This is a genomic window from Actinoalloteichus caeruleus DSM 43889 (assembly GCF_000429185.2).
GTDB lineage: Bacteria > Actinomycetota > Actinomycetes > Mycobacteriales > Pseudonocardiaceae > Actinoalloteichus_B > Actinoalloteichus_B caeruleus.
The window spans coordinates 2,248,343-2,306,013 of sequence record NZ_AUBJ02000001.1 but is presented as its reverse complement, the minus strand read 5'-3'; the positions used below and the strand labels follow the sequence as shown (position 1 = coordinate 2,306,013).

48 protein-coding genes (1 of these 48 cut by a window edge) are annotated in these 57,671 nt (G+C 72.9%); 23 read left to right on the top strand and 25 right to left on the bottom strand.

What is annotated here, in order from left to right:
• Positions 1 to 1,211, top strand: partial view of an HSP90 family protein gene (locus G443_RS08145; RefSeq protein WP_026420731.1) — the 3' portion only. The gene continues 562 nt to the left of window position 1, outside the view; only the last 1,211 of its 1,773 coding nucleotides appear in the window; its start codon lies beyond the left edge, outside the window; it ends in the stop codon at positions 1,209 to 1,211.
• Entirely contained in the window at positions 1,208 to 4,003 is a 2,796-nt protein-coding gene (locus G443_RS08140; RefSeq protein WP_051314432.1) for a hypothetical protein, read from the top strand. Before G443_RS08145 ends, G443_RS08140 begins: the two co-directional genes overlap by 4 nt.
• Positions 4,004 to 4,058: 55 nt before the next feature.
• Here the strand turns inward: G443_RS08140 and G443_RS08135 are convergent, their stop codons facing one another.
• Together G443_RS08135 and G443_RS08130 are read right to left on the bottom strand one after the other, a co-directional pair.
• The gene (locus G443_RS08135) at positions 4,059 to 4,691 is read right to left on the bottom strand and encodes a TetR/AcrR family transcriptional regulator (RefSeq protein ID WP_026420732.1); all 633 of its coding nucleotides are present in this window, start codon (positions 4,689 to 4,691) and stop codon (positions 4,059 to 4,061) included.
• Positions 4,588 to 5,649 carry an SDR family oxidoreductase gene (locus G443_RS08130; RefSeq protein ID WP_051314434.1) on the bottom strand — a complete coding sequence of 354 codons (1,062 nt, stop codon included), beginning with the start codon at positions 5,647 to 5,649 and terminating at the stop codon, positions 4,588 to 4,590. The genes G443_RS08135 and G443_RS08130 overlap by 104 nt, the downstream gene beginning before the upstream one ends.
• A gap of 93 nt (positions 5,650 to 5,742) precedes the next feature.
• On the opposite strand from G443_RS08130, the gene G443_RS08125 reads away from it, so the two are divergent.
• Together G443_RS08125 and cas6 are read left to right on the top strand one after the other, a co-directional pair.
• A complete protein-coding gene (locus G443_RS08125) occupies positions 5,743 to 7,110 on the top strand; it encodes a flavin-containing monooxygenase (RefSeq protein ID WP_051314436.1) in 1,368 nt (455 codons plus the stop codon).
• 592 nt (positions 7,111 to 7,702) lie between these two features.
• A complete protein-coding gene (gene cas6 / locus G443_RS08120; RefSeq protein ID WP_026420733.1) occupies positions 7,703 to 8,392 on the top strand; it encodes a CRISPR-associated endoribonuclease Cas6 in 690 nt (229 codons plus the stop codon).
• Between the two features lie 717 nt (positions 8,393 to 9,109).
• Here cas6 and G443_RS08115 read toward each other — a convergent pair.
• The 5 genes from G443_RS08115 to G443_RS08095 form a co-directional block, all read right to left on the bottom strand.
• A complete protein-coding gene (locus G443_RS08115; protein ID WP_155886282.1) occupies positions 9,110 to 9,886 on the bottom strand; it encodes a thioesterase II family protein in 777 nt (258 codons plus the stop codon).
• Positions 9,887 to 10,121: 235 nt separating this feature from the next.
• Complete coding sequence (locus G443_RS08110) at positions 10,122 to 10,343, bottom strand: MbtH family protein (RefSeq protein ID WP_051314441.1); 222 nt, start codon at positions 10,341 to 10,343, stop codon at positions 10,122 to 10,124.
• Positions 10,344 to 10,554: 211 nt separating this feature from the next.
• Positions 10,555 to 11,319, bottom strand: a complete 765-nt coding sequence (locus tag G443_RS08105) for an AfsR/SARP family transcriptional regulator (protein WP_051314443.1) — start codon at positions 11,317 to 11,319, stop codon at positions 10,555 to 10,557.
• A gap of 446 nt (positions 11,320 to 11,765) precedes the next feature.
• A complete protein-coding gene (locus G443_RS08100; RefSeq protein ID WP_051314445.1) occupies positions 11,766 to 14,729 on the bottom strand; it encodes an AfsR/SARP family transcriptional regulator in 2,964 nt (987 codons plus the stop codon).
• 479 nt (positions 14,730 to 15,208) lie between these two features.
• Positions 15,209 to 16,414, bottom strand: coding sequence for a nucleotide disphospho-sugar-binding domain-containing protein (locus G443_RS08095; protein WP_026420735.1), 1,206 nt, complete (start codon positions 16,412 to 16,414; stop codon positions 15,209 to 15,211).
• 772 nt (positions 16,415 to 17,186) lie between these two features.
• Here G443_RS08095 and G443_RS08090 point away from each other — a divergent pair.
• The gene (locus G443_RS08090; protein ID WP_026420736.1) at positions 17,187 to 17,459 is read left to right on the top strand and encodes a hypothetical protein; all 273 of its coding nucleotides are present in this window, start codon (positions 17,187 to 17,189) and stop codon (positions 17,457 to 17,459) included.
• A gap of 93 nt (positions 17,460 to 17,552) precedes the next feature.
• On the opposite strand, the gene G443_RS08085 is transcribed toward G443_RS08090, so the two are convergent.
• Positions 17,553 to 18,881 carry a cellulase family glycosylhydrolase gene (locus tag G443_RS08085; RefSeq protein ID WP_026420737.1) on the bottom strand — a complete coding sequence of 443 codons (1,329 nt, stop codon included), beginning with the start codon at positions 18,879 to 18,881 and terminating at the stop codon, positions 17,553 to 17,555.
• Positions 18,882 to 19,233: 352 nt separating this feature from the next.
• Between G443_RS08085 and G443_RS08080 the strand changes: the two genes are divergently transcribed.
• Positions 19,234 to 19,425: a hypothetical protein gene (locus G443_RS08080; RefSeq protein ID WP_026420738.1), complete on the top strand. Its 192-nt coding sequence runs from the start codon at positions 19,234 to 19,236 to the stop codon at positions 19,423 to 19,425.
• Positions 19,426 to 19,517: 92 nt separating this feature from the next.
• Here the strand turns inward: G443_RS08080 and G443_RS08075 are convergent, their stop codons facing one another.
• The gene (locus G443_RS08075) at positions 19,518 to 20,864 is read right to left on the bottom strand and encodes a cytochrome P450 (RefSeq protein WP_026420739.1); all 1,347 of its coding nucleotides are present in this window, start codon (positions 20,862 to 20,864) and stop codon (positions 19,518 to 19,520) included.
• A gap of 537 nt (positions 20,865 to 21,401) precedes the next feature.
• Here G443_RS08075 and G443_RS08070 point away from each other — a divergent pair.
• The 3 genes from G443_RS08070 to ggt all read left to right on the top strand — a co-directional run bounded on the left by G443_RS08070 (position 21,402) and on the right by ggt (position 26,520).
• A complete protein-coding gene (locus tag G443_RS08070) occupies positions 21,402 to 22,415 on the top strand; it encodes a pectate lyase family protein (RefSeq protein ID WP_081715762.1) in 1,014 nt (337 codons plus the stop codon).
• A 428-nt stretch (positions 22,416 to 22,843) separates the two neighbouring features.
• A complete protein-coding gene (locus G443_RS24965; protein WP_051314447.1) occupies positions 22,844 to 24,298 on the top strand; it encodes a glycoside hydrolase family 28 protein in 1,455 nt (484 codons plus the stop codon).
• Between the two features lie 410 nt (positions 24,299 to 24,708).
• A complete protein-coding gene (gene ggt / locus G443_RS08055; RefSeq protein ID WP_026420742.1) occupies positions 24,709 to 26,520 on the top strand; it encodes a gamma-glutamyltransferase in 1,812 nt (603 codons plus the stop codon).
• A gap of 301 nt (positions 26,521 to 26,821) precedes the next feature.
• On the opposite strand, the gene G443_RS08050 is transcribed toward ggt, so the two are convergent.
• Complete coding sequence (locus tag G443_RS08050; protein ID WP_026420743.1) at positions 26,822 to 27,286, bottom strand: hypothetical protein; 465 nt, start codon at positions 27,284 to 27,286, stop codon at positions 26,822 to 26,824.
• A gap of 124 nt (positions 27,287 to 27,410) precedes the next feature.
• Complete coding sequence (locus tag G443_RS08045) at positions 27,411 to 27,860, bottom strand: hypothetical protein (protein ID WP_253860316.1); 450 nt, start codon at positions 27,858 to 27,860, stop codon at positions 27,411 to 27,413.
• Between the two features lie 680 nt (positions 27,861 to 28,540).
• On the opposite strand from G443_RS08045, the gene G443_RS08040 reads away from it, so the two are divergent.
• The 7 genes from G443_RS08040 (at position 28,541) to G443_RS08010 (ending at position 33,863) form a co-directional block, all read left to right on the top strand.
• Entirely contained in the window at positions 28,541 to 29,407 is an 867-nt protein-coding gene (locus G443_RS08040) for a helix-turn-helix domain-containing protein (protein WP_162147346.1), read from the top strand.
• Positions 29,404 to 29,598 carry a DUF397 domain-containing protein gene (locus tag G443_RS08035; RefSeq protein ID WP_016698855.1) on the top strand — a complete coding sequence of 65 codons (195 nt, stop codon included), beginning with the start codon at positions 29,404 to 29,406 and terminating at the stop codon, positions 29,596 to 29,598. Before G443_RS08040 ends, G443_RS08035 begins: the two co-directional genes overlap by 4 nt.
• A 335-nt stretch (positions 29,599 to 29,933) precedes the next feature.
• Complete coding sequence (locus tag G443_RS08030) at positions 29,934 to 30,143, top strand: DUF397 domain-containing protein (protein WP_026420746.1); 210 nt, start codon at positions 29,934 to 29,936, stop codon at positions 30,141 to 30,143.
• Between the two features lie 140 nt (positions 30,144 to 30,283).
• Positions 30,284 to 30,634, top strand: a complete 351-nt coding sequence (locus tag G443_RS08025) for a hypothetical protein (protein ID WP_155886283.1) — start codon at positions 30,284 to 30,286, stop codon at positions 30,632 to 30,634.
• A 411-nt stretch (positions 30,635 to 31,045) separates the two neighbouring features.
• A complete protein-coding gene (locus tag G443_RS25400) occupies positions 31,046 to 31,597 on the top strand; it encodes a DddA-like double-stranded DNA deaminase toxin (protein WP_081715764.1) in 552 nt (183 codons plus the stop codon).
• Positions 31,594 to 32,070 (top strand): Imm1 family immunity protein, encoded by a 477-nt coding sequence (locus G443_RS08015; protein ID WP_016698851.1) that lies wholly within the window; start codon positions 31,594 to 31,596, stop codon positions 32,068 to 32,070. The genes G443_RS25400 and G443_RS08015 overlap by 4 nt, the downstream gene beginning before the upstream one ends.
• Before the next feature lie 530 nt (positions 32,071 to 32,600).
• On the top strand, positions 32,601 to 33,863 hold the full coding sequence (locus tag G443_RS08010) for a glycoside hydrolase family 10-like protein (RefSeq protein ID WP_026420748.1): 1,263 nt from the start codon (positions 32,601 to 32,603) through the stop codon (positions 33,861 to 33,863).
• 33 nt (positions 33,864 to 33,896) lie between these two features.
• On the opposite strand, the gene G443_RS08005 is transcribed toward G443_RS08010, so the two are convergent.
• The gene (locus tag G443_RS08005) at positions 33,897 to 34,778 is read right to left on the bottom strand and encodes an isocitrate lyase/PEP mutase family protein (protein WP_026420749.1); all 882 of its coding nucleotides are present in this window, start codon (positions 34,776 to 34,778) and stop codon (positions 33,897 to 33,899) included.
• Positions 34,779 to 35,336: 558 nt separating this feature from the next.
• Here G443_RS08005 and G443_RS08000 point away from each other — a divergent pair.
• The 6 genes from G443_RS08000 (at position 35,337) to G443_RS07975 (ending at position 39,280) form a co-directional block, all read left to right on the top strand.
• Positions 35,337 to 36,200, top strand: coding sequence for an META domain-containing protein (locus tag G443_RS08000; protein ID WP_162147347.1), 864 nt, complete (start codon positions 35,337 to 35,339; stop codon positions 36,198 to 36,200).
• A gap of 309 nt (positions 36,201 to 36,509) precedes the next feature.
• On the top strand, positions 36,510 to 37,280 hold the full coding sequence (locus G443_RS07995) for an META domain-containing protein (protein ID WP_026420751.1): 771 nt from the start codon (positions 36,510 to 36,512) through the stop codon (positions 37,278 to 37,280).
• A 172-nt stretch (positions 37,281 to 37,452) separates the two neighbouring features.
• Positions 37,453 to 38,019 carry an AMIN-like domain-containing (lipo)protein gene (locus G443_RS07990; protein WP_026420752.1) on the top strand — a complete coding sequence of 189 codons (567 nt, stop codon included), beginning with the start codon at positions 37,453 to 37,455 and terminating at the stop codon, positions 38,017 to 38,019.
• 159 nt (positions 38,020 to 38,178) lie between these two features.
• Positions 38,179 to 38,475 (top strand): CrcB family protein, encoded by a 297-nt coding sequence (locus G443_RS07985; RefSeq protein ID WP_026420753.1) that lies wholly within the window; start codon positions 38,179 to 38,181, stop codon positions 38,473 to 38,475.
• A 3-nt stretch (positions 38,476 to 38,478) separates the two neighbouring features.
• Positions 38,479 to 38,868 carry a hypothetical protein gene (locus tag G443_RS07980; RefSeq protein WP_026420754.1) on the top strand — a complete coding sequence of 130 codons (390 nt, stop codon included), beginning with the start codon at positions 38,479 to 38,481 and terminating at the stop codon, positions 38,866 to 38,868.
• Positions 38,869 to 38,980: 112 nt separating this feature from the next.
• The gene (locus tag G443_RS07975; protein ID WP_026420755.1) at positions 38,981 to 39,280 is read left to right on the top strand and encodes a hypothetical protein; all 300 of its coding nucleotides are present in this window, start codon (positions 38,981 to 38,983) and stop codon (positions 39,278 to 39,280) included.
• 430 nt (positions 39,281 to 39,710) lie between these two features.
• Here G443_RS07975 and G443_RS07970 read toward each other — a convergent pair whose 3' ends face one another.
• The 4 genes from G443_RS07970 to G443_RS07955 form a co-directional block, all read right to left on the bottom strand.
• Positions 39,711 to 40,505 carry a carbohydrate ABC transporter permease gene (locus tag G443_RS07970; RefSeq protein ID WP_103056942.1) on the bottom strand — a complete coding sequence of 265 codons (795 nt, stop codon included), beginning with the start codon at positions 40,503 to 40,505 and terminating at the stop codon, positions 39,711 to 39,713.
• Positions 40,506 to 40,606: 101 nt separating this feature from the next.
• Positions 40,607 to 41,506, bottom strand: a complete 900-nt coding sequence (locus G443_RS07965; RefSeq protein WP_051314449.1) for a carbohydrate ABC transporter permease — start codon at positions 41,504 to 41,506, stop codon at positions 40,607 to 40,609.
• A 58-nt stretch (positions 41,507 to 41,564) separates the two neighbouring features.
• Positions 41,565 to 42,941: an ABC transporter substrate-binding protein gene (locus G443_RS07960; protein ID WP_026420758.1), complete on the bottom strand. Its 1,377-nt coding sequence runs from the start codon at positions 42,939 to 42,941 to the stop codon at positions 41,565 to 41,567.
• Positions 42,942 to 42,990: 49 nt separating this feature from the next.
• Positions 42,991 to 44,013: a zinc-dependent alcohol dehydrogenase family protein gene (locus G443_RS07955; RefSeq protein WP_026420759.1), complete on the bottom strand. Its 1,023-nt coding sequence runs from the start codon at positions 44,011 to 44,013 to the stop codon at positions 42,991 to 42,993.
• Between the two features lie 132 nt (positions 44,014 to 44,145).
• Here G443_RS07955 and G443_RS07950 point away from each other — a divergent pair, with 132 nt between their 5' ends.
• Positions 44,146 to 45,108 (top strand): sugar-binding transcriptional regulator, encoded by a 963-nt coding sequence (locus G443_RS07950; protein ID WP_026420760.1) that lies wholly within the window; start codon positions 44,146 to 44,148, stop codon positions 45,106 to 45,108.
• Between the two features lie 564 nt (positions 45,109 to 45,672).
• Here G443_RS07950 and G443_RS07945 read toward each other — a convergent pair.
• From G443_RS07945 to G443_RS07905, 9 genes are all read right to left on the bottom strand, one after another.
• A complete protein-coding gene (locus tag G443_RS07945) occupies positions 45,673 to 46,029 on the bottom strand; it encodes a hypothetical protein (protein WP_026420761.1) in 357 nt (118 codons plus the stop codon).
• Between the two features lie 494 nt (positions 46,030 to 46,523).
• Positions 46,524 to 47,486 carry an aminoglycoside phosphotransferase/kinase family protein gene (locus G443_RS07940; protein ID WP_026420762.1) on the bottom strand — a complete coding sequence of 321 codons (963 nt, stop codon included), beginning with the start codon at positions 47,484 to 47,486 and terminating at the stop codon, positions 46,524 to 46,526.
• Positions 47,487 to 47,983: 497 nt separating this feature from the next.
• Complete coding sequence (locus G443_RS07935) at positions 47,984 to 50,446, bottom strand: glycoside hydrolase family 2 protein (protein ID WP_026420763.1); 2,463 nt, start codon at positions 50,444 to 50,446, stop codon at positions 47,984 to 47,986.
• Positions 50,447 to 50,513: 67 nt separating this feature from the next.
• Positions 50,514 to 51,563, bottom strand: coding sequence for an ABC transporter ATP-binding protein (locus G443_RS07930; protein ID WP_026420764.1), 1,050 nt, complete (start codon positions 51,561 to 51,563; stop codon positions 50,514 to 50,516).
• The gene (locus G443_RS07925) at positions 51,560 to 52,690 is read right to left on the bottom strand and encodes an ABC transporter ATP-binding protein (RefSeq protein WP_026420765.1); all 1,131 of its coding nucleotides are present in this window, start codon (positions 52,688 to 52,690) and stop codon (positions 51,560 to 51,562) included. Before G443_RS07925 ends, G443_RS07930 begins: the two co-directional genes overlap by 4 nt.
• Positions 52,690 to 53,637, bottom strand: coding sequence for an ABC transporter permease (locus G443_RS07920; protein ID WP_026420766.1), 948 nt, complete (start codon positions 53,635 to 53,637; stop codon positions 52,690 to 52,692). Before G443_RS07920 ends, G443_RS07925 begins: the two co-directional genes overlap by 1 nt.
• Before the next feature lie 2 nt (positions 53,638 to 53,639).
• The gene (locus G443_RS07915; protein ID WP_026420767.1) at positions 53,640 to 54,635 is read right to left on the bottom strand and encodes an ABC transporter permease; all 996 of its coding nucleotides are present in this window, start codon (positions 54,633 to 54,635) and stop codon (positions 53,640 to 53,642) included.
• A 123-nt stretch (positions 54,636 to 54,758) separates the two neighbouring features.
• On the bottom strand, positions 54,759 to 56,474 hold the full coding sequence (locus G443_RS07910; RefSeq protein ID WP_026420768.1) for an ABC transporter substrate-binding protein: 1,716 nt from the start codon (positions 56,472 to 56,474) through the stop codon (positions 54,759 to 54,761).
• Between the two features lie 394 nt (positions 56,475 to 56,868).
• A complete protein-coding gene (locus tag G443_RS07905; protein ID WP_051314452.1) occupies positions 56,869 to 57,618 on the bottom strand; it encodes a TVP38/TMEM64 family protein in 750 nt (249 codons plus the stop codon).
• Positions 57,619 to 57,671: the final 53 nt, after the last annotated feature.

Sequence of the window (57,671 nt, the reverse complement as noted above, 5' to 3'; positions counted from 1 at the left end):
TCGCCGGCGAGGCCGTCAGCGGGGACGGGCCGCCGTGGCGGTCCCACGACCGGACCCCGGGGGAACGGGACGCGGACCTGCTCGGCTACGCCCAGGACACCTTCGGTTTCACCCCGTTCGACGTCATCGACCTCGCGGTTCCCGAGGCGGGGCTGACCGGTGTCGCCTACGTGTTGCCCTTCCCCGCGAACCCGGCCGAACGCGCCGGGCACCGGGTCTACCTGAAGCGGATGCTGCTCACCGAGAGCGGCGACGGGCTGTTGCCCGACTGGGCGTTCTTCGCCCGTTGCGTCGTCGACGCGGAGGGCCTGCGGCCCACCGCGAGCCGGGAGGCCCTGTACGACGACGGCCTGCTGGAGGCGACCCGCGAGGCGCTGGGGGCCCGGCTGCGTGGCTGGATGACGGGGCTGGCCAGGACCCAACCGGCGCGGCTGGCCAGGTTCCTGGAGATCCACCACCTGGGGGTGAAGGCGCTCGCGCTGCACGACGACGAGATGCTGCGCCTCGTCGAGCGGTGGATGCCGATGGAGACCAACGTCGGCCGGATGACGCTGGCCGACTTCCGCGCGCGCCACGGCACGGTGCGGTACACGACGACGGCGGAGGACTTCCGCCAGTTGGCCGCCGTCGCGGCCGCCCAGGGCCTCGCCGTGGTCAACGGCGGCTACACCTACGACTCCGAGATCATCGACCGTCTCCCGGTCGTGGACGGGGACGCGGTGGTCGTGCGGCTCGACCCCACGGATCTGGTCACCCGCTTCGAACCGGTCGACCCGGCGGAGGAACTGGCCGCGCGGCCGTTCGTCACCGCCGCGCAGGGGGTGCTCGACGGGCTGGGCTGTGAACTCGTGCTGCGCTCCTTCGACCCGGTCAACCTGCCGGTGCTGTACCTGGTCGATCGGTCGGCGGCCTTCCAGTCCGAGTTGCGTTCCACCCGGCAGCAGGTGGACGAACTGTGGGCCGGGGTGCTGTCGGCCTTCGAGAAACCCAGGGAGGACCGCCCGCGCCTGGTGTTGAACCACCGCAACGACCTGGTGCGGCGGGTCTGCGCCTCGCGGGATCCCGAGGCGGTGCGGTTGGCCGTCGAGTCGCTGTACGGGCAGGCCCTCCTGCTCGGCTACCACCCGATCCGGCCGGCGGACGCCGCCCTTCTGAACCGCTCGTTTCTCGGCCTGCTGGAGCGGGCCATTCCTTCGGAGGACCAGCAGTGAGCCACAGCGAGCAGGAGGTCGAGGAGATGCTGCGGGCGGCCTGGCGGCTGCCCTACGGTGCCTCCCAGGTGGCCGCCGCCGAGGAGGTGGTCCGGCGGTCGGACGCGGTGGGGCGTCCGGGGTTGCGGTACGCGTCCCGCATTCTGGCGGTGGCGGCGTACCAGTACGGCGGCGAACCGGCGAAGATGGTCGTGCCGTTCTCCTGGTGCCTGGCCGCCTACGACCGGGGTGAGTCGGATTCGCGGTTCGACCACCAGTTGTTCTGGTACTTCAAGGGCGTGATCGGGGCGTTGACCTCCTTCCCCGAGGTGTCGCTCGACCGGACCAGGGCGGTGTTGGCCGACATGGAGCGGCGCTACCGGCTCGCCGGTCACGGCGTGGGTCCGGTGCACCAGCGCCGCGCGAGGGTGCACCGGCACCTCGGTGACCTCGACGCCGCCGAGGAGGAGTACCGGTTGTGGTGCGCCAGCCCCCGGAGCGCGATGTCCGACTGCGCGGGCTGCGAACCGAGCGAGAAGGTGTACCACCTCGAGGACACCGGCCGGTACGAGGAGGCGGTGGCGTTGGCCGCGCCGGTCCTCGATGGTGAGCTGGCGTGCACCGAGCAGCCGCACGGCATCCTGACCGCGCTGCTCCGGCCCTACCTGCGGGTGGGGGCGCTCGACGACGCCGCCGACGCGCACCGCCGCGCCTACCGGGCCGTGCAGCACGACAGGAGCGAACTGGCCCTGGTGGCCGAGCACATCCGGTTCTGCGCGTTGAGCGGCAACGAGGTGCGCGGGCTGGAACTCGTGGAACGGCACCTCGGGTGGCTTGACGAGCCGCCGTCCCCGATGACCGAGATGGAGTTCGCCGCCGCGGCCTCCCGCACCCTTGACCTGATCGTGGCCCGGGGGCACGGCGACGACCCCGTGCGTCGTCCCGGTTTCCGGGAGCGGGAGGCGACGACGGTGCCGGTGGCGCGGCTGCGGGACGAGCTGGCCGATCGGGCGCTGGCGGTGGCGGCGCGGTTCGACGAACGCAACGGCACCTCCCACCAGAGCGAGTCCGTGCGCGGCCAGCTCGTCGAGGAACCGCTGGTCGACCACCTGCCGTTGTCCGGTCTGGTGCGGCGGGGCCGGTCCGGGCAGGCGCCGGCGACCGCGCCGACCGCGCCGGGTGAGCCGCCGACGGCCGAGGTACTGCCGGAGCGTCCGGAGGCGCTGGCCGAGCTCGCCGAGCGGGAGATGTGGTTCGAGAACGAGGGGCGGGCGGCGTCCGCGTGGGAGCGGTTCGACGAGCTGTGCCCGCACCCGGAACCCGCGTTGCTGGCCCGGCGTCTGGTGGCGCACGGGTTCCGCCTCGCCGACGGTGACGTCGAACTGGCCCAGGAGACCTGGCGGCGGGCGATGACCCTGTTCGCGCGGGTGGGGGACCTGGTGCGGGAGAACGAGACGCGGACCCGGTTGGGCGTGCTGCTCTGCCAGGGTGGGCGGTCCGAGGAGGGGCTCGCCGAGATCAACCGGGGCCTGTTGGCGCTCGACGGTGACGGCCACCGGGGCGAGGCGCTGCGGGCCCGGTGCCGGCTGGCGGCGGCCTACCACCTCAGCGACCGGACCGACGATGCCGTGGAGTTGTTGGCGGAGGCGGTCGAGCGGGCGGAACGGTTCGGTGACCGCGTGGTGTTGGCCGGGGTGGTCGCGCAGCACGCGCGGTTCGCCAGCCAGGCCGGGCTGGACGCGCGCACCCGGCTGCTGCCGTTGTGGGAACGGGCGTTGGAGGAGTTGGAGGCGTTCCCGCCCTCCACACTGTTGCGCCGCGTGCAGTTCGGGTTGGCCTCGCTGCGGGCGAACCTGGGGGAGTTGCCCGGCGCGTACGGCCTGTTCGCCGAGGCGGCCCGCACCGACGAGTCCGCGCTCCGGTTCGCCGCCCTGCACCGCAGGGCGCAGGTGGCGTTGAACCTGGGCCGGTCGCTGGAGGCCCAGGAGCAGTTGACCGACCTCGTCGTGGACCTGGAGGAGGACGGGCAGGCGGAGCGGGCGGCCTACGTGCGGCTCGACCTGGCCGACGCCTGCCTTCGCATCGAACTGCCCGACGAGGCGGCGGAGGCCACCGAGGAGGCGCTGCCGGCGCTGGAGCGGCTCGGTGACGTCGACGAACTGTACCGGGGGCGGTTCCTGCTCGCGCAGTCCTACCGGGCGTTGGGGCATGTCGAGCAGGCGCTCGCCCTCTTCGACGAGCTCGTGGAGTACTGCGAGCGGGAGGAGAACCCGGCCGGGGTGGCGCAGATGCACGGCCACGTCGCCGACGTGTTGGACGAGCAGGACCGCGACGCCGAGGCGGCGGAGCGTTACCTGCGGGCCGCCGAGGCCTGTCGGCGGGCCGAGCGGCGGGTGGAGGAGTTGGAGAACCGGCGGAAGGCCGCGTTGTCCTGGCACTGGGCGGGGGAGGGTGAGCGGGCGTGGGAGGTGCTGTCCGGTGCGGACGAGCTGGCCGCGGAGCTGCCCGCCGGTGATCCCGCCGTGGGCTGGCAGCGGGCGCGCCTGTCCTACGACGCCGCCCGGATCCTCGCCGCCCTGGGACGGCTGGACGACGGATTGCCCAGGGCGTCGGCGGCCGCGGCGGGTTTTCGGGCCTTGGACGGTCGGGTGGAGGCGGCGATCGCCGACGTGCTGCGGGGGCGGATGTTGATCGACCTGGACCGGCGGGACGAGGCCGAAGTGGTGTTGACCCACGCGTTGGACGAGCTTCCGGAGGGCGCCGACAACTACCGGGAGCGGGTGGCGGAGCTGTTGGCGGAGTTGCGGGGTTGACGTCCACGCCGTCGGTGCGGGGGCTCCGGGTGTCGCGGTCCCGGAGCCCCCGGCGTCAGCGTCGGGTCAGGGCCTGGCGGACGTAGGCGGTGACGGCGATCTTGGCCTGTTCCAGGATGGCGGGGTCGCCGTCCGGGTTCTCCTGGAAGGCCAGTCGCAGCAGGTGGTCGCCGATCTCGACGCCGACGCGGCAGGCGAGCGCGACGAGTTCGGGTCGGTGGGCGGCCTCGGGTTGTTCGGCCAGGACGGTCCGGAGCCGTTCGGCGACCCGGCTGCTGTTGTCGCGGTCCTTGGCGGCGAGCCGGCCGTCGAGGTGGCCGCCCAGCCAGAGCACCCGGTACCCGGGTTCGGTGCGGTAGAGGCTGGCGTAGCCGTCGACCAGTTCGGACACCACCTGGTCGAGGCCCACCGTGTGGTGTTCGACGGCCGAGGAGATGTCGTCGGTGATGTCGAGGAACCGGTCGAGGTAGCCCGCGACGAGGGCGTCGATGATGCTGTCCCGGTCGCGGAAGAGGTGGTAGAGGGAGCTCACCGGTATTCCGGCGACGGCGGCCACCCTGCTGGTGGTGACGGCCGCGTAGCCCTCACCGACCAGCAGTTCCTCCGCCGCGGCGAGGATGCGGCGTGCTCGTTCCTGGGTGCGCGCCTGCGCTGGTCGACGTCGGTAGCCGGGGATCGCTGTGCTCACGTGCTGCCCTCGCCTTTCCGTCCTGCCGGTCCGGGGTCGGGCCCGGGTTCCGCGGATCGCCTCCTCCTGGCCGGCTCGCCCCGGTGATGATCCGGTCCATGATCGCGTTCGCCACTCCCGGCGCGGCGCCGGCCACCCACCGCAGCCCCCTGGTGCGCCAGTCCGGGATGATGACCGGATGTCCTCGTTGGGTGCCGGCGAGGATGGCTTCGGCGACCCGGCTCGCGCTCAGGGGGCGGATCGTTCCGGAGAGGGCGCGCAGCTCGGGGGGTTTGAGCGGGGTTTCCTGGGCGAGCATCGGGGTGTCGACGTCGGGTGGGTAGACGGCGCTGACGCGGACGCCGGCCGGGCGGAGCTCCTGGCGCAGCACCTCGGTGAGCCCCCGCACGGCGAACTTGCTGGGCGAGTACGCGCCGTAGCCGAACACCCCGAGGATCCCCGCGACGGACACGACGCAGGTCAGGGTGCCGTGCCCGGCGGCGGTCATGGCGGGTACCACGGCGCGCACGGAGTGGAGGGTGCCGAAGTAGTTGACCTCCATGATGGAGCGGAACGTGTCGTCGGACAGGCGGTGGAAGTAGCCGGGTTCGGTGATCCCGGCGCAGGTGAACAGGGAGTGGCACGGGCCGTGTTGCTCGGCGAGGCCGGCGAGCGTGTCGCGGGTGGCGCCGAGGTCGGTGACGTCCAGGGCGCAGGTCACCAGGCGCGGGGTGGTGGTGGCGCGGCGGGTGAGCCGGTCGAGGTGTTCGTCGTCCAGGGCGACGGCGCTGACCCGGGCTCCGAGGTGGAGGAGCCGGTCCACCAGGGCCAGTCCGATCCCGCTCGACCCCCCGGTCACCACGGCGTGGCGTCCCGCCCAGAAACCGGGGGAGGGGTGCCGGCGCGGCGGCCAGTGGCGCGCCGTGGTCGCGGGCACCGGGTGGGGGTGGCGGGATGGTTTCTCCGGTGTCACCGGCATGGCACGGACCTCCGGGAGGGACTTGACCGCGTGCTGATCTTGGGAGTATAACTCGAATTCAATTCGAGTTCCGCTTTCTTCTCGGGGTTGGTGATGACCACCAGGAAACGGCCGTCGGGTTCCGGTGGTCCCGCGTCGACATCGGACCGGTATCTCGTCATCGGCGCCGGACCCGCCGGTCTGGCGCTCGCCGCCGCGTTCCGGCGTCGGTCCATTTCCTTCGACCTCGTCGACCGACATCACGCGATCGGCGGATTGTGGGATCGGGAGAATCCGGGGACGCCGCTCTACGATTCCGCGCATTTCATCAGCTCCCGCACGATGTCCGCCTTCGCGGGATTCCCGATGCCGGCGCGCTACCCGGACTACCCGGGCCACCGCCTGATCCTGGACTACCTGCGGGAGTTCGCGGCGCACCACGACGTCCACGAGCACTTCACCGGCGGGCGGGCGGTGACCTCCGCCCGGCCGGAGCCGTCGGGCGGCTGGGCCGTGAGCTTCTCCGACGGGCGCTCCCACCGGTACGCGGGCCTGGCGGTCGCCACCGGGCGGCAGTGGACGCCCCGGAGGCCCGAGTGGCCCGGTGCCTTCGACGGTGAGCTGATCCACGCCAGGGACTACGACGGGCCCGGACGGCTGCGGGGGCGTCGGGTGCTGGTCGTCGGGGGCGGGAACTCGGGGGTGGACATCGCCTGCGACGCGGCGACGGCGGCGGTCGAGACCCGGTTGAGCCTGCGGCGCGGCTACCACGTCATCCCGAAGTACGTGCTGGGCCGGCCGGCCGACGTCTTCGCCGCCCAGAGCCCGCCGCTGCCGGCGTGGCTGCGGCAGGCGGTGATGCGGCGCCTGCTCCGGCTGCTCGCCGGCAGGCCAGAGGACTACGGCCTCCCCGCGCCCGACCACCGCATCTTCGAGAGCCACCCCATCCTCAACGACCGCATCCTGCACCACCTCGGCCACGGCGACGTCACGGCGGTTCCCGACGTGGTCGCCCTGGAGGGGCCCGAGATCCGCTTCACCGACGACAGCACCTGGCGTCCCGACCTGGTCATCCAGGCCACCGGCTACCGGGTGGACTTCCCGTTCCTGCCGCCGGGGCTCGTGGGGGCTGGGGCCGGGACACCCGACCTCTACCTCCACGTGCTGGACCGGCGGCGCCCCGACCTGTTCTTCCTCGGTCTCTTCGAGACGGATGCCGGCGCGTTCCCGTTGTTGAGCCGGCAGGCGGACCTGGTGGCCAGCGCCGTGCTGACCCACCGGCTCGGCGGACCGGCCGCCCGGCTGCTCGCGGTCCGCAAGCAGCTGCGGCCCAACCTCAGCGGCGGTGTCCGCCACCTCGACAGCCCCCGGCACCGCGCCTACGCCGACCAGCGGGTCTACCGGCGGGAGCTGGAGCGCGCGCACCGGGAGCTGGAGGCGTTGCGGGCTGGTGGTGATCCGTCCCGGTGGCGTGACCACTGACCACCACGCGAACGGGCTCGACCGGGTGCCGCGCCCGGGAGCCCGTCTCCGACCGGCGGGGCGGCTCGCGGGTCGGCGCAGACCCTGTTGCGGGAGGTGAGACGGTCCGGTTCGACCGCGCGCGGTGGTCGGACCGGGCCACCCCCTCCCGGTCCGGAGCCCCGGCCGGCGCCGTACCACCTCGTGGCCGCGAATCGAGGGGCGACGAGCACCGGAGGCCGAGCCGGGTCTCGGCCCGCCGGAGCACGACGACCGCCGGCGGGAGACGCGTCGAAAAGATCACCACGAAAATTTCGGATCTCGGCCCGCTGGTTTTTCCCGGGGTTCGGCCGCGTCCTCCCGCAGAATTCGTCGAGGGGAACGAGGAAAAGGAGCGGCCCACGCTGAGGTGCCTCGCCAGGAGTGGACCGGTGTTCCGATGATCGGCGGCGGGAGAACGCGGGGGCCCGCCGTTCGGCGGAAGCGCGGACGCTAATCTACCGCCTCACCGCGTTCGCCGTCCGGGAGAACGGGTGCCGTTCCCGGTTCCCCGAATTCCGCCACCGGCGCGCGAACCGGTTCCGGGACTGGCGGGGCAACCACGGGGGATTCCATGCGGATTCGGGTGGACGTCGACACCAAGGCGGAGACCATGCACTGGGCGGACGTCTTCGGCCCGGCGCGCGCTGTCGCCTACACGTTGTTGCGCAGCCAGAACGGGGAACTCGCGCGCAGCCTGCACGACGAGGGGTGGCGCGGGGATCCGATGCGCCCCTTCGGGCTGACCTGCCCCCAGTTCCGGGGCGCCCCTCGGCGGCGTGGCGTCTACACCACCTCGGACCGGGGTGCGGTCTGGTTCGGCTCTCCCATGCCCGAGATCGCGGGTCCGATGGCCGCCGCGCTCCACCGGCACGACAGCCTGCGCTGGGGCAGGACGGTGCTGCGGGTCCGGGAGGTGCGCGTGGAGACCGCCGAACCGACGGCCGGGGGCGAGGTGGAGCTGACCACGGCCACCCCGGTCCTCGTGAAGTACGACAACCAGTTCATCGAGCCCACCCACCCGGCGTTCCTCGGCCGGCTGGCGCACAACCTGCGGCACAAGGCCGACGTGCTGGGCCTGCCCGCGCCGCAGGACCTGGTCCTCGTCGATTCCGGTCCGCGCCGGCGGTTCCTGGTGCAGGGCGCGCCCAGGATCGGGGCCGTCATCCGGGTCCGGCTCAGCGCGGACCCACGTTTCGTCGAGGCGATCCGGTCCTGGGGGTTGGGCCTGGGCAACAACCAGGGGTTCGGCTGGATCCGCTGAGGGACCCCCGGGGACGTCCGCCACCGGGGCGGTCCATGTCGTCGCCGTCGGTGATCCGACCCGAGGTGACCGGCGACCCCCGGCCGTCGCGGCGCGCCCACCCTCGTCCGGTCGGGCCCGCGGGGGGTGCCGGAGCGCCGTTCCGCCACCTCCGTCACGGCGGTGTGGCCGCCCCGCCCGGTCGTCCACCGTTCCCCGGGGGCGACGGCCGCCGACGGCACTCGCGCCCGCGCACCACCGCGTCGGGGTGCGTGCCCGGCCGAGCACCGGAGCCGGTGGCCTCCCCTCGGCCGCCCTCGGGCTCGCCCCGGATCGACCGGGTGCCGCACCCTCCGTGCCGGGCAGGGGCCAGCCGAGTCGGGCCGAGTCCCCCGAGCGCAGGGGCAATGATCGTCGGGGTAGGCGGCGTGGCGACCGCCCCTGGCGGGGACGCTCCGGGGCGGGGTGGGACACGCCTCCCCGCCCGCGTCGCGTTCGGCGCCGCCGGAGTGGGGTCGGGCGTCGGGGTGGGGCCCGGCTCCGCCTCCCGAACGCCCCCCGTGGCGGTGCGCGGTGGCTGCCCACCGGGTTCTCGCGTCGCCCGTCGTCCTCCGGCCGAACCTCGTCGACGGCCCGACCAGGTCAGCCGCCGAGTGCCCCGCCAGCTCCTGGCGTGGATGGACGTCGCCGAGCGGTGCCGTTCCCCGGGGCCAGCACCGGAAGGGGCCGCCGTTCCAGTCAGCCGAGTGCCCGGTCGATCCTGACGCGCACGTCGGCCACCAACGCCGCCTCCTGCGGCACCAGGTAGGAGTGGCCTCCGTCGAAGACCCGCATCTCGAACCTGGACGAGGTCGCCGTGGCCCACTCCCGCACGTCCTCGACGCGGACGACGGGGTCGGCAGCACCGGTGTAGGCCACGATCGGCGCCTCCACCGTCCGGCCTACCGGGGCCCGGTAGGTCTCCACCAGCCGGTAGTCACCCCGGATCGACGGCAGCACCACCTCCCGCAGGTCGGGGTCGGCGAACAGGGCGCGGTCCAACTGGCTCAGCCGGGACACGTCCGCCAGCAGGGTCTCGTCGTCGGCGTACGCCAGCCCCCGTGGTCGAGTCCGGCCGGGGCCGGCCCGCCCCGACACCAGCAGCAGGGGAACCCGCACGTCGTGCTCGTCCTCCAGCCGCGCCGCGACCTCGTGGGCGACCGCGGCGCCCATGCTGTGCCCGAACAGGACGAGCGGTAGGTCGGTGAGCGGGAGGAGCTCCGCCACGACGAGGGACACCAGGTCGTCCATCCGGTCCACCACCGGCTCACCGATCCGGTCCTGCCGTCCCGGAGGCTGGACGGCGAGCACGTCCAGGTCCAGCGGAAGCAGTCCCGGCCAGGAGCGGAACTGGTTGGCGTTGCCCCCGGCGGAGTGGAAGCACACCAGGCGGGCCCTCGGGTTGACGGCGGTGCGGTGGAAACGCCGGAACCACGGCGACTCGGTCCCGGTGGTCGAGGTTGTCACGGTGGGCATGCCTTCCTGGACGGCGGTCAACGGCGGGAGCCCCGAACGGCGAACCTCGCCGACCGTCACCGGTCGGGCACCCGGGGTGATCCTCCCGGCCACAGTGAACCCAACCGGCACGTCTCCCGTCCAGCCCGGACCCGCGCCCACCCGTCGGGGACCGCCGACCAGCCCCCGCCGCGCCGCGCTCCACGGCCCCGCCCGCCGCACCGCCGTCCCCCGCTGGCGAGGCGGTGCCCGTGGTTCACCCTGCCCGGAACGAGCCCCTCCCCTGGGCGACCGGGCACCGCGAGACCAGGAAATCCAGGCAGTTCCTCCTGGTGTCCGCCCCGAACGCCACCGTCCAGCCGCTGGGCACCTCGGCGAACGCCGGCCGCACCGAGTACTGCCCGGTCTCGTTCCCCAACACCAGGAACCGGTGGTGCGTCGCCTCCGCGCCCGTGGTCCCCTTCGTCCTCTTCGTCATCGAACCCCCTCCGTCGAGTGCGTGGACCGCACGAGTGAACCCTGCCGCCCTGCACGTTCGCTGCATGGCGGGCGAAACCGGCCGGCACCCCCGCCGGCCGCGCATCCCGATGGAACCCCCTCGGCACCGGGGCCGGACCCGGTGGGCGGGACCATGACCGGCCCACCGGCCCGCCGCCAGGACTGGGCTCCCGACCCGTGTCCCCGGTGGTTCAGGCGCTCCGCACCGACAGGTTCGGGCGAGGCCGTGTGCCGCCGGCCAACCCTCGGCCCGACCCCGGCCACCTGCCGGGGTACTCCAGGTCCTCCGCGCCGCGGGTGAGCACCGTCCGCTGCAACCGCTGGAGCCGGGGCCCCGGCTCCAGCCCCAGCGTGTCCTGGAGCGAGCGGTGGATCGCCCGGTAGACCTCCAGCGCCTCGCCCGGCCGGCCCGAGCGGTGCAGCGCCACCATGAGGTACTCGTGCAGGCTCTCCCGCATCGGGTGGTCCGAGGTGGCCGCGTAGAGCTCGCCGACCAGGTCGGCGTGCCGGTCGAGCTGGAGGTCGAGTTCGACGCGCCGCTCGTAGGCGGTGATCCGGGTCTCGTCCAGCCGGCGGGCCTCGTTCTCCAGATCGCCGCCGGCCGACCGGACGTCGGCCAGCGCCGGCCCCCGCCAGAGCCCCAGGGCGTCGGTGATCAGCTGCGACGCCTCGCACAGCCGGCCCTGGTTGGCGCGGGTCCTGGCGGTCGCCAGCAGGGTGTCGAACACCCGGGCGTCCAGGCCAGCCCCGCCGAGGCGCAGCAGGTAGCCGGGAGGCTGGGTGACCAGCATCGACCGGTCGGGTGTGGTGGTCTCCCCGCCCAACAGCCGCCGCAGCTTCGACACGTAGACGTGCAGGGCGGTCCGCGCCGTCCTCGGCGGCTGCCTCCGCCACATCTGGGCGATGAGCCGTTCCACCGACACCACCCGGTCGGCGTTCGTCAACAGGTGTGCCAACAGGACACGCGGTTTCGACGCTCCAGGTGTCCGAACGTCACATGCGTCGTCCTCGACCTCGAGTGATCCCAGGATTCCGAACCTCAATCCCGCCTCCGTGGGACAGGCCCGCGGCACCGGTCCAGCGCGGGCGGCGGCCCAGTCTCGCCCGGCGCGCTAAGAAAGCCCTAACACCGGGCTCAGGGGCGGCGGACACCGGGCCCGGGGTGGGAGGCGGGGGCGAGGGCGGTCGTCCGGCCACTGCCGCGCGAGTTCTGACGGTACAGGATTCGTCCACTCCCGGGACACGTCCGATCCGGTGGTCGTACCCCCGTGGGCCGGCCGCGTGGAGCGGTTGTCCCGACGGGACTGGGGACCCGCGCCGGGCGGGGTCGATCCGTCGGCGGTCCGGAGTGGACGGGCCGATCGTGCCACCCGGCGGAAACCGCGTGGCGGCGGGGGTCCCCTCAGCGCGGCATCAGGGAGTCGAGGGTGGACCGCACCTCGTGGGCCTTGGTCGGCATGTGGAGTGCCTGGTACAGGCTCGACGCCGCCCGCAGCAGCGGAACGGCCCTGGCCGACCTGCCCAACGCCAGCTCGGCCAGCGCCATCCGGTGGCGCACGTAGGCCTCGCCCCGCTGGTCCCCGAACTGGCGGAAGGTGGTGAGCAGGTCCTGGGCGATCGCCAGGGACTCGAGGTGATCGCCGCGTTCGGCGCGGATCACCACCTGGGCCACCCGCACGTAGGCGCGGCCGACCGGTTGGCCCAACACGTCGAGCAGCGACACCGCGCGGTCGCACAGGTGGTCCGCGCGGTCGAGCTCCCCGAGGCCGATCAGGGCGTTGGCCAGCGTGTTCAGCACCATCGCCTCCAGATCGGGCTCGTCGTGGCCCTCCACGAGCGTGAGCGCGTGGTCCAGGAGGTGGACGGCGGCCCGGTCGTCGCCCCGCTTCAACCGGACGTTGCCCCACTGCCGCAGGGATCGGACCAGGGCGTGCCGGTCCCGCGTGGTCTCCGCCACCCGCAGCGCGCGCTTCGCCAGTCGTTCCGCCACGTCGAACTCCTGGTGGTGGGTGCGGCAGAAGCTGGCGAGCACCAGGGTGTGCGCGAGGGCGTCGTGGTCACCGGCGTCCGCCAGCAGCCAGGCGCTCTCGTCGAGCAGCATCGAGGCGGAGTCGAGCCGCCCGGCCATCACCTCCGACTGGGCCAGGCCGAAGTGGGCCCTGGCCAGGAGCCGGCGGTCATCGGCCAGTCCGGAGGCGACGGCGCGGTACAGCCGACGCGTCTCGTCGGTGCGGTGCCGGAACGCCAGGAACGGCGCGAGGCGCTCCACCGCGTCCAACGACGAGGCCGCCCACCCCAGCTCACACCCCTGCACGAGGGTCGGGACCAGTGTCGGGGCCTCCTCGGTCAACCAGGACATGGCGTCCTCCGCCAACCCCGGCGGCACGGGGACGGGCGGTGGCGATGCGGGAGGCGACCCGCACGGTGTCGGCCAACCCCCCGGTGTCGGCAGCCGCCGGTGGGCGGCGCCGATGAGGGCGTGGGCCGTGTCGAACAACCGCCGGACAGCGGCCCGCGCCTCGCTCGTCGACTCGCCGACCAGGCCGTCGGCCTCGGCGCCGCGCTCCGCCGCGAAGGACCGGACCAGGTCGTGCACCCGGTAGCGCTCGTACGGGCCGTCGGCGGGCTCCACCAGGTGGGCGAGGAGCAGGTGGTCGATGGCCTCGTCGGGGTTCCTGGTGCCGGCCAGCGCGGCCAGCGCCCAGCAGGCCAGCTCCCGGGCGGGGGTGAGCGGGAAACGCCGGAACAGGGCACGTTCGGCCTCACCCAGTCCCGAGTAGGACAGCGTGAAGCTGGCGCGCACGCTGAGGTGCCCGGCGTCGAAACCGTCGAGCACGCGCCTCTCGTCGCGCATCCTCCCGACGAGGGAGGCCAACGACCAGTGACGACGGGTCTCCAACCGGGACAGCATGATCCGGATGCCCAGCGGCAGGCCCCCGCACAGTTCCACCAGGCGGGCGGCCGCCTCCGGCTCGTCCTCGACGCGCTGGGCACCGAGCAGCCGGGCGAGGAACCGCAGTGACTCCTCGGGGGTGAAGGGTTCGAGCACGGTCGAGAGGTCGCTGGGCAGCGCGGGGAGCCGTCGCCGGCCGGTGACCAGGACGGCGCTGCCGGCGGTCCCGGGCAACAACGGGGTGATCTGGTCGACGTCGGCGGCGTCGTCGAGGACGACCAGCACGCGACGCCCGGCGAGCCGGCTGCGGTAGGCGGCCGCCCGGTGTTCGAGCTCGGTGGGCACGCACGCGTCGGTCACCCCGAGGTTGCGCAACAGCGCCGCCAACGCGTCCTCCGGGGTGACGGGGTGTTCGGACCCGCCACCGAGGTTCAGGTACAGCTGGCCGTCGGGGAACCGGGGGACGAGGTGGTGGGCGGCGTGGACGGCCAACGCGGTCTTGCCGGTCCCCGGCCCGCCCGTGACCACCAGGACGGGGACGGAGCGCGTGGATGCGGCGTGCGCCAGGATCTGGGCCAGCACCTCGTCCCGACCGACGAAGTCCGGCAGGTCACGGGGCAACTGCCTGGGCGGGGTCCACGGGTCGGTCTCGCACGGGTCCGGACCGGTCTCGTCCGATCCCGGATCGGCCGTCGTCCCCTCCGCGTCGCCACCGGGCGGGGGAGGAGTGCGGGGCATGTCGTCGCGCAGGATGCTGCCGTGCAGTTCGCGCAGCTCCCGGCCGGGTTCGATCCCCAGCGCGTTCACCAGCGTCTCCCGGGCCTCCTGGAAGACGGCGAGCGCGGAGGCGGTCTCGCCGGCGAGGACCAGCGCGCGCATCAACAGCGCGCGGACGCGTTCGCTGAGCGGTTCGTCCTCGACGAGTTGCCGCAGCTCGGGTACCAGCTCGGCGGGACGTCGCAGCGACAGCTCGGCCTCCAGGCAGTCCTCGTGGACCGACTGCCGCAGCTCGTGGAGCCGCCTCGGCTCGGACCAGGAACGGGGGGAGGAGGCCAGCTGCGGGAAGGGTTCCCCGCGCCACAGGTCCAGTGCCCGGCGGAGCTGCCGCGCCGCCCGCGCGGGTTCTCCCCGTCGGGCCGCGTCGCGTCCGGCCGACACGAGGCCTTCGAACTCCAGGAGGTCGCATTCCGAGGGGTGGAGGACGAGCCGGTAGCCCTGGGGGGTGAGCAGGAGCCGGTCCGCGCCGGACTCGGTCGCCCGGTTCAGCAGGGCCCGCACGGTGGAGACGTAGTTGTGCACGCTGGCCGCGTTGGTGCGGGGTGGGCGTTCGCCCCACAGCACGTCCACCAGGAGGTCCCGGCGTGCCGGCTGGCCGCGGCGGGCGGTCAGGAACGCGAGGACCGTCGCCGCCCTGCCGCGCGGCACGACGATCTGCTGGCCGTCGTCACCGAACAGGGACAGCGGCCCCAGCACGTCCAGTCGCAGGATTCCCCCAAAAGGTCGAGCCTGTCTCCCCCGGACGCACCCGGTCCGGATTGGCGAAGCGCGCGCCGGATTCCTCGATTCTAAGACATTCATCAGGAGTGCCAGGGCTTTTTGGACCAATGCTGATCCGGTAACCGTCCGCCGCCCGGGAAGGACGGCTCGGTGCCACGGCCGGTGCGTATTCGCGGTCCCGCGCCGGGGCGGATGGTCATCCCGGACGGGTGGAACTTCTGAGCGCTGCGGTGGCCGTGCCGGGAAATCCTCCGGATTTCGCTGGCTCCCCGAGCGTGGTGGCCGAGGCGGACGTCCGGCGATGGCGACGTCGGATTTCGGGGGTCGGTGTGGGAGAACCCGGGGTCGTCCACCTTCCCCGGGCGCCGGCTCCGTGCCGCCTGCTGCCCGGTCGCGCGTCCAGCGCTCGGCCCCGACCTCGTGCCCCGGTCCTCGGGGTACGGCGGGGTGGGGGACTACGGGACGAACTCGGAGAGCCGGTTCAGGACGTGCGAGGGGGCGGGCAGCGCGGCGATCTCCTCGGCCACCTCCCGCGCCGCCGACCGCAGCACGTCGTCGTCCAGGACGCGGTCGAGGGCCGAGCCGACCTCGTCGACGGTCTCGGGCAGCAGGGCGCAGGCGTCGCCCACCCCCCGTTCCACCACCGAGGCCGCGTTCATCGGCTGTTCCAGCGACCGGGGCAGGACCAGCTGGGGGACCCCGCTGGCCAGTGCGGCGAAGGTCGAGGAGGTGCTCCCGTGGTGGATGAGGGCCACGCAGGTGGGGAGCACGGCGGGCAGGGGGAACCAGGTCGCGACGCGCACGTTGGAGGGCAGCGGTGACCACCTCGACAGGTCCGCCCCGCCCGTGCTCACCACCACCTCGACGTCGCGCCGGCCCAGCCGCGCGACGAGCTGGCCGAAGAGCAGGTCCTCGGTGCGGGCCGGCAGGGACGATCCGGCCATCACGCACACCCGGGGACGCGCCGGCGCGGACAGCGCCCAGGAGGGCAGGACACCGCCGCCGGTGTAACTGGTCCACCGGAGCGGTACCCCCGCGTCGCTGCCCGTCGGCCGCAGGCTGTCGGGGCAGCTGTCGACCACCGCCGTCGGGATCACCTCGCCGTCGGGTAGTCCGTAGCGGGCTCGGGCGCCCGACATGGACGCCAACGCCGCCGCCGGCACCGGACCGGCCACACCGGAGCGGTGCAGGACCAACGGCACGCGGGTGACCTCGGCTGCCAGGATTCCGGCCGGCATCTGCCCGGTGGCCACGACGACGTCCGGGGACCAGCGGTGGATCAGGCCGACCAGGCCGTCGATCATCCGTTCGCCCACCGCCGCGGTCAGGCCGACCGTGCCGGACAACAGCCGTTCGGCGGCCGAGCGCACGGGCGCCCTGTGGGGCTCGGCGTACTTGCTCCACCCCGCCAGGACCAGCTGCGCCTCGCTCCGGGTCAGCGGGCGGGGGAACTGGACGTGGTCGGCGGTGCGGCGGTAGGTGTCGGCGATGTCGGTGCCGCAGACCTCGGCGCAGCGCAGGCCCGAGTGGATGGCCATCGCCAGCGCCGGACCCGTCGAGGCGAAGAGGGCCTCGTGCCCGGCGAGTTCGGCGGCCCAGGCGAGGGGGACGAGGGGGAGCACGTGCCCGATGCCGGGCGGTGCGGTGAGGAGGATGCGCATCGGACCGTGTCTCAGCTTCCACGACGGTAGGGCCGCGGGCCGAGGGGCAGCACCGCGCCCCGCGAACGACCAGGGACTCAGCGTGGGGCGGACGGGAGCGTGGGGGGAGTACCGCTCCCTCGTGCCCGGAGCGCCGTCGGTGCGGGCGACCTCCCGGAGATCACCCGCACCCTGGCCGGGCGGCCCGGAGGACCGTGCCCGGCGGGTGCGGTCGCCGGACGTGTTCGGTCGGTTCGCCGGTCCGGTGGGGCTGGTGGGGCTGGTGGGCCCGCCAGCCGTGGCATCCGGTTCCGCCCCACCCCGCCGAGGTGCCGCCAGCCCGGCGCGGGGCTGACGAGCGGTCCGCTCCTCCCGAGGACCATGCGGGAAGGGAACCGAGAAGGACACCTCGCGGCGGGGTTCACGAGTTCAATGGCTATCGCCTTTTCCGGAGCTCCTGCAAGGTGGGATCAGGACCTGCACTCCAAAGAGTGAGAAATGGAGATTCCCGTTTCGAAAATTGCCCTATTGTCGGGTCATTGTCGAAACTGAATCACGTTCGAAGTGGCTGATTGTCCTGGCCCTGGGGGCAATGGGCGAAATGTCTGGGCCGGCTGGATCTCGGTGGAGGAGGATCGGCGTCCGGATGGGCGCCGTCACCACGGTGCCCGCGCTGTAGTGTCGGTCCGGGGAGGATGGCACCCCGCCGATCGGCGGGATCTTCTTTCCGCGTACCCGGATATCGTCAACGCCCCGAAACGTCGGCCCGACCCGAAAACACGAGAGAGGTTCCATGAGAGACGAGATCCGCCAGTTCGTCCTGGCCGTCCTCGGTGTCGAGCAGCACTCCGATTCCCCGGACAGCGTGACCGGTCGGGTCTCGCTCGGACTCGACGACCTCAGCGAGGAGCGTTTCCGGGAACTCGTGGGGAGCGTGGAGCGCGAGTACGGAATCGCGTTGGCCGACGACCCGATCGCCTACGGCTCGCTGCGCACCGTCAACGACCTCGTCGAACTCGTCCTGCTGCGGCGCCTCGCCGCCAGGGAGCCCGAATCGGTCGAGTGAGCCCGCTCGCCCCTGCGTCGGCGGGGCGGGGATCGCCAGCCACCTCGGCCCCGCCTCGCGGGCCGAGGTGGCGCCCGGGCCTCCGCCCGGTCCTCACGCCAGCGCGCAGGCCGAGCCGTTGAGCGTGAACCCGGTCGGCCCGGTGTTCACGGTGGTCCAGGTGGCGGTGAACCCGACGGTCACCGAGCCCCCGGCGGGGATGGTCGCGGTGTGCGGGGCGCTGGTGACGCTCACGGCACCGTCCCGCTGCTCGACGACCCCGCCCCACAGGTTCTGGACGCGTTGACCGTCGCGGAGCTCCCAGTCCAGCCGCCAGCCGTACACCTCGGCGGAACCGGTGTTCCCGATGACCAGTTCACCCTGGAAGCCGCCGGGCCACTGGTTGACGACCCGGTAGCCCACCGAGCACGACGGGCCCGTGCCACCGCCGCCGTCGTCCCCGTACACCGAGGCCTCCACCGAGGTGTCGGCGATCCCGTTCTCCCCGTGGAAGATCCGCTCCCCCCACGACGTCAGGCTGTTCCCGTCGAAGTCGTTCACCATGTCGAGGTAGCCGACCTCGGTGCTGTTGCCGCTCCAGGACCACCCGATGTACCCGAGGCCCCGGGACTCGGCGCCCGCCATGATCGCGTCCTCGTCGGGGTCGCCGTCGGAGTGGTAGTGCCCGAACTCGCCGATGACCAGCGGCAGGTTCGCGTCCTGGAAGGCGGCCAGGTAGTCGCTGACCTTCGTCGCGGTGTCGTACACGCCGTACATGTGGATGGAGAACACCGTGTTGCCCGCCGGGTCGCTGGCGAAGACCTCCTCGGCGTTGTCCCGCATGGTGAAGGTCCAGTCCTGCCCCCAGTTCGGCGCGTCCACCAGCAGCGTGTGGGTGAACCCGGCCGACCGCAGCCGCTCGATCGCGCCGATGGTGTCCGCCGTCCACGCCTCGTACCCGGTGTTGCCGTGCGGCTCGTTGCCGATGTTGACGATGACGTAGGCCTCCTCGCCCTCCACGGCCTCCCGGACGTCGAGCCAGTAGTCCACGGCCTGGTCCAGGCTGGCCGCGCCGTCCTGCTCCCCGTACCCGGTCGTGTCATGGACCTCCAACACGCAGATCAGCCGGTTGGCCTTGCACAGCGAGACCACGTTCGCGACGTCGTCGACGTCGCTGCGCTCCCAGCGGTGGCCGCTGCTGAGCACCACGCGCACGGTGTTCGCGCCCAGCGCCTTGATGTCGGCGAAGGCGCCGGTCTCGTGGGTGAACCACGCGTGGGGGTGGCTGGCCCCGCGCATGATGAACTCGTTGCCGTTCGCGTCGTACAGCCGACCGTCGGAGACGGTGAAGCCGGCCTGGGCGTGCGCCGAGGGAGTGACGACGAACAGGGTGAGCAGTAGGGAGGCGAGCAGGGTTCCTGCGGTTCTCAGTGGGTTCCTCATGACCTGCCTTCTGGGGTGACCAGTGGTCCGGACAGGGAACTGTCGGACCGAGGAAGGCACTCGGATCCGGGCGGCCCGTTCAGCATAGGACCGGTGTTCCCACCCGCTCAATGACGCGGACGGCCGCCGTCGCGCGGGTGCCACCGGCCGAGGGGGCTCGGCCGGTGGCACCCGGCACTCGGGTCCCTCCCGATCTCCGAGGCCTTCCCGGTCACCACCTCACCCGCGTTCTCCGCACCCGCGTTCGGGTGACGGTGGACGCGGGGCCGTGTGAATCGGCGATCGACCGGTAACGCGGGGGGTGGTGGCATCGACACCGAGGACATCAGGACCACGAACAGGGAGGTCAACCATGTCCGACACCCGGCGTGCCGCGCTGTTCGCGTTGGGCGGCGTGCTTCTCCTCGTCGCGGTGGCGCTGCTCTGGTACCCGCCCGCGGCGGCGGGAGTGCTCCTCGCCATGGCCGCCGGCTACGGGCTGATCAGCTGCGCCAACGACCCGGCGCGCGCCGACGCCCGGCTCTGGACGCACGACGGCCACTGACCGACCGGGCCGCCCCCGCCGGTCGGTCCCGGTCCGGCGGGTTCGCCCGCGTGCTGCCCCGCCGTTCCCGCCGGGAGCGGTGCCGCGCCGGGTCAGCGCGCGACCAGGCGGCACCTGTTCGGGCCCAGGGGCGTCAGGGTCACTCCCTGACCGACCGGGACGGTCCGGTCCACCGCTTCGAAGCGGTACGCGTGCGTCAGCATCGACAGGACCAACACCGTCTCCAGCATGGAGAAGTGCTGGCCGATGCACGCCCGAGGTCCCCCGCCGAAGGGGTACCAGGCGTAGCGGGGCCGGGTGGCCTCCCGCTCGGGCAGGAAGCGGTCGGGGTCGAACCGCTCGGGTTCTGACCAGTAGGCCGGGTGCCGGTGGGTCACCCACGGCATGAGCGCCACCTCCGTGCCGGCCGGGATGCGGTGGCCGTCGATCTCGGTGTCCTCCCGCGCGCTGCGCGCGATCACCGGGGCGGACGGGTAGAGGCGCAGCGCCTCCTTGACCACCCGGGTGGTGTGGTCGAGGTCGGGGAGATCGGCCGGTAACGGCTCCCGGCCACCCAGCACCCGGTCCACCTCGTCCCGCGTCCGCCGCTGCTCCTCCGGGTGGGTGGCGAGCAGGTGCAGCGAGAAGGACAACGCCGTCGCCGTCGTCTCGTGGCCGGCGAGGAGGAACAGCAGCACCTGGTCCCGCACCTCGGAGGGGGAGAGGCGGTCGCCGTCCTCGTCCCGGGTGCGGATCAACCTGCTGAGCAGGTCGGCGCCGTCCGCGCCAGCCGAGGCGCGGTCGGCGATGATCCGGTCGCACAGCGCGTAGAGCTCCGCGCGGGCCGACGCCGCCCGCCGGTTGGCGGGGGTGGGCCACTCGCGGGGCGTCCGGACGGGGCTGGTCCCCCGCCGGTAGGTCCAGGAGTTCAGCACCGGGAAGCAGCGCTGGATGGTGGGGACCGCCGCGCTGCCGTCCGCCCCGAAGAGCAGGCGGGTCACCACCCGGAGGGTCAGGTCGGTCATCTCCCCGGCGATGTCGACCACCTCGCCGTCCCGGCCCCGCCACCCGTCGAGGGTGCGGGTGGTCTCCTCCCGGATGCCCTCGGCGTAGCCGTCGACCCGGCGCCGGGTGAACAGCGGCTGGACCAGGCGCCGCTGGCGGACGTGGTCACCACCGTCGCTGGTGAGCAGACCGTCCCCGATGACGGCCCTGACCTCCCGGTACAGGTGGCCTCCCTTGTGGAACGGGGCCCCGGCCGACAGGACCTGGGCGGCCCCGCTCGCGGAGAAGACCGCGTGGAACGCGACGCGCAGCCCGGGTGGGCCCGCGACGAACCGCACGACGTCACCACGGTCCCGGCAGGCCCGCAGGTAGGCCTGGAGCGCGTCACGTCGGAGGTCGACCAGCGAGCCCAGGACGGGGACACCGGGGGCGGCGGGGGTGCGGAGCGAGCTCATCGGCGGCTCTCCCAATCTCGTGGACCGAACGGCGGGACGGTGTCGCGGGGAGACGCCACCGGGGGCCCGGAGCGGGGCGGTCGGCGGACGCGTCCGACGGCGGGCCGGGGGTGACCCGGTGCGGTGACGGCTCGGCCCAGTCTGGCCGAGCCGGTGCCGGAGTGGGGGCGTGTCGAGCACCGGTCCCTCGTTCGGCGGTAGGTCCTGTCCACGAACCGGACCGTGCGACCGGACGGCGGTCCGGGGACGACGGCGCCTTCTCGTGCGTTTCCTGGCCGCCGCCGGCCATTCGAACCCGTTCGATCTGCCCGGGGCGACGGTGGGTTATCGAAAGCGGCGCCGTTCGCCTGGCCCACCCGCCCCGCCGCGTTGACCCTCCGGAACCCCGTTGCTACGTTCCGTTCCCCCGGGGCGCGGTCGTCGGCTCCCGGGTCGGCTTCTCCGGCGCTCCGACGCGGCCTTTACCGCCCGGCACCGCCCTCCCCTCCCCTTCCCACGGTCATGGACCGTTCCCTGGCCACGACGAGAGGTTTCCTGATGAGAACAGACGAGATCCGACCGAGACCCGGCCGTCAGCCCCTGCCCCGGCGGGGCTGGCGGCGCGCGCTGACCGCGCTCGCGGCGGTCCTGGCCACGGCGGGCGGGACGCTGGCGGTGACCCAGTCGGCGGCGCTCGCCCAGGACAGCGCCCCCGTCGGGTGGGCCTCGCAGAACGGCGGAACCACCGGAGGCGCCGGTGGTCGGACGGTCACCGTCACCAACGCCTCCCAGCTCGCCAGCAACCTGAACTCCTCGGAGCGCCTGATCATCCGGGTGCAGGGGATGATCCAGGTCAGCGGCATGCAGCGGGTGGGTTCCAACAAGTCCATCCTGGGGGTCGGGTCCAACTCGGGTATCCGGGGCGGTGGCCTGACGATCAACGGTCAGCGCAACATCATCATCCGGAACCTGGTCCTCACCGGGTCCAACGACGACGCGATCAACATCCAGGACGGCTCCACGAACATCTGGATCGACCACAACGACCTGTCGAACGCGTACGACGGTCTGATCGACATCCGCCGTGGTTCCGACTTCGTCACCGTGTCCTGGAACCGGCTGCACAACCACGACAAGACCTCGTTGGTCGGCTCCTCGGACAACGACGGGGGGATGGACCGGGGCAGGCTGCGCGTCACCTACCACCACAACCTGTTCGAGGGCACCAACCAGCGCAACCCGCGCGTGCGGTTCGGCAACCCCGTGCACGTGCTGAACAACTACTTCCGCGACGTCGGCAGCTACGGCGTGTCCTCGAACATCGAGGCGGGCGTCTACGTCGAGCGCAACTACTTCGAGAACGTGCGCCGGCCGGTGTTGGCCTCCTCCGGCACCACCTCCCCTCCCGGCAACACCCTGTTGTTGAACAACTGGCTGGACAACTCCGGCACGCCGGAGGCCAGGAACGGGGCGCAGGTGCGGCCGATCCCCTACGGCTACACGCCGATCGCCGCCGAGCGGGTCCCCGGTGTGGTGACCGCCGGGGCCGGCGTCGGCAAGATCGGCCTCTGACCCAACGATCCCGCTCCACGAGCCGCGCGCGTCGGACCAGGTCCGGCGCGCGCCGCGCGTTTGGGGGCTCCGTCAATCCACCGATGGCCGGAAACGTGGAAATCCTTCGACCTATTGACCGGGAAGTGGTGGCGGATATATTGGCAAGTGGTATATCGAGGAAAGTTTTCGCCTAGCTGCTGGGTCGGCTGGCGGTGGCCCGGTGGCACGGTCCGGGCGGTGCGCCTCTCCTTGCCGGACGTCACGGGGCCGACGCCCCGGCTTCGGCGTTCGCGGGGGAGGTCGTCGCCGGCGCGGGGTCGTCCTCCGGTGTCCGGAGCGCCCGCCGGCCCGCTCCCACCGCCGCGCGGCCCCTGACCGGTTCGCCGGCGTCCCGCCCTCGCCGGTGACCGACTCCGGCCGAGGGCCGGCCCCCGAGGAGGCTTCCCATGACTTCCGTCCACAGTCGACGTGAACCGGATCGGCGTGCCGGTCGTCCCCACGCCGGCACGCCGTGCGGCGAGGACGGTCCCGCCCGTCCGCTGGTCGCCGCCCCGGTCGGACCGTGGGGCAGGGCGGACCGGCTCCGGGACCGGGTGCGTCCCCCGAGGTTCCCCAACCGGTTCCTCGACGTCACCGAGTTCGGCGCGGTCGGGGACGGTGAACGTGACTGCACGGCCGCGATCCGCGCCGCGATCCGGCTGTGCGCGCAGGCGGGCGGCGGGCACGTGGTGGTGCCGGCCGGCCGGTTCCTGACCGGCCCGGTCCACCTGCTCAGCAACGTGAACCTGTACGTCTCCGACGAGGCGACGGTGGCGTTCAGCCGGGACCCGGCCGCCTACCTGCCGGGGGTGCGAGGTCGTTGGGGCGGTCTCGACCTGGTGGGGCCCTCGCCGCTGGTGTACGCGCACCGGCAGCGCAACGTCGGCGTCAGCGGCGGCGGTGTCCTCGACGGTGGCGCCGACGAGCGGCACTGGTGGCCGTGGACGGGGCTGCCCGAGCACGGGTGGCGCCAGGGGGACCCCTCGGAGGCCGCCGCCAGGGAACGGTTGCGTTCCCTGGCCGAACGCGGGGTCCGGGTCAGCGAGCGGGTCTTCGGTGCGCGGGACGCGCTGCGGCCCCAGTTCGTCCAGCCCTACCGGTGCCGCAACGTGGTCATCGACGGCGTCACCGTGCTCAACGCGCCGATGGCCGCGGTGAACCCGGTGTCCTGTGAGAACGTGCTCGTCCAGCACGTGGCGGTCCGCGCCACCGGCCCCGACGGGGTGGGCTGCGCCGTCGAGTCCAGCCGGCGGGTCCGGGTGCGCGGCTGCGACCTCGACGCCTCGGAGCGCGCGTTGGCGGTGCTCGGGGGGCAGGGCGAGGACGGGCGGCACCCCGACGTCCCGAGTTCGGAGGTCCTCGTCGAGGACTGCGCCCTGCGTGGCGCCCGGGAGGCGGTGGTGGTGGGCGCCGGTGCCCAGCAGGTGTTCCTGTCCGGGCTGCGGGTGAGCGGATCCCGGACCGATACCGCCCTGCGGGTGCGGGGTGGGTCCCGGGCCGGCCGGACGGTCGGCGAGGTCCACGTCCGCGATGTGGACGTGGACACCGTCGACGGCGCGGTGGTGCGGATCGTGGCCGACGAGGGGGGAGCCGGCTGGACCCGGGGTGCCCGACCGGCCGTGCTCGGCGTGGGGATCCACGGTCTCACCGTGGAACGGGCCGGCCGGTCGCTGGAGATCCGGGGCCGTTCGGACGCCCCGGTGCGCGGCGTGGCGCTGCGGGACGTCGACGTTCGACGGGTGGACGAGCCGGCCCTGGTCGAGGGCGTCGAGGGCCTGCGGTGCGAGGAGGTCCGGGAGAACGGTGTCCCGGCGGCGGGAGCCGTCCCGGCATCGTCGGTGCCCGAGCCCCGGCGGGAGTGAGCGCCGAGGCGGCCCCGGATGTCCTCGCGGTGCCCGGGAGGACGCCGCCGGGGGACGGGCGGGCGGCCGGCAGCGGAGGAGCGCCGGCCGGGAGCCTGCCCTCCGGTGCGTCCTGGGCTCCTGGGGCGGGGGCCGATCGTGCGCGACCGCGACGCGGGTCCGGCTCCGACGGGCGGAGCGGGGCCCCGCGAGCGGGCCATGCCACGGCGCCAACGGGTGGGGTGCGCCCGGAGCCGGCGCCCGACGGTGCGCGGCCACCGTCTCACTCCTCGGGGTGAAGCAGGTGATCCGTTGGCTGACGGGTGCGCGTTGGGACACGAGCTGTGACCATGAGAGGTCCACGGGTGCCGGTGGTCCGATCCGGACACCCCCGATCGGCGCGGCCGGTCGGACCTCAGGGAGGTGGGCGCATGCGTCGGAGCTTCCGGACGGTCGCGGTGCTGGCCACCGCCGCGGCGGTCGCCGCGGTGGCGGTGGTCCCGGCGGCCGGTGAACCCGAGGTCGGGGCGCGAGCCGCCGCACCGCCGCCGAAGCGACCGGAGGCCGTCGGGCACGGCGGGGCGGTCGCCTCCGCCGACGAGTACGCCACCGAGATCGGGCTGGCCGTCCTGCGGCGGGGTGGCAACGCCGTCGACGCCGCCGTCGCCACCGCCGCGGCCCTCGGGGTCACCGAGCCCTACTCCAACGGGATCGGTGGTGGCGGCTTCCTCGTGCACTACGAGGCCGCGACCGGCGAGGTGCACACCGTCGACGGCCGGGAAACGGCCCCCGCCTCGGCCGGCGAGGACCTGTTCCTGGAGGACGGGCAGCCGATCCCCTTCGACGAGGCGGTCACCAGCGGCCTCTCCGTCGGGGTCCCCGGCACCCCCCTGACCTGGCAGCGGGTCCTGGACCGCTGGGGGAGCCGCGACCTGGCCCAACTGCTCAGGCCCGCCGAGATCCTGGCCCGGCGCGGGTTCGTCGTCGACGAGAACTTCCACCGCCAGACCGCCGCCAACCAGGAGCGGTTCGCCGCGTTCCCGGCCACCCGGGAGTTGTTCCTGCCCGACGGGCGGCCACCGGAGATCGGCACCGTGCTGCGCAACCCGGACCTCGCCGAGACCTACCGGATCCTCGGGACCCACGGGGTCGAGGCGTTCTACCAGGGCGAGATCGCCGAGGACATCGTGTCCTCGGTGCGCGAACCCCAGGTCGACCCCGGGGCGGACCGCGTGGTCCGACCCGGCGGGATGACCACCGACGACCTGGCCGCCCACACCGCACCCGACCGGCCCTCGACCAGGCTGGACTACCGGGGGTACGAGGTGTACGGGATGGCCCCGCCCGGGTCCGGCGGCACGACGGTCGGGGAGGCGCTGAACATCCTGGAGACCGTGGACCTCGCCGGCATGGACGAGTCCTCCTACCTGCACTGGCTGCTGGAGTCCTCCCGGGTCGCCTTCGCCGACCGCAACCGCTGGGTGGGCGACCCCGATTTCACCGACGTCCCCACCGGGGAACTGCTGTCCGACGCCTTCGCCGCCGACCGGGCGTGCCTGATCTCCCCTGACCGGGCCCTGACCAGCCCGGTGCCCGCCGGCGACCCCCGGGCCAGCACGCCGTGCGGGACGGACGGGGGCCAGGTGGAACCGGGCCGGGAGGGCATGAGCACCACGCACCTGACGACCGCCGACCGGTGGGGCAACGTCGTCTCCTACACCCTGACCATCGAGCAGACCGGCGGCAACGGGATGGTCGTGCCGGGACGGGGTTTCCTGCTCAACAACGAGCTGACCGACTTCTCCTTCTCCCCGGTGACACCGGGCGAGCCGGACCCGAACCTGCCGGGCCCGAGGAAGCGGCCCCGGTCGTCGATGGCCCCCACGATCGTGCTCCACGACGGGAAGCCCCTGCTGGCCACCGGCTCCCCGGGCGGCACCACGATCATCACCACCGTGCTGGGCATCCTCACCCAACGCCTTGACCGGGAGGCCTCCCTGTTGGAGGCCGTCGCCGCCCCCCGCGCCAGCCAACGGAACACCGCCACCACCCTCGCCGAGACCACCTTCGTGGACCTGCCCGCCGTGGACGGGCTCCTCGACCGGGGCCACCGCTTCGACACCACCAGCGGCATCGGCATGGCCAGCGGCGTCGAGTTCCTGCCCGACGGGCGGCTGGTCGCCGTCGCCGAGCCCACCCGGCAGGGGGGTGGCGCGGCGGCGGTCGTCTGGCCCTCGCCGTGAGCCCGCCGAGACACCGGGCCGCCGGCCCCGCCGCACCGGCCCGGTGAGTTCGTCCCGCAGGGGCGGGAGCGGGTGGACGTGGGAACGCGGTCGGTGCGGGAACCGAGGGAAACCGCCGTGCGGCTGGCGCTGTCACCGGCGTGCCCCTGCCCGGCGGGGCGAACCCGTCGACGTGGGCGGCGCGGTCCGCCGACGCGGGGGAGCGGCCGGGGTGTGGTGAGCACGGCCGCCCGCCGGTGCCGACTCCGCCTCCACCGTGGTGTGGTGGTCGGCGGTGGGCCGGCATCGGGTTCCGGTGTGTTCAGGGCGGTGGGGAGGGGTGCTGGTCGGCTGGTGGGTGGCCGGCGGCGTGGCCGAGGAGCGCGCCGGCGGCCTCCGGGTGGGTGAGCGGGGGATCCCCGGGGCGGGTGGGCTGCCAGGTGGTGGGCAGTGCCCACCGCCGCGGTTCCAGCCCGGAGCAGGCCAGGGTGAGCAGCTTGCCCCCGAGACCGGGCAGGGAGGTGACCATCAGCGAGGCCACCAGCTCCGGCCCGGTGGTCAGGACGGTGGCCACCGCGTGGGCGTGGGCCACCAGGAGTGCTCCGGCGAGGCGGCGGGCCTGGACGGGGGGAATCCCCATCGGTTCGGTGGGGGTGTCCTCGGGGCGGAGGACGACACCGAGCGGGCTGGCCTCCACCCGCAGGGTCGTCGTCTGGTGGCCGGCGGGCCACCAGGCCAGGATGCGTCCGATCTCGGTGCCGGGCAGCACGGTCCCGGGGGTGGTCATGGCCGGGCCGGGAGGTAGGGGCGGACCCGGCGGGCGCGGACCGGGAGGGCGTAGGCGCGGACACGGCAGGCCCGGGTCGGGGTGGGGGTGAGGTGCGATGGCGGGGTGGTCATGGTCGTCTCCGTCAGGGTCGGTGGGCCGAGGGTGCCCGCCGGCAGTGGTGGGCCGCCTCGTCGAGCAGGCGGGTGAGGGATCGCGCGGGGCCGGGGCCGAGGATGAGCGGCCAGTGGGCGGCGATCTGGGAGGCCGAGCGGAGGGTGAGCCTGGCCCCGGAGGTGGGGGTGGGCCGGGTCGCGGTGGGGGCGACCGACAGGGTTCGGCAGGCGGGTCCGCTGTGGAGGGTGAGGAGCAGTCGGCGTTGTGTTCGGAGGGCGGCGGCGAGGTGGCGGGCGGCGGGGGGTGCCAGGGGGGTGTGGGTGCCGTTGGCGAGCAGGACGACGGTCGACTGGTCGGGGGCGAGGACGAGGGTGAGGGTGGTGAGCGCTCCGGTCGGGTCGACGGCGGGGACGGTGGCTGACCAGGGGTGTGGGGTGGTGCGGCTGGTGGGGGTGATCACGGTGCTGGCTCCGTCCACTGCGGGATGACACCGGCCAGGGCGGGACGTGCGGGGAACGCGGGGAGGGTGGGGGTGGTGGCCTCGGGGGCCACCACCCCCGGGGCCAGCCGCCCGCGCCGGAGCGCGTCGGGGGTGGGGGCTGGCGGGAGGGGGGAGACGGCGCCGGGGAACGCCGCTCCCTGCCGTCGTCCTCCGTGGTGGTGCGGGAGGGGGGACGGCGGTGGTGGTGCGGCGGCGTGGTGTGCCGCCGTACCGGGCCGGCCCCGCCGGGGAGGGGGTGGGGCCGGTCGTGGGAGGGGGACAGCGTCGGGGGCCGCTGTCCCCGGCCGGGCGCGCCTCGGGGTTCCGGGCGGCGTGCCGGGCCTGTCCTGGGCGCGGGTGGCGAGGAGGACGCGGGCGGGGATGGATCGGCGTGGGGCGTTGGGGGTGGTGGTTGGTGGTGTGGGGTCGGGTCGGTGGCGGGCTTCGGTGCGTTCGACTTCCCAGCCAATGAGGACGGCGACCGTGACGAACAGGACCGCGATCCCGACTACGACCACAGTGGACAGTGCCTGAGAGTGAACGATCTGCCACATGGCGCACTCCATTCGTGCCAGCCAGGTGGCGCATGTGCCACCTTGTGCCACTGAAGTGAAACGTGCGCCAGGGGCCGGCACAATCGCCTGATCGGGTAAGGTGATCCGGCTACGATGTTGCGCATGGCGACGACTCGATCACGCATGTCGAAGCTGCGGACGCCTCGCGCCCGCGCCGTGGGGCAGGCACTTCGTGACGCACGGGAAGACGCCGGCGTCGGAGTCCGGGAGCTGGCGCGGCAGTTGGGTACGCACCACACGTGGGTGCAGCGCGTCGAGCGGGCGGAAATCGTCATCACGCCCGAACTCGTCGCGACCATCACCGGTGCGTTGGGCCTGCCACCCAACGAGCGGGACTCGCTGGTCGAGCAGGCGCGGGATCTGCCTGCCGCGTCACCGTGGACCCCGTCGTCCTCGCTTCCCGGCCAACTCGGCACGCTCATCAGCTACGAGAACGAAGCAGTTCGGATTACGCAGATCAGTGACATCGTGCCGGGCCTGCTCCAATCTGCGGACTACGCCCGAGCGATGGTTGCTGCCACCCCGGGTCCATATCCGATGGCGGACCTCGTACTCGCCCGGATGGGGCGTCAGGCGTTGCTGCGTTCCCGGAATGCTCCCGTCTACACGGCCTACCTCGACGAAGTCGCGTTCCGCCGGGTTGTGGGTGGCCCGGCAGTAATGGCTGATCAGTTGGACCTGCTCATCGACCACGCACACGCCACCGTGCGCGTCATCCCGGAGGCGATCGGGCCACAGCCCGGTTGGATGATCGGCGGACGTGGGATGGGCACGATCCTGGAGTTCGCCGACGCGGATCCAGTTGTCTACCTCGAACATCTGGCCACTGGGACGTATCTCGACAGGCGGAGCGACACCTCGGTGTACCTGGAAGCGCTGGCTACGCTGTCCGCCGTGGCGATGACCCCGGACGACTCAGCCAAGGTCATCGCCTCGTACCGTGACCAGTACGAAAGGCAGGCACCATGACGGCACGTGACCGCCTCACCGGGTGGCGGAAGGCACGGGCGAGCGGAAGCCAGGGCGACTGCGTCGAAGTCGGTGGCGCGCCAGGCATCGCGGGTATCCGGGACACGAAGAACCGGGACGCGGGCACCCTCGTCGTTGATCGTGACGCCTTCGCTGCCTTCATCGCGGCGGTGAGGTCCGACCGCTTCTGAGTGTTCCTCGGATGTGGTGGAGCCCCCGTGATGCGGGGGCTCCAGGCGTTCGGGGGGTGGGTGGGCTTGGGTGGCGGCGTGCGGTGGAAGGACGTGTCCGCGGTTCCGGTGGCATCGCCTGGGGCGGGTTGAGCGCTGCTGGCGGTAGCCGCTGCTCCTCCCGGTGGTGTCCGTGTCCTACGGGTGGTGGTGGGTGGCCTTCGGCTGCCACGATGGGTGGACTGCCGGCGAGCGTGGGGCTGCCGAACGAGGGCGGTCTGTTTTCGAAGCCTGCCGTGGACCAGCTCCAAGGCCGGTGAGCCCTCATCGCCTGATGCGAATGAGCAAGGAGGAGCATGGTGGCCCATCCTTCCCTCACCAACTGGCGCAAAGCCGGTGCGAGCGGCGGCCAGGGCGGCTGCGTCGAAGTCGGTGGCGCGCCAGGCATCGCGGGTATCCGGGACACGAAGAACCGGGACACGAAGAACCGGGACGCGGGCACCCTCGTCGTTGATCGTGACGCCTTCGCTGCCTTCATCGCGGCCGTGAAGCACGACCGCTTCTGACCGACCGGCGAGACCCGTGCCCCGGCTGGCAATGTCCCGCTGACCGGGGCACACCCGCTGCTCTCCCTGGCCACGCCAGGTAGCGACGAGTTACGGCACCAGGAGAGGTCGCCGAGGCAGCAAGGAGCGCCTACGCCACCATGGCGGCCGAGGACGAGGGAAGGGTTGACCAGGAGGGCGGACCCGAAACCGTCGAAGTTCGGGAAACGGGACGAGTTCCCGTCGACCCGGCGGTACCCGTCCACCTGGCCTTGACCGGGGATGTCGAGCTGCGCTTCGACGCCGGCGAGTGGTCGGCCTTCCTTGCGGGAGTGGACGACGCTGTGTTCGACTCCGCCGATACGGAACGGGCTACGGTACGCGGAATCGGTTTCCGTGAGGTCGCCGGCGGAGCATCTGTGACGGCGCGGTTGAAAAATGTCGGGCGTGTGGTGCTGGCTTTGCGGCATGTCAGTTGGCGAGTTGCGATCCGGGTTGGCAGAGGTCGCTGAGCTGTTGCCCGTCGGCGAGGTCAGCGCGATACGTGAGAGCGTGGAGGCCGCATTGGCCGACATGAGTGAGGCGTGGCGTGGGAGCCGACACCCTGCCGCCAAGGCAGCGCCTTCCGCCATACGCGCCGCGTTGTCGGAGCTGGAGACGATCAACTCCGGCCTTGAGGAAATTCGGGTGGCGATCGGGTCCTACCTCGGGAAACTTCAGGCTGTCATGGCGGCGTTGAGCGAGGTCGTCGAGCGCTTGCGTGGCGTGATGGATCGCTTGCCTTCGGGCGCGGTCAAGGAGGCTCGCACCCGCGTATCGGACAGGGTGACACCGGCCTTCGCTGAACTCACGAAGGGGACGGCGAACCGAGATTTGCTGACCGCGCGAGTGGCGCTGCGGAGTGTCGCCGCGGTCTTGAGCGGGTGGACGAGCTCGTCGAGGCCGCCCTGGTGCGTACCAGGGAATGGCTCGCCGAGCACGGTGAGCAGGCGGAGTCGCCGCTGACTCGGCGAACCAGCACGTCGCCGCCGAAGCGAGTGGATGACGTCGCCGCACGGGTGTCGAGGTACCGGGCCAAGCTGGATGACCCGTGGCCATACGGTAGGCAGCTTCGAGGTTGGCGATTGGATGATCAAAAGGATGGCGATACGGCGCTGTCCAGCGGGACACGACTGGAGTCGGGGCGGGCTGACCCCGCCTATACCGCAGCCGTGGAGAAGGCCCGCGCCCTCGGTCTCGCGCGCGGCGGTTTCGTGCCGGACATCGCGCGCCACATCGAGATCAAAGAGGCTTCGTCCATGAGGGCGGGCGAGACGCGTGCGATCGTGATCGGCAAGGACCCGTGCGGTATCGACCCCGTGACCAACGTCAGCTGCCACCGGTTCTTGAAATACTTTCTGCCACCCGATGCCACACTCATCGTCTACGGCCCCACCGGGCGTCCGTACCGGTACGAAGGGAAGCGCACGTCGTGACACTCCAAGCGCAGTACTGGGTCCACGAGCCCGGCCAGGCGCCAGTCGAGAAGGTCGTTGAACTCGCGACCGGTGACGACGTCACCGCCTTCGTGACGACACTCGCCGAGGAAGTGGTGAGTGATGCGATCCTGACCCACACCGCGCGCCCCCGTGTCGACACGGCGATTCCCGATGACGGCGCCCCGAGCGGTTATCTCACCATGCCGGATCACTCGGTCATCGCCGGCATCCATGGAGCCCGAGGAGCCCTCTCATACCGTGGTGACGATGGCCACGGCTCCGAGCCCGTTCATCTCTACAGTCGCGGCGATGGTCCCGAACGGCCGGTCCTGTACGAGACCGACGAGTTCCCGCCGCACTGCGAGATCGCCGTCGAGACCGTCGCCGATGCTCTGGTCGAGTTCCTCGACACCGGCAAACGCCCGCTCAACGTCGCCTGGCAGTCGGCGGCCGATCCGGCAGCGGGCTAGGTTCGTCCCACTCGCGGGTCTACTCGGGGCGCTGTGGGCAGTTCTCATCAGGGCGACCCCCAGCCGGCGGTTCACCGGTTGTTCGCGAGTGAGGACTGGCTGTTCGCGGAGCCGTGCGGTCGAGATGTTCGCGAGTGTTCCCCACGGTTCTCGCCTCGCATGTCGCCGACGAGATGGTGTCACGGAATGTGGCCTGGAACCAGGTTGGTGGCGGCCTCGCGGGATGGATCGCGGGTCGGAACACCGCAGGGCCGATGTTCTCGGTTGCGACCGACGGTGCGCGGCTGCCGCCTCCTCCGGGAGGACACGGCCCGCCGGAAGTGAGCGCGCCGCGCAAGCGCGACCCGCCCCGATGGTGGCGTTCACGCCGGATGCGCTGACCGCCGAACGGGTGGTGCTGCGACGGAAGCCGGTGCGTGCGCGTCGATCTCCGCCATTGTCGACGGAGAAGGGGAAAGTAACCGTCGTCAGGGTGACGAGGTCGGGCACCGACCTCCGTCCCACCAGCGAGCGCACAGTGCGAGGTGAAGGTGTTCACCCGACAGGAACGTTCCCGTCGCCGGCCACGCGTTCTCGGTGCCGGTGTCCTCGGCCTGCTGCTGGCCTGGTCCTCCGTCGTGCCGACGACGCCGAGCGCCGAGGCGGAGTCGCCGCCGACGGCCACGGCCAACGAGGAGGAACAGTTGCGTGGCGTGTGGATCTCCAGCGTGTCCAACATCGACTGGCCCAGCAGGACCGGGCTGACCCCCGAGGCACAACGCGCCGAGTACGACGCCCTGCTCGACCGGGCCGTCGAGCTCCGGCTCAACGCGGTCTTCGTCCAGGTACGCCCCACCGCCGACGCGTTCTGGCCCTCCGAGTACGAGCCGTGGTCGCAGTGGCTCACCGGGACCCAGGGCGGCGACCCGGGGTACGACCCGCTGGAGTACCTGGTGGAACAGGCGCACCAGCGCGGCCTGGAGTTCCACGCCTGGTTCAACCCCTACCGGGTCAGCACCCAGGCCGATCCGAACAGGCTCAGCCCCGACCACCCGGCCCGGCGGAACCCGGACTGGGTGTTCAGCTACGGCGGGCAGCTCTACTACGACCCCGGTGTCCCGGCGGTCCGGGAGTTCGTGCAGGACGCCATGATGGACGCCGTCGAACGCTACGACGTCGACGGGGCCCACTTCGACGACTACTTCTACCCCTACCCGGTGGCGGGGCAGCAGATCCCCGACGGGGACACCTTCGCCGAGCACGGTGGGGACTTCTCCTCGGTCGCAGACTGGCGGCGGGACAACGTCAACCGGCTGGTCCGGGAGATGGGGGAGCGGGTCAGGGCGGCGAAACCCGAGGTGGACTTCGGGGTCAGCCCCTTCGGGATCTGGCGCAACGCCTCCACCGACGACCGGGGCTCCCGCACCAGCGGCCTGGAGTCCTACGACGCCGTCTACGCCGACAGCCGCACCTGGGTGACGGAAGGCTGGGTCGACTACGTCGCCCCGCAGGTGTACTGGGAGATCGGGCACGCCGCCGCCGACTACGGCGTCCTCGTCCCGTGGTGGTCCGAGCTGGTCGCCGGCACCGGTGTCGGCCTCCACATCGGGCAGGCCGCCTACAAGGTGGGCAGCTCGCCGGCCTGGGACGACGCCGAGTTGAGCGAGCACCTGACGCTCAACCGGCGACACCCCGAGGTCGGCGGGGACATCTACTTCAGCATGTCCTCGCTGCGGGGGAACGCGGCCGCCGCCATCGAACGGGTGGTGCGGGACCACTACTCCGACGCCGCCGAGGAGACCTCGTCGCCCTGACCGGGGAGGCGCGGTCGTCCCGGTCGAGGATGCTCAGCCCGCCGGATCGGCCGGGGCCGCGTAGCGGGCGGACAGCTCGTCGTAGGCGGGTTTCCCGACCAGCCGCTGCCGTTCGCTCCACGGAGCCAGCTGGTCGGCCACCTCCGCGAGGGAGCCCGTCTCCCGCAGCCGGTCCAGGGCCGTCGACATCCCCCGCACCGCCGCCTGGAGGGCGACGTTGGCGAACAGCGCGATCCGGAAACCACCCAACTCCGACAGCGGGAGGAGCGGGGTGCGGCCGCCCTCCACCAGGTTGACCACCTGCGGCACGGGCAGCGCGGAGGGCAGCGCTCGCACCTCCTCCTCCGTCCTCGGCGCCTCGACGAAGATCATGTCCGCCCCGGCCTCGACGTACCGGTGGGCGCGGTCCAAAGCGGCGTCCCAGCCCTCGACGGCCCTGGCGTCGGTGCGGGCGATCACCAGCAGGTCATCGTCCCGGCGGGCGTCGACCGCCGCCCGGACCCGCCCCACCATCTCCTGGGCCGGGACGAGTTCCTTGCCGTCGAAGTGCCCGCACCGCTTGGGCGCGGCCTGGTCCTCCAGCTGGATGGCGTCGGCGCCGGCGCGTTCGAGCAGCCGGACCGTCCTGGTCACGTTCACCGCGTTGCCGAACCCGGTGTCGGCGTCCACCACGAGCGGGACGGAGACCGCGTCCCGGATGGCCGCCACGTGGGAGACCAGTTCGGTGAGGGTCACCAGCCCGATGTCCGGGACGCCGAGGTAGGTGTTGGCCAGCCCGGCACCGGTGACGTAGACGGCCTCGAACCCCCGGTCCTCGATGACGCGGGCGGCCAGCGCGTTGGCCGCGCCGGGGACCGCGAGCAGCGGACCGTGCGTCACCCGGTGGCGCAGGGCGCTGGCGGTGGTCTGGCTCATGGGCGGCTCCTCACAGGCGGCGCGGCCGGGCCGCGCGGACGGACGTGACCAACAGGAATGTATCCAACGTGCATCCATGAAGGGAGGTGCCGTCGAGTGGACGGGCGGACGTGGCTGCCTCTGCCCGCGTGACCACCCTGGCCTGGCTCGAACCCGGCGCCCCCACCGCCAGCCTCGTCCCACTCCTCGCGAGCCCGCCCAACGGCACTCCGGAAGGCACGCGGCATGCGGCCACCCGCCGCTCCGGTGCCCCGCCGTCGGAAGTCCCGCAGTCCCGGCCGTGGACCGCACCCCACAGGGCGCGTGGGAAGGCGCGCGTCCCTCGTGGACAGCGATCACGGGGGCGGTTCCAGCGCCTGACGAGGGGCCGCCCCACGCCCCGGCCGAACCGAGCACCCGCCCGCCGTGCCACCCGTGTCCCGGCCACCCGGCCACCCGGCCACCCGGCCACCCGGCCACCCGGCCACGGATGGTGTGCCCTCCCCGCTGCCCCGACGTGCAACCCGCGCCGTCCGGGGCCCCGTCCTCGGAGCACAACCGCTTCCAGGGATGGTCATGATGACTCGACGCTTCGTGTTCCCCGTCCTCCTCGCCGCGGTTCTGTCCGCGATGGCCGGGTGCGGCCAGGACCCCGGCCCCGCCGCGACCGGCGCGGATTCCCCAGCGATCGACGTCGCTGCCCCGAGGACGGGGCTCGCCGCCCTGGAGGGGGAGTGGCAGCTGGTCGGGGGGAGCACCGCCGACGGGCCGGTGGACGTGCTCGACCACTACCCGGTCACCCTCACCGTCACCGACGGGGAGGCGACGGGGAAGGCGGCCTGCAACCTCTACGGCGGGCCCTTCCACGCGGTGGGCGACGGCATCAGTTTCCCCTCCCCCGAGTGGACGGAGATGGGCTGCGAACAGCCGGTGATGGACCTGGAGATGACCTACCTCGCCGCCCTGTCCGCGGTCGGGCGGGCCCGCCACGACGGGGACGCGTTGGTGCTGACCGGGACGGACGTCGAGCTGCGGTTCGAGCCCGTCCCGGAGCTCGCCGACACCCCGCTGGTGGGCACCGACTGGGTCCTGGACACCGTCGTCACCGGCGGAACTGGCTCCTCCGCCAGCGAGTCGGCCTCCTCCACCCGAGGTGACCCGGCGGTCACGCTCTCGTTCGCCGGCGACGGCACCCTCACCGGCTCCACCGGCTGCCGGTGGTTCACCGGCACCTGGCGTGAGGAGGCCGGTCGAGTGGAGGTGGCGGACCTGGAACTGGCGGAGCTGGAGCCCGAGGAGCCGCTCTGCGACCACGACGCCACCCGACGCCAGGACGACCGCGTGTGGAGCATCCTCGACGGCGGTGTCGAGGTCGAGATCGACGGCGACCGGCTCCGGCTGTCCGGTGCGGACGGCGGGCTCGTCTACCGGACCGAGCACTGACGCCCCGAGCCGCCCGCCACCCGCGAGACCGGCCGATCTCCCCGGCCCAGAGCACGGGACGGTTCGCCGGGAACGCGGGCGAGGTGGATGGCGTTGTGATCGCTCCGTCGACCCTGGCGGCGGCACGGCCCGCCACCCGAGGTGTTCGAAGCCCTGACCCCCACCCGGAACCGCACACCCGACCGCCGTCGTGTCCCGGTCACCAACCACCGGGGTCGGGCGGTGTGCCGTTCCCGTCGTTCCCGACGTGCAACCCACGCCGAGGCGTCCCCCGTCCTCGGGGCACAGCCGCCCGAAGGAAAGGTCATCATGGTTCGACGCCGCACTGTCACCGCCCTCCTCGCCGTGGTCCTGGCCGGAGCGGTCGGTTGTGGCCACGAACCTGGCGCGTCCTCGGCGCTCGAGGGGGAGTGGGCACTGGTCGCGGGCACCGGGGCCGAGGGACCGTTCGACCTCGACGACGCCGACCCGGTCAGCCTCTCCGTGGTCGACGGCGAGGTGCGCGGGACCGCCGCCTGCAACCTCTACACGGGGGCCGTCGACGCGGCCGACGGCGGTGTCCGGATCAACCTCGACGGCGTGACGGCCCGGGGCTGCGACGGGCCGACGATGGACCTGGAGATGACCTACCTCGCCGCCCTGTCCGCGGTCGGCGGGGCCCACCGCGACGGGGACGCGTTGGTGCTGACCGGATCGCAGGTCGAACTGCGCTTCGAGGTCGTGCCGGAGGTCCCCGACGCCGAGCTGGTGGGCACCGACTGGCTCCTCGGCTCCGTCATCACCGGCGAGACGGCCTCCTCCACCCACAGCGACCCGGCCACGCTCCGCTTCGCCGCCGACGGCACCTTCACCGGCTCCACCGGCTGCCGGGCGTTCACCGGCACCTGGCGCGAGGCGGACGGGCGAGTGGAGGTGGTCGACCTGGAGCCGGAGGAGGCGACCTGCGACGACGAGTTCGCCCAGCGCCAGGACGACCGCGTGCTGAGCACCCTCGGCGGCGAGGTCGAGTTCGAGACCAGCGGCGACCAGCTCCGGTTGTCCGACGCGGACGGCGGGCTCGGCTACCGGGCCGAGGACTGAGGCCACCAGTAGCGGGGGCCTCGGAACCCCCCACGGGGAGCACGGCAGGCGCCGGGCAACGTCCGGTGCCCCCGCCCCCACCACGAACCCCCGGCGGCCGGGTGTACACCGCGACCAGCCGGGGTACCTGGAACACACGACGAAGATCAACGACGACGAACGGTGGTGTGTTGTGCGAAGACGACTGGGTGCCCTGATCAGCGGCCTCGCCCTGGCCGCGGCGACGACCGCCTGCGCGACGGCGGAACCCGACCAGGCCGGCGGCGCCCCGGCGCCGGGCGGGGTGGACGCCGTCCCGGCGAGCGGTCCCCACGGGGTGGCCCCGGCCGCCTCGGACGGCAGGGGAACGGCGGTGGAGACCGGGAGCGTGGAGTTCCGCGCGGGGGCCCACCCCGACTTCGACCGGGTGGTGGCCGAGTTCCACGGCGGCGTCACCCTGACGAACGTGCGGGCCGTGTCCAACGTGAACCCGCCCAACGCGGACGACGACCGGCTCCACGCCCCGCCGGCCGGCACCGACTTCATCCGGGTCATCGGCATCGCCGACCGCCCCCTCATCCTGGAGAGCGCGAACCCCACCAACTTCGACATGCCGGCCGGCGGTCTCGCCACGGTCGCCAGCGCCACCCTGTTCGCCGATCCCAACGGCACCTTCGAGTTCGTCGTCGGCACCGACGGCGAGAACGAGTACGAGCTCCGGGTGCTCGGCAACCGGATCATCGTCGACGTCGACCGCTGAACCGCTCCGGGTGTGGCGCGTGCCGGGTTCGACGGCCGCGCCGCGCCCCTCGGGAGACCACCACCACGGGCTCGGCGCGCACCGGGCGCTCCGGGAGATCGGCGGCGACCGCCGCGCCCGGCCCGTGACTGGCCGAACCCACGGACGGGAGTGTGTCGCATGTCCGAGACCGATGTCCCACCGCCCCGCCTCCGCTCGCGCCGCGCCAGGGTCCTGGCCGGCGTGGGGTTGGTGGTGGCCTTCGCGCTGATCGGCGCCCTGGTCGCCGTCCACGACGGTGGCAGGCTCCGGGAACTGCTGGAGCTGCCGGCGCCGTGGCTGATCGCCCTGGCAGCGGCGTTCGGCTGCACCACCTGGGTGCGCTCACGAGCCTGGCGGAAGATGCGCCGCGACGACGAGCGGATGCGCGGCCGGGAAGAGGTGATCCGGCGGAACGCCGGCGAGGCGGGGAGGTGAGGAGTGCCCCCACGTCGTCGTACCCCGTGGAGCCCCCGGCTCCTGGTCATCAACGCCGTCCTCAACACCGTCACCGCCCTGCTGTTCACCGTCGCCGTTGTCCTGCACCACCGGGAGAACGGCGAGATCAACGGGTGGTTCGTCGCCACCGGATCGCTCTTCGCCGTGTCGGCGGTGGCCCACTGGGTGCGGTGGAACGCCGCCGTTCGGGAGCGGAGGAGCTCGGGCCGCCGGCCGGGTGACCGCGCTCGCCCCGGGCACCGGACCGGCCCGGATTCCCCCGAGGAGTCCCCGCCCGGCGATGTCGCCGCCCCAGGGCCGTCCCAGCCGAGCCACCGTCGCCCGCCGCCGGACGCGCCCGGGACGGGCGGTGCCACCGGCGGCGTATCGTGATCACCACCCCCGCCGGTCTCCCGAGACGAGGTCCACGCGCGAGGCACCGAAGGCCGCTGGCCCGGCGTCACCAGGCCCTGGGCCCGAGGACGACACCACCTGGAGTGAGCACGTGGCCGCACCCCACCCGCCAGCCTGGATCCAGCGCGTCCTCGCCGTGGCCGGCGTCGCGGCCGCCGCCAGCGCGGTCATCTTCGCGGTGAGCGCCGTCGTGGACCGCCCAGAGGGCGGCGGGACGCACTGGCCGGCCGTGCTCGGTGCCCTGCTCGGCGTGGTGATCGCCGTCCAGTGCTGGATCACCCACGCGCGGGGCCGTGGCGCGGGACGGGCTTCCCCGTCCCGGCGGGGACCGGCCGACGGGGAGGGTTCACGCTCCTCCGGCACGACCTCCTCGGACCCGTCGGCGGGCTGAGGGGCACCGCCCGCCGCGCCTGGGCCAGGGCGCGGCCGCGTCCACCCGGGTGGTCGGGTGCGCCCGCCGAAACCGGGAGCTGGCGACGGCCAGCGCCGTACCCGGAGCCCGGACACCGCCCGTCCCGGTGCGGACCGCCCCTCCCCGGGCCAGGAGCGGACCGCGCCCGGTCATCCCGGCGGGACAACGGCGACCCGGCGGGCCTCGACGGTGGTCGGGGGAGCACCGCCACCCCGGGGCCGTCCTCGGAAGGACCCCGGAACGTGCGAACGCCCCGGCGTGATCCGCGCGAGGCGGCCACGCCGGGGCGTTCCTCCGACGCCGCACCCACCAGGGAATCCCGGTGGGGGCGTCGGACCACTGAGCACGCCGGCACGGGCTCAGTGGGTCCGAGGTCACCGCGCGGCGGGAACCGCGCGGTGACGGCCGATCACTTCACCGCACCCATCGACAGACCGCGCACCAGCTGCTTCTGCGCGGCCCAGCCGGCGAGGATGACCGGGAGCGAGGCCAGGGTGGCCGCCGCCGACAGCTGCGCCCAGTACAGGCCCTCACTGGTGATGAAGCCCACCAGGAACACCGGCACGGTGGCGGCGCGGGCCGCCGTCAGGTTCACGGCGAAGAAAAATTCATTCCAGGAGAAGATGAGGCAGATGAGTGCCGTCGCGGCCACCCCCGGCAGCACCACCGGCATCAGGACCTGGCGCAACATCTGCGGGAGCGTCGCCCCGTCGACCCGGGCCGCCTCCAACATCTCCTTCGGCACCTCCATGAAGAAGGACCGCATCATCCACACCGCGATCGGCAGGTTCATCGCCGTGTAGAGGATCACCAGCGTCCAGATGTTGTCCGCCAGCGACAGCTGCTGCGCCGCGACGTACAGCGGCACGATGACCGCCGCCACCGGCAGCATCTTGGTGGAGATGAAGAAGAACAGCACGTCCTGGGTGCGCTTGACCGGCTTGATCGACAGCGCGTACGCCGCCGGGGTGGCCAGCACGATCACCAGGATCGCCGAGATCAGCGTGGCCCACACCGAGTTCAGCAGGTAGGGCAGCACCCCCCGGTCGAACACGCTGCGGTACTGCTCCAACGTCGGGACGAAGAACAGCGTCGGCGGGTCGCTGTAGGCCTCCGCCTCCGACTTGAACCCGGTCAACGCCATCCACAGCACCGGGAAGAAGAACGCCAGCCCCAGCACCCAGGTGAGCGTGGTCAGCGCGATGCCACCCGCCCGCTGCGAGCCGGTCTGCTTGCGCCGGCCCGCCGGCGCGCCCGACCTCGACTCCGCCGGGCGCGGTCCGCTCGTCAACTCGGTCGATGCGTTCACGAGTCCTCCCGGGAGAAGCTGCGGAAGATCAGCCGCATGGCCACCGTCGCGACGATGATCGTGCCGATCACGGTGACCACACCCAGCGCCGCCGCCTGGCCGACGTCGAAGCCCAGGAAGGCCCGCTGGTAGAGGTAGAAGGGCAGGTTCGTCGTGGACGTCCCCGGCCCGCCCTGGGTCATCATGTAGATGGTGTCGAAGGTGTTGACCACGTAGATCGAACCGAGGAGCAGACCCAGCTCGATGTAGCGCCGCAGGTGCGGCAACGTCACCCAGCGGAAGGTCTGCCAGCGGTTCGCACCGTCCGTGGCCGACGCCTCCAGCACGTCCTTGCCCTGGCTCTGGAGCCCGGCGAGGACCAGCAGCATCATGAACGGCGTCCACTGCCACACCAGGGCCGTGATCACCGCGGCCATCGGGTACTGCGACACCCAGGCCACGCTGTCCACGCCGAACGGGCTGAGGACGAAGTTCAGCAGCCCGAACAGCGGGTCGAAGATCGTCGTCTTCCACAGCAGCGCCCCGGCCACCGGCATCACCAGGAACGGGGTGATCAGCAGGGTCCGCACCACGCCCCGACCCCGGAAGGGCCGGTCGAGCAGGATCGCCAGCAGCACACCGAACAGCATCGCGATCAGTACGCAGCCGCCGGTGATGAGGATCGTCCGCAGCGCCGCACCCCGGAAGGTGCTGTCAGCGAAGACGTTGACGTAGTTGGCCAGGCCGACGAACTCCGAGGAACCCGGGCGCACCAGGTTCCAGGACTGCAACGAGTAGAAGATCGTCAGCAGGAACGGGAGCTGCGTCACCAGGATCGCGAAGATCAGCGCCGGCATCAGGGGGGCGCGCCGCACCCACCCGGTCCGCCGGACGGCCTTCTTCATCTCCGGGGTCATGCTCGCGGGGGCGGGAGTTGGTCTCTCCGCCGTCTGCACCGTGCTCACCAGCGACACCTCATCCCTGATAGGTCTGGCCGACGGTCTCGGCGTACCGCTGGGACTGCTCCAGGGCCTCCTCGACCGTCACCGAACCGGCGACGGCGGCGGAGATCTGCTGACCCACGCGGGTCCCCAGGTCCTGGAACTCCGGGATCCGGACGAACTGGATCCCCTCGTAGGGGATGGGCAGCGTCGTCGGGTTGCTCTCGTCGCCGCTGGCCAGCGCCTCCAGGGTCGGTTCGGCGAACGCGCCGGCGACCTCCGAGTACTCGGGGATCTCGTAGGTGGACAGCCGCGCGCCCGGCGGGACCCGGGACCAGCCCAGCTCCTCACCGACCAGCCGCTGGTAGTCCTTGTCGGTCACCCACTGGATGAACCGCCACGCCTCGTCCTTGTGCTCCGAGGTCTCCGGGATGCTCAGCGACCAGGAGTACAGCCAGCCCGCGCCGTCGGTCTCCTGGACCGGGGCCGGCGCGTAGCCGCTCTGCCCGGCGACCAGGCTCTCCGAGGGGTCCTCCACGGCGCTGACCATGGCGGTCGCGTCGTACCACATGGCCGTCTGGCCCTGGCTGTACCGGGTCAGGCAGTCGGTGTAGCCGCTGGTGGCCGCGCCGGGCTGGCCGTGCTCGCGCACCAGGTCGACGTAGAACTGGACGGCGGCGGCGGTCTCCGGGGAGTCCAGGGCCGCGTTCCACTCCTCGTCGAACCACCGGCCGCCGAAGGTGTGGATGACCGTGCCGAGCGGGGCGAGGTTCTCGCCCCAGCCGGCCAGCCCGCGCAGGCAGATGCCCGACCGGCCGTTGGCCGGGTCGTCCAGCACGCTGGCGAACTCGGCGATCTCCTCCCACGTCGGCTGCTCGGGCATCTCCAGCCCGGCCTCCTCGAAGAGGTCCTCCCGGTACACCAGGAACGACGACTCGCCGTAGAAGGGCACCGAGTACATGTCGCCCTCGTAGGACAGCGACTCGCGGATCGTGGGGATGAAGTCCGCGTCGTCGTACTCGGGGTTGTCGTCGATGTAGGGCTGGAGGTTTACCAACCAGCCGTTCTCCGCCCACATCTGCGTCTCGTAGTTGCTGATCATCACGATGTCGTACTCGCTGCCGCCGGTCGCGACGGACGCCGTGATCTTGGCGCGCGCCTCGTTCTCGGGCAGGCTGACGAACACCGGGTCGATGTCAGGGTTGGCGGCCCGGAACTGGGAGGACAACGTCATCGCGTCCTCCATCTGCGGGTTCGCCACGATCGCGACCGTCAGGCGGGTTCGGTCGCCGGAACTGCCGAGGTCGCCGGCGCCAGCGCAGGCTCCCAGCAGCACCGGGACCGTGAGTAAGGCCGCGACGACGCGCGCCGGGCCTCGGCGGCCCGGCGAACGGCGTTCGGAGATGGACATCGGTGTCCTCCCGGAAGGACGTGGTAGCGGATCGAGGGGCGGGGCGGGGTCAGGAACCGGTGGTCTGGTCCTGGTCGAGCAGCGTGGGGGAGACCTGCACCTTCAGGCCGGTCCCGGCGCGCACCATCTCCAGCGCCGACGGGAAGGACGACAGCGGCAGGGTGTGGCTGACCAGCCCGGTGGTGTCGATCAGACCGGACTCGATCAGGTTCAGCGCGGCGCCGAAGCTGTGCAGCACCGCCATCGAACCGACGATGCGGATCTCGTCGTTGTAGATGCGGAACGGGGAGAGGCTGATCCGGGCGGTATCCGCCGCCACGCCGAAGATCTGGAGCCGGCCGCCCCGGCGGAGCGCGTCGAAGGCGCCCTCGATGGCCGGCGGCGCGCCGGTCACGTCCACGGCGGCGTCGAAGGGAGCGGTGTCCAGCTCCTCGATGCTGGTGGCCGTGGCCACGGCTCCGTGCCGCTCGGCCATCGGCAGGCGGGCGGTGTTGCGGTCCACCGCGTACACCCGCGCGCCGGCGCGGGTGAGCAGCTGGATGATCAGCAGGCCCATTGTGCCGGTGCCGACCACGAGGATGCGTTCCCCGACCTCGACGCCCAGGGTGCGCACGCCGTGCACCGCGCAGGACAGCGGTTCGACGAGCGCGCCGTCGGCGTAGCTGGTCGTCTCGGCCAGCGTGTACGCGGTGTCGGCCGGCACGGCCACGAACTCGGCGAAGGCGCCGTTGACCGTGTCACCGGTGGCGCCCCAGTTGGCGCAGAGGTTGCCGTGCCCGGCCCGGCAGGGGGTGCAGTAGCCGCAGAACAGGGACGGGTCGACGGCGACCCGGTCGCCGACCGTGATCCCGGTGGCCACGCCGGAACCGACCTCGACGACCTCGCCGGCGAACTCGTGGCCGGGGACCAGCGGGTAGGGCGAGGGCGGGAACTCACCGTCCGCGATGTGCAGGTCGGTGCCGCAGATCCCGCAGGCTTCGACCTTCACGACGATCTGGTCGGGAGTCGGTGTCGGATCCGGCACCTCCCCCACACGGACGGTTCCGGGTACGTCAATCACCGCTGCTCGCATGACCTCACCTTTGATGCTCATATGAGCACATTCGTGCACATCTGTGGCGTAGAGTGAATACCGGCATCGGTGCGGTGTCAACTGTTCCGCCGTCGGCGATGGGAAACGGAGACCGTGAGTAGGATTCGTCGGATGTCCGAACCTGCTGTGCCATCGACCGAGTGGGGCCCCGCCGAACTGGTGTTGGCCGCGGCGATCGCCCGCCGCTTCTACCTGGACGGGCTCTCGAAGGTGCAGATCGCGGCCGAGTTCGGGCTCAGCAGGTTCAAGGTCGCCAGGCTCCTCGACCGGGCCAGGGCCACCGGTCTCGTCCGCATCGAGATCGGCCGCACCGCCGACATCGACACCGAACTCTCCCAACGGCTGCGCGTCCACTTCGGCCTGCGCAACGTCGTCGTCGCCGACACCCACGACGAGGACCCGATCGACCTGCGCGACCAGGTCGGCCGCCTCGCCGCCACCGTGCTCACCGAACTCGTCGCCGACAACGCCGTGCTCGGCGTGGCCTGGGGCCGCTCCCTCCAGCGGATGAGCAGGGAACTGCGATCACTGCCGCACTGCACCGTCGTGCAGCTCTGCGGGGCCATCCCCCAACCCGGCGTCTCCGACAACAGCCTCGAACTGACCCGCAGCGCCGCCCAGGCCGGCGGCGGCACCGCCGTCATCTACTACGCGCCCCTCGTGGTCGCCGACGAGGCCACCGCGGCCGCGCTGTGCGGCGACCCCAGCGTCGCCAAGGCCCTCAGCTACTACGACCAGCTCGACACGGCCGTCATCGCCGTGGGCGGCTGGGGCCCCGGCGAATCCACCGTGCACGACGTCCTCGGCGAGGACGAACAGCGGAGGCTCGCCGAACTCGGCGTCCGCGCCGAACTCTGCGGCAACCTGCTCGACGGCGAGGGACGGGTGGTCACGGACGGACTGGAACGGCGCACGATCGGCGTCAGCGTCGAACAGCTGCGCGCCACCCCCGAGGTCATCGCGCTCGCCTACGGCGCGGAGAAGGCCGAGGCGCTGCGGGCCGCCCTGCGCGGACGGTTCATCAGCACGCTGGTCACCCACACCGCGCTCGCCGAGCGGCTCCTCGCCGCCTGACCGGACCTCGTCGCCGTCAGCGACCGGACCGCGCGCGAACGTGGGCGTACGCCCGGCCGCGTTCCGGGGAGGTCGCCGGTGCCCGGGTTCGGTGTTGAGGTCGCTCGCCGAGGGGCTGGCGGACGCGGTGGGTGCCGGCGCGAGCCAGGGCGCGCTCCGCCGCGCGGCCGCGCACGCCGTGCCACCCCGCCGGGCGGAGAACACGTTCCCCGCGGGTGGTGGACCGGACTCGCCGCACGCGCTGCCCAGCACCGGCGTGTCCCGCACGCGTTGGTCTCCCGTCACGTCCCACCCGGCGAGTAACGCGGGACCCATCGGCCGCGACGCCTCGGTGCCGCCAGGCGCGCGCCACGGGTGGGAACGGGCACGGACCGGCGGCGGTCTCCGAGCGCCGCGTCGTCCTGGACCCGTGCCAGGACCGGAGAGCACCACGGGGGTCCGCGACGGACGGGTGGGGAAGCGCTCACGCCGCTCGGGGAGCGGGCTCACGTGGCAGGCCGCGACCAGGGACTCCACCGGCAGCGGCGAGTGTTCGCTGGGTGCCGCCCGTGCGCGACGCGGGGGTCAGTCGGACCCGGGGGTCAGGAACAGTGTGGGCAGCCCCGGCGCGAGGGCGACCAGCAGCCCCGGCTTGGCGGGGTCGGCGTCCTGGTCGGCGCGGGGGAGGAGGGCTCCCACCGCCCGGTCCGTCTCCGCGCGGCCGTCGGCCGACAGCGCCAGCGCGAGCGGCGCCGGCCAGGCCAGCAGCGGGGAGGCGGTCGGTTCGGCGGCGCGGGCCACGGGCGCGGCGTCGGGCGAGCTGTAGGGCGGAAGGGCCTGGGCGGCGGCCGTGGCCGGTGTCAGGGCGACACCCGTCGCGGCGAGCACGGCCAGCGCGGCGGCACCGCTCCGGAGTCGGGAGAGTGGTCCAGGTGTCGTCATCGGGGAACGTCCTCGTTCCTGGTAGGGGGACGTGGGAGATGCCGAGCCCGGTGAGGGCGACACGAAGGGTTCATTCTCGACCGTGCGTCGGCGATCCCGACATGATCCCACCTCAACGAGGGTCAACCACTCCTCTGGGGAGTAACTTCCTCCGACTGTCGGCACGAACTGTCACGCCTTGACCGGGGACCCGCCCCGACCGCACCTCCGGGGGTGACCCCCGCCCACCTCCCATCGAGTCGCTCGCACCCCCGATGGCGTCCGTACCCGAGCCGCGCGGGTCCCCGGCCGCGTGTGGGGCGGACCGCCCGCCGCCCTGCTCGGCCGTCTCGCGTTCGCCCGCTTCGCCCGACGCCCGAGCCGGTCGGCTGGTGGCTGTCGAGCTGGTGGCGTCGAGGCTGGTGGCCGGTGAGCGCGGTGATCCCACCGGGCCACCGAGCCGAGGCGGCGAGCCGCCCGGCCCCGTCCGGAGACGGGGACGGGGAGACGTCGGATCAGTCGGAGTGCCGCCCGAGGCCGCCGGCGAACTCCGAGGACCGCCACTGCTCCACCATCGGCGGCAACGCCTCGGCCAACAACGGCAGCTGGTCCACCAGCGCCAGCGAGGACACCGCCTCCAACATGCCCAGGTTCTCCACCACGGCCAGCACCCGCCGGTCCAGGGGGCGCAGCCCGTGGCGGGCCGCAGCCACGTCGTAGGCCGCCACCGCCTCCTCACCGGTCAAGGCCATGTCCCGCTCCCGGGGGCCGATCGAGACCAGCTCGAAGTCCGCGTAGACGGTGCCCTCCTCCGCGCGGATCAGGTTGTACGAGGGCGCGTCGCCGTGCACCGGCTGGAGGTCGACCCCGGGGAACTCCGCCTCGAACCTCTCCCGCGACCCCACCACCGGGGCCAGGACGGCCCATTCCCGGCGAGCCCGGTCGACGTCCTCGGGGCGCAGCAGGTCCGGCCTGGACTCCAGCACCCGCAGCGCCTCGGGGACGAACTCGGTGAAGGTCGTGAGGAAGGGCAGGTCACCCGGATACCCGCGCAGGTGCGCGTGCAGCTCCGCGACGGCCTCCGGTTTCGGCGCGTAGTCCGGTTCGAGGTCGGGGAGGGGCGTGAGGTAGCGCCAGTAGGTGATCGAGAACCCGTCCCCGCGCACCGGCTCCCTCGGCACGAGCGAGGAGGGCCCCGCCACGGGCACGCCCTGCTCCGCCAGCCACGCCGTCACGTCCAGTTCGTTGCGCTGGCGGGCGGTCAGCAGGTCCAGGTTCCAGCTCGGCACCGCCGGCAGCACGGTCGGCACCCGGGCGACCAGCGGTGCGGGCGCCAGGTGCACCACCACGGAGAACGCCTCGTAGAGCACGCGGGGTTCGGTCACCTCGACACCCAGTTCGCGGGCGGCCTCCGTGGCCGCCGCGACCGCGCGGGCCGTCGTCGTCTGGGGGTCGGCACTGCCGTTTCCGGTGCTCACCGCGACATGGTGCCAGCTGCCCCGCGCGGAGGCGACGGGGAGCCCTCGCCCGCCGCGACGATCTCCTCGGTGAGCTGGCGTCGCGAGTCCTGTGCGCCATGCCCGGTAGTGGTGCCCACGACGGCATCCGCGCAGGCCTCCGCCGTGTCAGCCGTTTGCCGAAAACCCGTAGGGACACCCCCTCGCTCCCGGGCCGGCGGAGTGCGCCGGTGGACGGCGTGGCGGCGGCCGCCGCGCACCGGCACGCACACCGTCGAGGGGCCGTGACCGTCCCGCACGCAGGAGGCGACGGACCCGGCAGCCCCGCCCCGAGCTCCCCAGGCGGCCCGCGCCCCGAGGACACCGAACCGCGGAACCCGGCAGCCCGAGATCAGGACTCCGGAGCCGGAGGGGGCCGAGCTCTCCGACTCCCGGGGCCCGGGAGCGGGCCCACCGAGGGGAGCGGGCCGGCGGGCCTCGACCCGCCGGCTTCACGACCCCGGTGACCAGTCCGCCGCTCAGCGCAGCAGTTGGTTGGCCGAGCGCAGCACCAGCGGCGCCACCAGGTCCTCGGGGTCCACGGGCAGGGCGGTGCGCACCACGATGCTGGTGCTCTCCCCAGGCAGGAGCGTGCCGAGCATGTCGTCCACCTCCGCGTCCGGGGCGACCCGGTCGGCGAGCAGGGCGAGGTCCCGGACGAGGGTCCCGGCGGTGACCTCGACCCGGTAGCCGTCCTCCAGGGCCTCCACGGCGGTGGTGAGTTCGGGGACGGGCAGGGCCAGTTCCAGGTCGGGCAGGTGGAACCACGTCGCGCGCACGTCACCGGCGGTGGCGACGAGCAGTTCGGCGGCCGGGTCGGTGGCGGTGGTGATCGTGTCGGGCAGCGGTTCCTCGTGCACGGCCCTGGGGGGCACGGTCAGCTGGTGGCGGACCTCGCCGAGGACGGCACCGGCGAACGCGGTCCTGGCGACGACGAGCCGGGTCGTCCAGGGTTCGTCGGTCTCGTTGCACAGCACGGCGGCGAGCCCACCGGGGCGGGGGCGGACGGTGACGAGCCGGTCCTGGTAGGCGGCGCGCAGCGCGTACCAGGCGGGTTTGCGGCGGCCCTGGCCGTCGACCACCGACCAGGAGGTGACGGGCCAGCAGTCGTTGAGCTGCCACCACACGGTCCCGGCGCAGCGGGGCGCGTGGGAGCGGAAGTGCTCGACCCCGAACCGCAGGGCCCTGGCCTGGTTGAGCTGGGTCGCCCAGAACCAGTCGTCGAAGTCCTGGGGTTCGGGGAAGTGCTCAGCGAGCCCCCTGGCGAGTTTGCCGTTGCCGTCCTCGGCCTTCTGGTGGGCGAGCATGCCCGGGCTGTCCGGCCGGAGGGGGTCGTCGCTGAGGCTGGCCCGCAGGGTCGCGTACGCGGGTGGCCCCTGGAAGCCGAACTCGGCGACGAAGCGGGGCACGTGGTCGCGGTAGGCGGTGTAGTCCCGCTGGTTCCACACGTCCCAGATGTGGGTGGCGCCGTGGGCCGGGTCGTTGGGGTGGATGTCGTGGGAGAACGACCAGGGGCTGCCGGCGGAGTAGGGCCGGGTGGGGTCGAGTTCGGCGAGGAGGTCGGGCAGGAGCCGGTGGTAGTAGCCGGCTCCCCACGTGCGGTCGCCGAGCTGGTCCCGCCACCCCCAGTCGTGGTGGCCCCAGATGTTCTCGTTGTTGCCGTTCCACAGCACGAGGCTGGGGTGGGGCGCCAGGCGGGTGATGGCGTCGCGGGCCTCCGCCTCGACCTCGGACCGCAGCGGCTCCTCCTCGGGGTAGGCGGCGCAGGCGAAGAGGAAGTCCTGCCAGGTGAGGATGCCCAGTTCGTCGCAGGCGTCGTAGAAGTCGTCGGACTCGTAGATCCCGCCGCCCCACACGCGGACCAGGTTGACCCCGGCGTCGCGGGCCTGGGCGAGCCGCTGCCGGTAGCGGGCGGCGTCGACACGGTGCGGGAAGCAGTCGTCGGGGATCCAGTTGACGCCTCGGGCGAAGACGGGGACGTCGTTGACGACGAAGGTGAAGGGCGTGCCGTGTTCGTCGGGTTCGGTGTCGAGGCGGACGCTGCGGAACCCGACCTCGCCGGCCCAGGTGGTCAGATCGCCGTTGTCCGGGGTGGGTTGGTCCTCGACGGTGAGGGCGACGTCGACCGGGTAGCGGTGTTGGTCGCCGTAGCCGTGGGGCCACCACCGCCGGGGCTGGTCGACGCGGGCCTCGATCGTGGTGGTGGTCGCGCCGGCGGGGACGACGCCGGCGGCGGCGACCACGCCGACGTGGACGGTGACGGGCAGCTCGTCGTCGTGGCCCGGGGCGCGGTCGACGTCGACGTGGACGTGAACGACCCCGTCGCCGTCGGCGTCGACGGTGGCCAGCGGGCGCACCGAGGTGAGGCGCGCGCCGTGCCAGCGTTCGAGGGCCAGGGGGCGCCAGATGCCGGCGGTGACCAGGTCCGGCCCCCAGTCCCACCCGAAGTTGCAGGCCATCTTGCGGATCTGGTTGTAGGGGTGGTGATTGGTGTGCGGGCGGTGCCCGAGGAGCTCGCGGACCCGGTCGGCGTGGTCGAGGGCGGAGGTGAAGGTGACGGTGAGTTCGTTGGGTCCGGCGCGGAGCTGGTCGGTGACGTCGAACCGGTAGGCGCGGTGCATGTTGGCGGTGCCGGCGATGACATGCCCGTTGAGTTCGAGGCGGGCGATGGTGTCGAGGCCGGCGCAGGCGAGGTCGACGCGTTCGGTGCCGTCGCCGGGTTCCCAGTCGAAGGTGGTGCGGTAGCGCCAGTCGGTGCGGCCGATCCAGTGGAGTTCCGCCTCGTTGCGGTCCTGGTAGGGGTCGGGGATGAGGTCGAGCGCCAGCAGGTCGGTGTGCACGCAGCCGGGCACCGTGGCGGGTACCTCGCGGTCGGCCAGGGCGTCCGGGGCTGGTCCCCGGACGGCGCGCACCGTCCAGCCGTCGTGCAGCTCCATCCGCATGGGCGTCTCCTTCGTCCTCGTCGTGCCGGGGGTGGGGGCCGCCCGGCGGCGGCCGGGTGACCTGGTGTCAGGGATCGGGTCGCGCGGTGGGGGGCGCTGGTGGCCGGGTGGTCGCCGGGCCGGGCGGCGAACCGGCCGGGTCGGTGTCGGCGGCGTGCAGCCAGCAGCGGGCGGTGCGACCACCGCCGAGGGGGACCAGCGGGGGGCGCAGCCGGCAGCGGGGCATCGCCTGGGGGCAGCGGTCGAGGAAGGGGCAGCCACCGGCGTCGGTGCCGCCGGGCACCTCGACGCGGGTCACGGGCAGGTCAGGGCCGGCGAGGGCGCTGGTGCCCCGGCGGCGCGGGTCGGGGGCCGCGGCGGCGAGCAGCCGCGTGTAGGGGTGGCGCGGGTCGAGGATCACGGCGTCGCTGGGGCCGCTCTCCACGAGTTCCCCCCGGTACATGACGAGGATGCGGTGGGCGAAGTGCCGGGCCGTGGCCAGGTCATGGGTGATGTAGAGGACGGCGAGGTCGTCCTCGGCGCGCAGCCGGTCGAGGAGGCGCAGGATCTCCAACCGGATGGAGACGTCCAGCATGGACACGGGTTCGTCGGCGAGCAGCACACCGGGTCGGCAGGCGAGGGCGCGGGCGATCGCGACGCGCTGCCGTTGGCCGCCGGACAGTTCGTGGGGGTGGGCGGCGGCGACACGGCCGGCGGGCACGAGGTTGACGCGGTCGAGGAGGTGGTGGATCCGCTCGTCCTCCTCGGCGCGGCCGAGGGCGGGGTGGTGGAGCCGCAGGGGGCGGCGGAGGTGGTGGTCGACGGTGTGGAACGGGTTGAGGGAGGCGAAGGGGTCCTGGAAGACGATCTGCACCTGGCGGTGGTGGTGGCGCAGGCCCCGCCGTCCTGGGGTGGCGGGCTGGCCGTCGAGCAGGATCGTCCCGGCGTCGGGGGTGTCGAGGCGGGCGAGGATGCGGGCGACGGTGGACTTGCCGCTGCCGCTCTCGCCGACGAGGGCGACGGTTTCGCCGGCGTGGAGTTCGAGGGAGACGTCGGAGACGGCCCGCAGGGGATGTCGGCGGCTCCGGCCGGGGAGGCGGAACTCGCGGACGAGGCCGTGGGCGGCGAGTCTGCTCATGGGTCGACCACCTCGGCGGTGTGGGTGGGCCGGAAGGTGCCGTGGCGGAGCGCGGTCGGGGCCGGTGCCCCGTAGCGGTCGGGGTGCCAGGCGTGGCAGGCGACCAGGTGCGCGCCCCCACCGGGGGTGGGGTGCTCGCCTCCACCGGGGGTGGGGTGCTCGCCGGCGGCGGGGGCCGGGCCGAGCGGGGGCCGCTGGTGGGCGCAGACGTCACGGCGGTGGGGGCAGCGGTCGTGGAAGGCGCAGTGGTCGAGGGCCTGGGTGAGGTCCGGGGGCTGCCCGGGGATGCCGCGCATGTCCTGGCGGGGCCCGGTGAGGCTGGGGAACGAGCCGAGCAGGCCGGTGGTGTAGGGGTGGCGGGGTGCGGTGAGCAGCCGGGTGGCGGTGCCCTCCTCGACGACCCGCCCCGCGTACATGACGGCGATCCGGTCGCTGATCTCCAGCAGCAGTGACAGGTCGTGGGTGATGAGGACGAGGGCGAAACCGAACCGTTCCCGGAGCCGGCCGAGTTCCCGGAGGATGTCGCGTTGGACGACGACGTCGAGAGCGGTGGTGGGTTCGTCCATGACCAGCACGTCCGGGTTGAGCGCGAGGGCCATGGCGATCATGACGCGTTGCCGCATGCCACCGGACAGTTCGTGCGGGTAGCTCCGAGCCCGGTCCGGGTGCACGCCGACGAGGCTGAGGAGTTCCGCGCAGCGGCGGGCGCGGTCCCGCCGCCGACTGCCGGGTTCGTGGGCGGCGAGGACGTCGGTGAGCTGGGTGTGGATGGTGAGCACCGGGTTGAGGGCGTTCATCGCGCCCTGGAACACCATGGCCACGCGCCGCCAGCGGAAGGAGCGCAGCGCCTCACCGGTGAGGGCGAGGACGTCGGTGTCGTGGCCGTCGGGTCCGTGGAAGACGACCGACCCGCCGACGACCTCGGCCGGGGGGCGCAGCAGCCGGTTCACGGCGTAGGCCAGGGTGGACTTGCCGCAGCCGCTCTCACCGGCGACGCCGAGGACCTCGCCCCGGCGGAGGACGAGGCTGAGGTCGCGGACGGCGTGGACGGGCGGGTCGAGCTGGTAGTCGACGCGCAGCCCCCGCACGGAGAGCACCGGTCGGCCGGTGTCGTGGTGGTCTCCCATCACCGCTCCTCCCTGGGCTGGGCGGGGCGCCGGGCCGCGCGGCGGTCACGGCGGGAGCGACTTCCCCGCAGCCTCGGGTTGATGACCTCGTCGAGGCTGAGGTTGAGCAGGGACAACGCGCACCCCAGGAGGGCGATGGCCAACCCCGGAGGGATGAACCACCACCAGGCGCCGATGGCGAGGGCCTGCGCGTTCTGCGCGAAGTAGAGCATCGTCCCCCAGGTGAGGTGGTCCACGCCGCCCAGCCCCAGGAAGGACAGGCCGGCCTCGGTGAGGATCGCGAAGATCACCGCGAAGACGAACTGGGCGGCGATCACGGGCAGCAGGTTGGGCACGACCTCGACGAGGACCATCCGCCAGGGGCGTTCCCCGAGGGCCCGGGAGGCGGCGACGTGGTCGCGGGCCCGGACGGACCGGGTCTGGGCCCGCAGCACCCGGGCGGAGGCGGCCCAGCTGGTCAGGCCGATGACGACGGAGATCGCGAGGATCCCGCCGCCGTCGAGGTAGTGGGTGACGAGGATGACCAACGGCAGGCTGGGAATGACCAGGGTGACGTTGCTGAGCAGCGACAGCGCCTCGTCGACGCGGCCCCCGACGTAGCCGCCCACCACGCCGACCACGATCGACAGCACGGTCGCGAGCAGACCGGCGAGGGCACCGACGAGCAGGGAACCCCGGGTGGCGACGACGAGTTGGGCCAGGACGTCCTGCCCGGTCTGGGTGGTGCCCAGCCAGTGCTGGGCCGAGGGCGGGGCGAGCGGGTCGGGTCCGATACCGCTGGCCCCGGTCACCAGGAACGGGCCGACGACCGCGACGAGGACGAACCCGGCGATGACGGCGAGCCCGACGCGGGCCCGGCCGTCACGGGGCATCCACCGGCGGCGCGCCCCGGGGGCGGCGACGGCCGGTGGGGTGGGGGCGCCGGGCCGCCCGCTGGTCACCGTCATCCTCACCGTCCCCCTGTCTGCCGTGTCCTGGGGTCGATCACCGCATGCAGCAGGTCGACGAGCAGGTTCGCTCCGAGCACCGCGAGGGTGATGACGAGGAAGACGGCCTGCATGAGCGGGTAGTCGTTGTTCTGCACCGCCTGGAGCAGGGTGAACCCGATGCCGGGGTAGGAGAACACGGCTTCGGTGACGATGGAGCCGCTGACGACGAAGCCGAGCGAGATCGCGAAGCTCGCGAGGCTGGGGATGACGGCGTTGCGGGCCGCGTAGGTCACGAGGACCCGGCGGGGCCGCAGCCCCTTCGCCTGGGCGGTGAGGACGTAGTCCTCCGCCATCGTGGACACCGTCATGTTGCGCATGCCCAGCAACCAGGTGCCCACGGAGCTGAGGACGATCGTGATCGCCGGCAGCAGCCCGTGGTGCAGGGCGGAGGCGAGGAACGGCCCGCTGAACCCGACCTCGAGGCCGTAGTCGTAGCCGCCGGTGAGGGGGAACAGGCCGAGGGTGGCACCGAACACGAACACCAGGACCAGCGCCAGCCAGAAGTAGGGCACGGCGGCGAGGAAGGTGGTGGCGGGCACCAGCGCGTCGGACCACCGGCCGCGTCGCCAGCCGACGAGCGCGCCGAGGGTGACGCCGAGGACGAAGGAGACGACCGTGGACAGGCCGACGAGCACCAGGGTCCAGGGCAGGGACTGGGTGAGGACGGTGGACACCGGGGTCGGGAAGTAGGTGGCGGAGACCCCGAAGTCGCCGCGCAGGAGGTTGCCCAGGTAGGTCAGGTACTGGGCGGCCAGGTTCTCCTGCCCACCGGACCCGAGCATCACCTCCAGCGCCTGGCGGGCCTCGGGGCTGACCGCTCCCCCCGTCTGCTGCATGCGGGAGAGCAACGCGTCGACGGGATCGCCCGGCATGAGGCGGGGCAGCAGGAAGTTCACGGTGACCGCGGCCCATAGCGCGACCAGGTAGAAGGCGAGTTTGCGTCGCAGATGCCGCATGCTCACCTCCCGCCGCGCGGGGATCGGCCCGAGGTGGCTCGCCGGGTGGCGGTGCGCGGGCCGGGAGCCGCCGGGCGGGTGCGGTGCGCGCCGCCGCCCGCCATGCCGGTGGGGATCACCGCGTCACCCGGCGGGACGCAGGGTGGCCGTGACGATGCCGATGTCGGGATAGCTGTAGGGCATGGGCAGCGCGTACGGGTCGTCCTCGGTGGGCCAACCGGTAACCCTGCCGCCGGCGAACTGGGCGACGCCGTGGGTCTGGAGCACGGGGATGTAGGGCAGTTCCTCGGCGACACGGCGTTGGATGGTCGCGTAGGCCTCGCGGTGCTGCTCCCCGTCGTCGGTGCCGGCGATGCGGGTGAGGGCCTCGTCGACCTCGTCGTCGCGGAACCGGGCGTAGTTCTTCGATGCGGGTTCGCCGATGGGCGCGGCGGCGGCGCTGTTCAGGAAGTCGTCGTAGAGGCCGAAGGGGTCGGGGCCGCCGTAGAGGCTGTCGATGGCGAGTTCGAACCGGCCGTTGTCCCGGTCCGACACGAAGGCGGCCCGGGAGACCTCCTGGGTGCGCAGCTCGATGCCGACCTCGGCGAGCTGCTCGGTCATCACCTGGATGGCGTTGATCTGGTCGGTGTAGCCGGTGACGACCTTCACGGCCAGGCTGAGGCGGTCGCCGTCGGGGGAGACGAACACGCCGTCGCCGCCCTCCTCGTAGCCGGCGTCCTCAAGGATCCGGCGGGCCCGGTCGGGATCGTGGCCGGCGAACTCGTCCCGGAACTCCTCGGCGAGCCACACCTCGTCGCGGGGCAGGATGATCTGCGCCGGTGAGGGGAGTTCGTGGTATCCCTCGAAAGCGAGATCATTGATCTGCTCGCGTTCGATTCCGTGGTAGATGGCCTCGCGGACCGCCCGGTCCCGGGTCGGGCCCTCCTCCAGGTTGGGCATCAACACGGTGATGAACTGCGGGACGGCGAGGGAGACGTTCCCCTCGGCCCGGTTGACGAAGGTGTTCTCCACATCGGGAATGAAGATCCCGGACCAGTCGACCTGACCCGCCTGCAACGCGGAGAGCGCGGTCTGGTTCCCGCTGTGGGAGACGAACCGCACGGTGTCCAGGTGGGGTTTCTCCGGGTCCCAGTAGTCGGTGTTCGCGGCCAGACCGATGCTCTGCGCGGAGAACGAGTCGAGGGCGAACGCCCCGGTTCCGACGGGGTCGGAGTTGAGGTGGGTGACCGGGTCCTCGAGGTCGGCCCAGAGGTGTTCCGGGACGATGTAGGTCTGGCCGGCGATGAACCACAGGTCGCTGTAGGAGGGCCGGTCGAGCGTGATCGACACCTCGGTGTCGCTGTGGGCGGTCGCGGACACGATGGGCAGGGCAGCCTTGTTCAGCCCGGGGTGCTCGGCCATCGCCTCGAAGGTGTGGACGACGTCGTCGCTGGTGAACGGTTCACCGTCGGACCAGCGGACGCCCTCACGGAGGGTGAAGGTGACGGTGGTGCCGTCCTCGGACCACGAGTGGTCCTCGGCCAGGACGGGCCGGACGTCGTCGGCGGCGGCGCGGTTGAAGAACAGCAGCGTCTCGTAGATGATGCCCCGCGCCGCGCCGTTGGAGGTCTCCAGGAACGGGTTGAAGTTGCTGGAGAACTGGCCGGTGGCGCCGTCGTAGATGGTGAGGGAGTTCGTCGCCGTTCCGGTCGCGGCGTCACCGGAGCAGGCTGCGGCGGTGAACGCGGCGGTGGCGGCCAGCGCGGTCAGGACGGAGCGGCGGCGCGGCGCGCGTGTCGAACGGGGAATCGCGTCGTTCGACGCGGTCGACGCCGAACCAGTCGATGGTGAGCCCGGCATCGGAAAACCCTTCCGTCAGCGAATCCGTCGCGGCGTCGCGCGCGGTTCCGCGGCGGCGCCGAAATGTTCCACCTGTTTCCCTGAGGTTTCTTCTGGGGCTTTCTTAGTGTTGTTCCACTGAGGAAGTCAACAGTCACGTCCGGACTGCTCGTTCTGCCGGTGCGCGCCCTGCCGTTCGGGTGAGCGACAGCGACTGACCGGCAGCTTGCGGCCTCCTGGAATACCGTCCGAATGGGGCTGTTGTTGGACTCGTGTTCTTTTCGTAGAATCGGCCGCGATTCCCGCGCGCCCGTGATGACAACGTTGACGGATCCGATCGGCGGAACGCGCTGGCCCGCGCCGGCGCCCGGTCGTCGGGGACGGGCCCCGGGAGGCGCGGCGTGGTCGGGAGGCGTCAGGGCCCGGGCGGTGGGCGCCGGTGTCGACGGTGCCGTCGAACGAGGTGTACCGCCCCTCCGGCGAGGGCGAACACCGCCACGGCCACCAGTGCGGGCGGTCCGAGGTACGCGGCGGCGAGGTCACCGACCAGGACGTAGCCCACGCTCGCGGGGATGACACCGAGGGCGGTGCCGAGCGCGAAGGGCGGCAACCGGGTGCCCAGCAGCCCCGCACCGTAGTTGACCAGGGCGAAGGGCAGCACCGGGGCCAGCCGCAGGAGGAGGATGCCGACCAGCCCGCCCCGGTCGAGGACCTCGGCCAGCCGCCGCATCCCGGGCCGGTCCACCACCTCCCCGAGGGCCGGTCGGCGCAGCCGGCGGGCGAGCAGGAACGACAGCACCGCCCCACCGGTCGACCCGAGCACGGTCAACGCCACGGCGGGACCGGCCGGGAACAGCAGACCGGCCGCCACGCTCAGCACGGGTTTGGGCAGGGCGATCACCGAACCGAGGACGAACGCCACCAGGAACGCCGGGGCGGCCAACGGTCCCGTCGCCGCCACCCAGGCCCGCACCGCTTCGACGTCGGGGGCGGTGGCCACGACGGCCAACGGCACCGCGACCAGCGCGACCAGCGCGACCAGCGGAATGAGCGGAACGGCGGTCCGGCCGTGCCGGCTCGGGTCGGGTGGGGACGGGCTGTCGTCGCCGCGACCTGGGTCGTCCCGGCTGGGGTTGTCCGGCGTGGACGGCCAGGACGGGAGCATGGAAGGTCCTGTTCTCGGTCTCGGTGGGCGGTGCCCGGCGTCGTGCCGGCGGC

Bases quoted from the DNA above. Each gene is read 5' to 3' on its own strand.
- G443_RS08130 (WP_051314434.1), bottom strand. From the start codon at position 5,649: ATGCCGGTGACACCGGAGAAACCATCCCGCCACCCCCACCCGGTGCCC.
- G443_RS08125 (WP_051314436.1), top strand. From the start codon at position 5,743: ATGACCACCAGGAAACGGCCGTCGGGTTCCGGTGGTCCCGCGTCGACA.
- cas6 (WP_026420733.1), top strand. From the start codon at position 7,703: ATGCGGATTCGGGTGGACGTCGACACCAAGGCGGAGACCATGCACTGG.
- G443_RS08115 (WP_155886282.1), bottom strand. From the start codon at position 9,886: ATGCCCACCGTGACAACCTCGACCACCGGGACCGAGTCGCCGTGGTTC.
- G443_RS08110 (WP_051314441.1), bottom strand. From the start codon at position 10,343: ATGACGAAGAGGACGAAGGGGACCACGGGCGCGGAGGCGACGCACCAC.
- G443_RS08095 (WP_026420735.1), bottom strand. From the start codon at position 16,414: ATGCGCATCCTCCTCACCGCACCGCCCGGCATCGGGCACGTGCTCCCC.
- G443_RS08090 (WP_026420736.1), top strand. From the start codon at position 17,187: ATGAGAGACGAGATCCGCCAGTTCGTCCTGGCCGTCCTCGGTGTCGAG.
- G443_RS08085 (WP_026420737.1), bottom strand. From the start codon at position 18,881: ATGAGGAACCCACTGAGAACCGCAGGAACCCTGCTCGCCTCCCTACTG.
- G443_RS08080 (WP_026420738.1), top strand. From the start codon at position 19,234: ATGTCCGACACCCGGCGTGCCGCGCTGTTCGCGTTGGGCGGCGTGCTT.
- G443_RS08075 (WP_026420739.1), bottom strand. From the start codon at position 20,864: ATGAGCTCGCTCCGCACCCCCGCCGCCCCCGGTGTCCCCGTCCTGGGC.
- G443_RS08070 (WP_081715762.1), top strand. From the start codon at position 21,402: ATGAGAACAGACGAGATCCGACCGAGACCCGGCCGTCAGCCCCTGCCC.
- G443_RS24965 (WP_051314447.1), top strand. From the start codon at position 22,844: ATGACTTCCGTCCACAGTCGACGTGAACCGGATCGGCGTGCCGGTCGT.
- ggt (WP_026420742.1), top strand. From the start codon at position 24,709: ATGCGTCGGAGCTTCCGGACGGTCGCGGTGCTGGCCACCGCCGCGGCG.
- G443_RS08050 (WP_026420743.1), bottom strand. From the start codon at position 27,286: ATGACCACCCCCGGGACCGTGCTGCCCGGCACCGAGATCGGACGCATC.
- G443_RS08040 (WP_162147346.1), top strand. From the start codon at position 28,541: ATGGCGACGACTCGATCACGCATGTCGAAGCTGCGGACGCCTCGCGCC.
- G443_RS08035 (WP_016698855.1), top strand. From the start codon at position 29,404: ATGACGGCACGTGACCGCCTCACCGGGTGGCGGAAGGCACGGGCGAGC.
- G443_RS08030 (WP_026420746.1), top strand. From the start codon at position 29,934: ATGGTGGCCCATCCTTCCCTCACCAACTGGCGCAAAGCCGGTGCGAGC.
- G443_RS08025 (WP_155886283.1), top strand. From the start codon at position 30,284: ATGGCGGCCGAGGACGAGGGAAGGGTTGACCAGGAGGGCGGACCCGAA.
- G443_RS08005 (WP_026420749.1), bottom strand. From the start codon at position 34,778: ATGAGCCAGACCACCGCCAGCGCCCTGCGCCACCGGGTGACGCACGGT.
- G443_RS08000 (WP_162147347.1), top strand. From the start codon at position 35,337: ATGACTCGACGCTTCGTGTTCCCCGTCCTCCTCGCCGCGGTTCTGTCC.
- G443_RS07995 (WP_026420751.1), top strand. From the start codon at position 36,510: ATGGTTCGACGCCGCACTGTCACCGCCCTCCTCGCCGTGGTCCTGGCC.
- G443_RS07985 (WP_026420753.1), top strand. From the start codon at position 38,179: ATGTCCGAGACCGATGTCCCACCGCCCCGCCTCCGCTCGCGCCGCGCC.
- G443_RS07965 (WP_051314449.1), bottom strand. From the start codon at position 41,506: ATGACCCCGGAGATGAAGAAGGCCGTCCGGCGGACCGGGTGGGTGCGG.
- G443_RS07960 (WP_026420758.1), bottom strand. From the start codon at position 42,941: ATGTCCATCTCCGAACGCCGTTCGCCGGGCCGCCGAGGCCCGGCGCGC.
- G443_RS07955 (WP_026420759.1), bottom strand. From the start codon at position 44,013: ATGCGAGCAGCGGTGATTGACGTACCCGGAACCGTCCGTGTGGGGGAG.
- G443_RS07950 (WP_026420760.1), top strand. From the start codon at position 44,146: ATGTCCGAACCTGCTGTGCCATCGACCGAGTGGGGCCCCGCCGAACTG.
- G443_RS07945 (WP_026420761.1), bottom strand. From the start codon at position 46,029: ATGACGACACCTGGACCACTCTCCCGACTCCGGAGCGGTGCCGCCGCG.
- G443_RS07935 (WP_026420763.1), bottom strand. From the start codon at position 50,446: ATGCGGATGGAGCTGCACGACGGCTGGACGGTGCGCGCCGTCCGGGGA.
- G443_RS07930 (WP_026420764.1), bottom strand. From the start codon at position 51,563: ATGAGCAGACTCGCCGCCCACGGCCTCGTCCGCGAGTTCCGCCTCCCC.
- G443_RS07925 (WP_026420765.1), bottom strand. From the start codon at position 52,690: ATGGGAGACCACCACGACACCGGCCGACCGGTGCTCTCCGTGCGGGGG.
- G443_RS07920 (WP_026420766.1), bottom strand. From the start codon at position 53,637: ATGACGGTGACCAGCGGGCGGCCCGGCGCCCCCACCCCACCGGCCGTC.
- G443_RS07915 (WP_026420767.1), bottom strand. From the start codon at position 54,635: ATGCGGCATCTGCGACGCAAACTCGCCTTCTACCTGGTCGCGCTATGG.
- G443_RS07910 (WP_026420768.1), bottom strand. From the start codon at position 56,474: ATGCCGGGCTCACCATCGACTGGTTCGGCGTCGACCGCGTCGAACGAC.
- G443_RS07905 (WP_051314452.1), bottom strand. From the start codon at position 57,618: ATGCTCCCGTCCTGGCCGTCCACGCCGGACAACCCCAGCCGGGACGAC.